Here is a 57,311-nt window from a genome sequence, read left to right as displayed (position 1 = left end):
GCCCGCGCTTTCGCAGCCGCGAAGGTGAGGGCGTCGCAATCGTGGAGGCGAGGGCGTTGCAGCCGCTTCGTACGGATGATCCTCAACTGGTTGGTCCGTACCGGCTTGTCGGGTTGATCGGTGAAGGCGGTCAGGGTGCGGTCTACCGGGGGGTGGACGAGCAAGACCGGCCGGTCGCGGTCAAGTTGCTGCATGCCCGGTTCAGCGGGGACGCCAAGGCCCGTTCGCGTTTCGCGGCCGAGTTGGCCCATGCCGGGCGGGTCGCGGCGTTTTGCACCGCGCGGGTGCTGGACGCCGATGCCGAGGGGGATCGGCCGTACATCGTCAGCGAGTTCGTGGACGGGCCGTCGCTGGCGCAGGTGATCTCCGAGGGCGGGACCTCGAGCGGGCCGGCGTTGGAGCGACTGGCGATCGCGACGGTGACCGCGCTGGCCGCGATCCACGAGGCGGGCATCGTGCACCGGGATTTCAAGCCCAGCAACGTGATCATGGGGGTGGACGGGCCGCGGGTGATCGATTTCGGTATCGCGCGGGCGTTGGACGCGACCGGGACGTTGTCGAGCGCGGTGGTGGGGACGCCGGCGTTCATGGCGCCGGAGCAGATCGGCGGGCAGACGGTGGGTCCGCCGGCCGACGTGTTCGCCTGGGGGTGCACGATCGCGTGTGCCGCCAACGGGGTCACCCCGTTCGGGCAGGACTCGATCCCCGCGGTGATGCATCGCATCCTCACCGGTGAGCCCGATCTCGGCGGGTTGAGCGGGCAGTTGCGGGACATCGTGGCCTCCTGCCTGGCCAAGGATCCCGCCCGGCGCCCCACGGCACGGCAGATCCTGCTCCGCCTGCTCGGCGGCACGGACGCGACCGGCGACACGCTGCTCACCGAAGGAGCCCGCGCCGCCACCCTCCCCATCACCGCCACCCTGCCCGTCTCCTCCACCGAGCCCGTCTCCGGCATGACCACGACGCCGGACGAAACCACGAAACGCATCGAGGAGTCGCCGACCACGCCGCTCGGGCGCGAGCCCGCATCCGACGCGCGGCCGAGCGCCGCCCGCCGCACGGCCGCCCGCATGGTCGTGATCGCAGCCGGCCTCCTCGGCGCGACGACGGCACTGCCGTGGGGAGAGGTCGGCATGCTGCACGACGGCATGTCGATGGTCCTCGACACCGTCGGAGTGCCCGGGATCGCCACCCCATGGGGGATCGCCACCCTGGTCATGGCCCTGGCGGCGGTGGCCGTCGGAATCGCCGACGAGTTCGGCCGCCGCCTGTCCGCCGCCTGGGCGCTCGTGCCAGGCGCCGCCGCCATCGTCTCGGCCGTCATATTTCGGATCCGCCAGGACGACCTGCACACCCACCAACCCCTCTACGGCATGCTGGCACCCGATGATCTGCGTGAATTCAACGCGAACTTTCACATCTCCGTCGTGTACGGGTGGTATGCCGCGATCGCGCTGGCCGTGTTGCTCGCCGTACTGGGGTTGATCTGCCTGCGGCTCCGCCGGTCGTAACCGGCAGAAAGCCCCCACGGCGAGCGCGGGCCGTCACCGCTCGGGCATGCCGCTACGCGTAACCTGACAGCGTGGATCGGATCTTCGTGGCGCGCCTGGCAGGGCTCCCCGTCTTCGATCCGGCCGGAGACCAGATCGGCCGGATCCGGGACGTCGTGGTCGCCCTGCGCGGCCCCCTCCCGCCGCGGGTCCACGGCTTCGTGGTCGAGGTGCAGCCACGCCGCCGGGTCTTCCTCCCGATCACGCGGATCACCAGCATCGAGGCCGGGGCGGCCATCTTCACCGGGAAGCTCAACGTGCGCCGCTTCGAGCGCAGAAACGCCGAGACGCTGGCCATCGGCGAGATGCTCGACCTCGCCGTCGAATACAAGGGCGAGCCGGCCACCGTCCTCGACCTCGCCATGGAACAGCCCCAGCCGTACGAGTGGCTGATCTCCAAGGTCGCCGTACGGCGGGGCACGCGGCGGAGGGGCGAGACGCTCATCGTCGACTGGGACGAGGTCACCGGCTTCGGGGCCACCCAGAAGGACCAGGGAGCCGCCAACCTCCTCGCGGCCTTCGAGGAGATGCGCCCGGCCGACCTGGCCAACATGCTCCACGAGCTGCCGGGCAAGCGGATGGCCGAGGTGGCCTCGGCGCTCGACGACGACCGGCTGGCCGACGTGCTCGAGGAGCTGCCCGAGCGCGACCAGGTGGTGGTGCTGAGCCAGCTCCACAAGGAGCGGGCCGCCGACGTGCTGGAGGAGATGGGCCCCGACGACGCGGCCGACCTGCTCCAGGAGTTGCCCGCCGACCAGGCGGAGACGCTGCTGCGGCTGATGGTCCCCGAAGAGGCCGGCCCCGTACGGCGCCTGCTTACCTACCACGAGGACACCGCCGGCGGCATGATGACCAGCGAGCCGGTGGTCCTCCCGCCGAACGCCACCGTGGCCGAGGCCTTGGCGCACATCCGGCAGCGCGAGCTGACCCCCGCCGTCGCCGCTGAGGTCTACGTGACCAGGCCGCCGACCGAGACGCCGACCGGGCGCTACCTGGGCGTGGCCCACTTCCAGCGGCTGCTGAGAGAGCCGCCGTCGACCCTGCTCGGAGCCGTGATAGACATCACCCTGGATCCGATCCGGCCGGAGTACAGCATCCGGGAGGTGGCGTCCTACCTCGCCACCTACAACCTGGTCGCGATCCCCGTCGTCGACGAGCTCGGCCGGCTGCTCGGGGCGGTGACCGTGGACGACGTGCTCGACCACATGCTGCCGGAGGACTGGCGGGAAAGGCACGACTGACGACATGACCGAGCGCCTCGACCAGCCGCGGGAGCTGACCACCCGGCTGCGGCCCTATTACGACCCCGAGGCCTTCGGGCGGCTCTCCGAGCGCATCGCCAGGTTCCTCGGCACTGCGCGGTTCATCGTCTACATGACCGTGTTCGTGTCGGTCTGGCTGCTGTGGAACTTCCTCACGCCGTTCAAGTTCGACCCCTACCCCTTCATCTTCCTGACGCTCATGCTCTCCCTCCAGGCGTCGTACGCCGCCCCGCTGATCCTGCTGGCGCAGAACCGGCAGGCCGACCGGGACCGGATCCAGTACGAGCAGGACAGGCTCACGGCCGATCGCAACCAGGCGGAGATCGAATATCTGACCAGGGAGATCGCGGGGCTGCGCATCGCGCTCGGCGAGATCGCCACCCGGGAATACATCAGGTCAGAGCTCCAGCGGCTCCAGGAGGAGCTGGCCCAGCAGCAGTGACGGCCCCGGCTCCGGGACGCGCCGACTCACCCGCGTTGGTCGAACCGCGGCAGAGTCCATAGCATGGATTCATGGCACCATCCCCTGAATTGGTAACGGCCGCGCTGGCGACGGTCAACGACCCAGAGATCCGCCGGCCGATCACCGACCTTGACATGGTCAAGAGCGTCGACATCTCCCCGGACGGGGTGGTGCGGGTCGGCGTGTACCTGACGGTCTCGGGCTGCCCCATGCGGGACACCATCACCCGTGACGTCACCAACGCCGTCTCCAAGCTCGACGGAGTCACGCGCGTCCACGTCGACATGGACGTCATGAGCACCGAGCAGCGCAAGAACCTGCAGACCAAGCTGCGCGGCGACCGCGGGCCGGAGAAGGAGATCCCCTTCGCCAAGCCCGGTTCCCTGACCCGGGTGTTCGCGGTGGCCAGCGGCAAGGGCGGCGTGGGCAAGTCGTCCGTCACCGTCAACCTCGCCGCGGCGATGGCCGCGTCGGGCATGAAGGTCGGCATCGTCGACGCCGACATCTACGGACACTCCGTGCCCCGCATGCTCGGGGTCAGCGACCGGCCCACCAAGGTCGAAGACATGATCATGCCGCCGGTGGCGCATGACATCAAGGTCATCTCGGTCGGCATGTTCAAGCCCGAGGGCAACACCCCGGTCGTGTGGCGCGGCCCGATGCTCGACCGCGCGCTGCACCAGTTCCTCGCGGACGTCTTCTGGGGCGACCTCGACGTGCTCCTGATGGACCTGCCGCCCGGCACGGGCGACATCGCCATCTCGGTGGCCCAGCGCATGCCGTCGGCGGAGATCCTCGTCGTGACCACCCCGCAGCAGGCCGCGGCCGAGGTCGCCGAGCGGGCCGGGGCCATCGCGGCGCAGACGCACCAGCAGGTCGCAGGCGTGATCGAGAACATGGCGTGGCTGCCCTGCCCCCATTGCGACGAGCGCATCGCGGTCTTCGGAGAGGGCGGCGGCCAGGCGGTGGCCGACGCGCTGACCCGCACGCTCGGCGCCCGGGTGCCGCTGCTCGGTCAGGTGCCGATCGACCTGCGCCTGCGCGAGGGCGGCGACGAGGGCAAGCCGCTCGTCCTGACCGACCCCGACGCCCCCGCCGCCGCGGAGCTGCGCCGGATCGCCGCCGGTCTCAGCAAGAAGGCGACCAGCCTCAAGGGCCTCAAGCTCGACATCTCCCCCACGAGGAGCTGAAGCCCGGAAGATCAGGCCGGGGAGATCACGTCGCTTCGTTGTCGTAGGGCGGGATCTCCCCGAAACCGAGCTCGGGCTCGGCGGTGTCGACGGCCGACTGCGGAGTGTCGCGCTCCGTGCCGTTCCAGTCGTTCTCGAGATCGTCGAGCAGGTGCTTGCGCACGAAGTTCTTCGGATTGAGATCCGTCGGGTCGAAGTTGGAGAACTCCGGCCCCAGGTTGGCCTGCAAGTCGGCCTTCGCATTGTTGGCCATCTGGCGGAGCTGCCTGAGCGTACGGCCCGCCTGAGTGGCCGCCTGCGGCAGCTTCTCCGGGCCGAAAACGAGCAGGCCGATCACCACGAGTACCAGGATCTCCCACCAGCCCAGTCCGAACACGGTGATCCCCTCCACAACCTACGACTGGGTTCAGCCTAATACTCCCTATTCCGACACCGGACCCCGACATGGCACGAGATTCAAGCGGCCGTCATGAGGGTCGAACCGCCGGAACCGGTGCCGCACCGATCGTCACCGTTGCCGTCTTCATCTGGCCTTCGTGCTGAAACCTGATGGTCACCTTGTCGCCCGGCGCCTTGCTCCGGATGGTGACGATCAGCTCACGGCTGCCCTCGACGGGTTGGCCGTCGACCTCCAGGATGACGTCTCCCGGCCGCAGCCCCGCCTCGTCGGCCGGGCCGCCGGGCTCCACGGACGGAGAGCCGTCGACCCCTGGCCCGATACGCACGCCGGTGCCCTGGTAGCCCTGGTCGATGGAGATTCCGATGCGGGAGGTCCTGGCCACGCCCGTGGTGATGAGCTCCTGGGCGATCCTCCGTACGTGGTTGGCGGGGATCGCGAAGCCCAGGCCGATGCTGCCCGTCTGACGGCCCTGCGACGGCACTACGCCGATCGCGGCGATCGCCGAGTTCACCCCGATCACCTCGCCCACCGCGTTGACCAGCGGGCCGCCGGAGTTTCCCGGATTGATCGCGGCGTCCGTCTGAATCGCGTTGATCAGCGCGTAGTCGGATCCGGTGGAGCCGCCCGCCTCGACCGGCCTGTTCAGGGAGCTCACGATGCCGGTGGTGACGGTGCCGACGAGTCCGAGCGGGGAGCCGATCGCGATGACGGGGTCCCCGACGACCACGCCGTCGGAGTTGCCCAGCGGGAGTTCGGGCGCGGGCACCCGGCCGTCCGGCTTGACCACGGCGATGTCGGAGTTGGGGTCGCGGCCGACGACCCGGGCGGTCGCCGACGTGCCGTCGTTGAAACGGATCTTGATTTCGCCGCCCACCGCCGCCACCGAGACGACGTGGTCGTTGGTGACGACGTAGCCGCCCTTGATGACGAAGCCGGAGCCCGTGCCCGCCTCGCTGTTGCCCCTGACCTCCAGGGAGACGACGCTGGGCAGCACCCTGGCCGCCACACCGGCCACCGAGTCGGCCGGCCGCGCCGTCACGCCCGCGGCCGGGGACACCAGGGTGTAACCGGGCTCGATGCCGCCCGCCGGCCGGGTCAGCAGAAACGTGACCACGCTGGCCGCCCCGCCCGAGACCAGCGCGACGACCACGGCCAGGGCCGTGAACAGGCCCACCCGGGACGGCGGCGGGGACGCCGGCAGGACCTGCGCGGTGAGAACGGGCGGAGGAGGCACGTGCGGGGGCGGAGCGGCCCCATGGGGACCGGAGGCGGCCGTTCCGTCCCCCGGTGGCCTCCACTGGCCTTCGGCCCCCGAGGGAAGGAACTCAGGCCTCTCCGAGCCGCCGGGGTTCAACGTGCGAGTCGGGGGCTGGTGCTGGGCGACGGCGACGGCGACGGCCGCAGGGCCGGCGCCCGGTCCGGTGCCGGGTGCACGAACAGCACATCCGGAGGCGGGACCTGGCGGGCGCCTGGACCTGCCACCATGAAGATCGTCCCGAAGGCCACCGCCGCCGAGGCGACGCCTACCGCGACGTACCCGGCTCGCCTGGCCCTGCCGCCGCGCCGCCCCGGCCCGGAGAACCCGGAGGGGCCGCCCGGCCGGTTGTCGACCGGGGCGATCCCGTGCATGCCGGGAAGGCCTCCGGCGGCGAACGCCGGGTGGTCGGGAAAGGGCCGGATCCTGGGCGGCAAGGGCCCGCCGGGCTCCGACATCCGCATCAGCGACATCGTCAGGTCGGCCGGCATCGCCGGAGGCTCCATCGAGCGAAGGCGGCTCTTCAGCGCACGCATCGCGTCGACCTCCGCGCGGCAGTCGGCGCAGAAGGTGAGATGCGCCAGGGCCCGCTCGCGCTCGCTGTGGCGAAGCTCACCGTCGATGAGCGCGGACACGCGCTCGTTGAGATGACTCACTGTCCCTCCCTGCTGAATGACGGGGGGAACTGATCGCCGCTTCTGTCCGCCGAGGGCGCACGATGCTCCAGCGCCTCGCGGAGCTGGGCCCTGGCCCGGTGAATGCGGCTGCGCACCGTCCCGAGCTTCACGCCGAGCGTCGCGGCGATCTCTTCGTAGGACAATCCCTCGATGTCGCACAACACGACCGCGGCGCGGAACTCGGGCGCGAGCGCGTCGAGCGCCGCCTGGATGTCGGGCTCCAGATGGGCGTCGTCGTAGGCCTGCGCGGGCGAGGGCTCCCTGCCGTGCAGCCGCTCCGCGGCGTCGTCGGCCAGGCCCTCGAAGCGGATGCGCTGCCTGCGCCGCGCCATGTCGAGGAAGAGGTTCGTGGTGATCCGGTGCAACCAGCCCTCGAACGTCCCGGGCGTGTAGCTGGACAGGGAACGGAACACGCGGACGAAGACCTCCTGAGTGAGGTCTTCCGCGTCATGCACGTTGCCCGTCAGCCGGTATGCCAGCCGGTACACCCGCGCGGAATGCGTTCGCACGACCTCCTCCCAGGTGGGAGGTGTCCAGCCGGACACCGGAGTCTCCGCCTGGTGGTCGTGCTCGTCCACCGGCATTCCTCTCTGCAGGATCGTTGCTACAGCCATAGTGCCTGGTTTCGCCCCTTCCTGCGCACCGAGAGCAGAGCGGCCTAAGACAAAGACCGTTCAAAGCGTGCAACGTCACCGTTGTGGCGTGAGTTCCCGTTCGGGGCCGACTCCCCTAGGCTGCGACCTACATGAACCAGGGGAGGGAGAGGCCGATGGCGACTCCGGCCAGCCTGGAATACGCCGAGGACTTCGTCCCCGAGGACGACATCCTGCGAGAGGCACGCCGACGCGGCGTCGAGGTGGGAGCCACCCCGCTCCTGCCGGGCTGCGGAGCGGCGCTCTGCTTCCTCGCGACGGTGGCGAACGCCCGCTCAGTGGTGGAGATCGGCACCGGCTGCGGAGTCTCAGGGCTGTGGCTGCTGCGTGGAATGCGCCAGGACGGCACGCTGACCAGCGTGGACGTCGATCCGGAGCTTCAGCGTATGGCCAGGCAGACGTTCGCGGAGGCAGGCTATGCGGGCAGCAGGACCCGCCTCATCGGAGGCAGGGCCCTCGACGTGCTGCCCCGTCTCGCGGACGGCGGCTACGACCTGGTCTTCTTCGACGCCGCCAAGCAGGAGTACCTCGAATACCTCACCGAGTCGATCAGGCTGCTGCGGCCCGGCGGGGTCGTCGCCTTCGCCGACGCGCTCTGGCGCGACCAGGTCGCCGACCCCACCAGGCGCGACCCGGAGACCGTCACCATCCGCGAGCTCGGCAGGATGGTCCGAGAGGACGAACGGCTCCGCCCGCTCATGCTGCCCTTGGGCGACGGCCTCCTGGTCGCGGTCAAGCTTCCGAACGCCTGATCACCCTGCCAGGTAGCGCAGGAGCATCCGGACGCCGAAGCCGGTGCCGCCCTTGGTGAGCTCGCCGTCCTCGGTGGCCGACCGCGCGGGCCCGGCGATGTCGAGGTGCGCCCAGGGCCGCCCGCCGGCGAACTCCCGCAGGAAGAGCGCGGCCATGACCGATCCCGCCGAACCGGAGAGCTTGCGGTCTACGTTGGACAGGTCGGCGATGTCGGAGTCCAGGTCGGGGCGATAGTCGTCGATCAGCGGCATCCGCCAGAACCGGTCCCCGCTGCTCTCCCCCGCGGCGAGCAGCTCCCCGGCGAGCGACTCGTCGGTGGAGTAAAGCGCGGCGTACGAGACGCCCAGGGCGACCTTGGCCGCACCGGTCAGCGTGGCGATGTCGATCATCACGTCCGGGTCGAGCCGGGCGTCGGCGTAGGCCAGCGCGTCGGCCAGCACGAGACGGCCCTCCGCGTCGGTGTTGAGCACCTCGACCGTGCGCCCGCCGTACTGGGTGATGACGTCGCTGGGCCGCTGCGCCGAGCCCGAGATGGCGTTCTCCGCGCAGGCGATCAGACCGGTGACCCGCACGCGCGCCTGGCAGGCGGCGAGGGCGCTCATCACGGCGATCACCACGGCGGCGCCCGCCATGTCGGTCTTCATCGTCTTCATGCCCTCGCTGGGCTTGAGGGACAGACCGCCCGTGTCGAACGTGATGCCCTTGCCGGCCAGCACGACGTGCCGCACCCCGTCGAGATCGCCCGCGGGGGTGTACTCGAGCTGGACGAACCGGGGCGGATGAGCCGAGCCCTGGCCCACGGCGCGCACTCCGCCGAACTCGTCGAGCTCCGGCCCCTCCCAGACCCGTACGGCCAGCCCGTGCTCGACGGCGACGATCTTCGCCTGGTCGGCCAGCCATTCGGGGCTCTTGATGTCGGAAGGGGTGTTGACCAGGTCGCGGGCCAGCGCGGTGGCGCGGGCCAGGACCTCTCCCCTGCGCACGGCCTCGTCGTCGGCCCCGATGAACACGATCTCCTTGACGGCCTTGGATCGGTTCTTGCCGATGGTGAAGGTGTAGGAGGCGAGGAGCGCGCCCTGAACGAGGGGCGCGGCGTCCGCCTGGGGCGGGACCACGACAGACAAGGACGTGCCCCCCTTGGCCTTGCGCGCCACGGCCGCGCCGGCCTTGCGCAGGGCGGGAGCCGTACAGTCGCCGGTGCCGTAGAGCAGCACGCGGCCCACGCCGTCACCCCGTGCCACGGGAACCTCGATGACCTCGCCGGGTTCACCCTTGGCTTCGTAATGGGCCAACAGGGCGCCCGCCGGCACGGGTAGCTCGACGGAGGGCGCTAGATCCGGCCCGAAGGGCACAGCGAGAAGCTCAGCATCACCGGCAAGCTGCCCTATAACGGCCAGCGTGGTCTCAATCGGCACAAACACCTCCAATAGGGCGGCCCCGGTGCGGGCATCCCGCCACCAGGGCCGAAAAAGTCTTCAGGTCGGGTGACTCAGCCGACCACTGTCTTGAGCGCATCGCCAAGGGCGCCGGCTTCGTCCGCCGAGAGCTCGACGACGAGTCGACCGCCACCCTCGAGGGGGACCCGCATGACGATGCCCCGTCCTTCCTTGGTGACCTCCAGCGGACCGTCGCCGGTCCGTGGCTTCATCGCCGCCATGCGTGTATCCCTTCCCGCGTTGTCGGCCGCCCCAAAGGGTGACCGGCGCATTCACGTTTCTGTGATGTTCTATTATCCCGTCTCCGAGCTCAAAAAGGTAACGGCCCGGCTCCGTTCAGTCGATCAATAAGGGCTCGGGCACATTGTGGGAGAGCGATCCCCGGGCCCACACTGAGAGGGATGAACGCCCGCGCCGCACTGTTCGACCTTTACGGGGACCACCTCCGCACCCGGGGCGGAAGTGCATCGGTGGCCGCCCTCGTACGGCTGATGGCCCCCCTCGACATCGCCGCACCCGCCGTACGGACCGCGATATCCCGCATGGTCCGCCAGGGCTGGCTCGCCCCGGTGCGGCTCTCCCAGGGGCCGGGGTATTCGGCCACCCCCAAGTGCGAGCGCCGTCTCGACGAGACCGCCGCCCGGGTCTACCGCATGGGAACGGCCGTCTGGCGGGGGCGCTGGCACATGCTGGTGCTCGAACCGGTCAGGGACAGGGCCAGGCGGGAGCGCCTGCGGGCCGATCTCACGTTCCTCGGTTACGCTCCGTTGACCGAAACCACATGGATCGGGCCCTGGTCGTCACCGGAGCTGGACACGCTGGACCTGCCCGCCCACCGGTTCGACGCCACCTTGGAAGGCGACCCGCGTGACCTCGTCGCCCAGGCGTGGGACCTGGACGGCCTCGCCGCCGCGTACGAGGATTGGCTGGCCGGCGCGGTCGACCTCGTGGGGACCCTGCCCGGCGACGCACCCGACCACCTGGTCTTCGCGGTGCGCAGCAAGCTGGTGCACGGCTGGCGCAACTTCCTGTTCCGCGACCCGTGCCTGCCCGCGGCCCTGCTGCCGCCGGGATGGCCGGGAGAGAAGGCACGCGTGTACTTCGATCAGGAGGCCGCCCGTCTGCTCCCCAGGGCGGCGGCCTTCGTCGACCGCAACCTGGATGGGAGACCGTGAGATGAGCGTGGACTACGACGTCGACGAGGCCGTCGCCACGATCACCCTCAACCGCCCGGACGCGATGAACTCGCTGACCGCGGCGATGAAGGACAGCCTGCTCGCGACGTTGCGGGAGGCGGCCGCCGACGACGCGGTCCGCGCCGTGCTGCTCACCGGGGCAGGAAGGGCCTTCTGCGCGGGGCAGGACCTGCGCGAGCACGCCGGCAACCTGGAGCGCGGGCTCGGCCTGGCGGGCACCGTGCGCGGGCACTACAACCCGATCGTGCGCACGATCACCTCGATGGACAAGCCGGTGGTCGCCGGGGTGAACGGCGTGGCCGCGGGGGCGGGCGCCTCCCTCGCCTTCGCGTGCGACTTCAGGATCGCCTCCGACAAGGCGAAGTTCGCCATGGCCTTCGCGGGCATCGGGCTGGCGCCCGACTCCGGCGCGTCCTGGACGCTGCAGCGCCTCGCCGGGCCGGCCAGGGCCAGGGAACTGCTGCTGCTCGGCGACACCGTCGACGCCGCACGGGCGCTGGAGATCGGCCTTGTCACCCGGGTCGTGCCGGACGCCGACATGCCCGCCGCCGCCCTCGAACTGGCGCGCCGGCTCGCACAGGGCCCCACCCGGGCCTACGCGGCCACCCGGCGGGCCCTGGACTTCGCCGCCGCCAACACGCTCTCCGACACGCTCGAACTGGAAGCCGACCTCCAGGACGCGTGCGCGGCCACCGCCGACCACGCGGCGGCGACCAAGGCGTTCCTCAACCGCGAGAAGCCGAGTTTCGAAGGCCGTTGACGGTCTCGCGCACCCAGCAGCCGGTCAGATGGTCGTTGACCAGGCCGATGGCCTGCATCAGCGCGTAGGCCGTCGTCGGGCCGACGAAACGGAAGCCGTGCTTCTTGAGCTCCTTGGCCAGGGCCTTCGACCCCGGCGTCACCGCGAGGATGTCGCCCGGGCCCGACGGCGCGGGCGCCGACCAGTCGGCATGCCTCCACACCAGCTCCGACAGCCCGCCCGGCAGGTCGAGCGCTGCCCGGGCGTTCGCGATCGCCGCCTCGATCTTGGCCCCGTTGCGGATGATGCCGGCGTCGTTCAGCAGCCGTTCCACGTCGGAGTCGCCGAACGCGGCCACCTTCGGAATGGAGAACTCGGCGAAGGCCTTGCGGAAGTTCTCCCGCTTGCGCAGGATCGTCAGCCACGACAGGCCCGACTGGAACGCCTCCAGCGTGACCCGCTCGTAGACGCCGTCGTCGCCGCGGACCGGCCGGCCCCACTCCTCGTCGTGGTAGGCGATGTAGTCCTCGGCCGACGTGGCCCAGGCGCACCGGATCACCATGTCTCTTCCGCGTCCGCTCTGTCACCCGCTCTGTCGCCCGCCGCCGCGCTCGCGCTCGGGATCTCGGCCGGAGCCGTGTGGGTCTCCTGCCGCGCCTGCAGCCTGCCGGCCATCAGCTCGGCGACCCGCTGCTCCAGAACCGCGATCCGGGTGTCCCGCTCCCCCAACGCCACCGACATGCGGTGCAGCGCCTGATCGACGACGTCCGTGTGGTAACCGACGAGGCTCAGCGGGAGGCGGAGCGTCATGATGTCCGTGGCAGTCAGATGCCCCGCAGCGGGCATCTCCGTGGGCGGCACATCGGCGGAGAACTCGGCCATTTCACCGCCGTAACCGAGCGAGACCATCGCCGTGCAGGCGATGACGGCGACCCCGGCTATGACGAGTACGACCAGCACATACGAATCGTGCCACAAGTCGCAAGCGTGCGAGCATGGAAGGCATGACCATAATGATCCGCCCGGATGTCGAGATCGACCCGGAATGGGCGGAGGCGCGCTCGCTGCCGGAGGCCTCCGAGCTCGCCGCGGCCGGCCGTACGGTCATGGTGACCCTGCCCGGCGACGAGACGGAGGCGATCGCCGCCGCGGCCGCCTACGCCTGGGCGGGGGCGACGGTCTTCCGCACCACCCACGACGTACGGCAGGCACTGGACATGACCGAGGTGCTGCTCGGCCGCAGGCCCCCGGCCCTCACCCGGCGCGGCTTGGGATGACTGTGACACTGGCCTCGCCTCCGGCGAGGCGGGCTCGGGGCGCCCCTGAGGCGCCCCCTTCCCTCGTCACGTCCTCGCTCGTCCCTCGCTCCGGGCGATCCTCAGTCCAGGAGACGCCGCGCCCCTCACACGACACTGGCCTCGCCTCCAGCGAGGCGCGCTCGGGGCGCCCCTGAGGCGCCCCTTCCCTCGTCACGTCGTCGCCCGTCCCTCGCTCCGGGCGATCCTCAGTCCAGGAGGCGTCAGGACTCGCCGAGCTCCTCGGCGGACGGGCTGAGCTGGGGGACGGGCCGTTCCAGAAGGTCGAACGCCTCCTCCACGGTGGTCGTCCAGGAGATCGCGTCGAAGACGCCGGGCCGGGTGAAACCCTGGTCGTACATGCCCTCGACCAGGGCGCGAAGCGGCGTGTACAGGCCCCAGGGGTCGAGCACGACGAGTGGCCGCTCGTGGATGCCGAGCACGCGCGAGGTCCAGATCTCGAAGAGCTCCTCCAGCGTCCCGATGCCGCCGGGAAGAACGAGGAAGGCGTCGGAGCGGGCGTCCATGATGCCCTTGCGCTCGCGCATGTCGCCGGTGACGATCAGCTCGCCCGAGTCGGTGTCGGCGACCTCGATGTCGACCAGCACCTGCGGGATGACCCCGACGGTGTGCCCGCCGCCGTCCCTGACGGCCTTGGCGACCGCGCCCATGCAGGAGACGATCGCGCCGCCGCTGACCAGTGCGTGACCGCGCCGGGCCAGCTCGGTGCCGACCTCCTTGGCCAGGTCCACGTATTTGGGGTCGATCCTCTGGCTCGATGCGCAGTACACGCAGATGAACACGCTGTCACACTCCTGAAGGACGCCGGTGGGCCTCAAAGGTATCCGGTATGTCCGCTCTGCCGGATCCTCCGGAGATCGGCCCGCCGGACGCTCCCACGGAACAGGACGATCCGCCCTGCCCCCGTCGGCGACCGCGCGGCCGGCCACGAGTCAGAACGAGATCACGGCCTGGCGATGTAATGAAGGATGACGTTGTGCACGTGGTGGCTCTTCTGCTCCCCCCGGAAGTCCACCTCGTAAACGTGCGTGCCGACGTTGATCGCGATCGACCCGGACGAGAAGAAGGACCCGGCCCAGGATTTGTTGCTGACCACGCTGACACTGGTGATCTTCGAGTAGGGGATGCTCGTGATCGCCACCTTCTTGCCCACGAACGACTTGTCCTGGATCACCACCCGGCGGTCGGTGAGCCCCAGGAAACCGGTCCCCGCGCCGATGGCGTCGTAGACGGCGAGGATCTGCTCACCCTGCATGAGACCGCTCTGGACCTGCTGCAGCTGTTCGGGTCTGTCGTGCGGAACGGTTTGGTTCATGCGTGATCCTCATGGTCGATCCACGTCCGGGCAGAGCAGACACTGGCCGCCGGAACTCACGAAGTGATCTCAGAGAGCGAACGACTTGATGCCGTCACCCGAACCGGCCGTTCACGTAGTCGGCGGTGCGCGGGTCCTGCGGGTCGCCGAACATCGCCTCGGTGTCTCCGTACTCGACGATCACACCGGGGGTCCCCTGCGACGCGAGGAAGAAGGCGCACTGGGTGGACACGCGGGAGGCCTGCTGCATGTTGTGGGTGACGATGACGATCGTCACCTCCTGGGCCAGCTCGACCATCGTCTCCTCGATGACCCTGGTCGACGTCGGGTCGAGCGCGGAGCACGGCTCGTCCATGAGCAGCACGCGGGGCGTGATGGCCAGCGACCGGGCGATGCACAGCCGCTGCTGCTGACCGCCGGACAGCCCGCCGCCGGGTGCCCGCAGCCGGTCGCGGACCTCCTTCCACAGCCCCGACTTCGTCAGGCAGCTCTCGACGATGGCGTCCTTGGTGCCCCGGTCGGCGCGGGCGCCGGTGAGCCGCAGCCCGGCGATGACGTTGTCGTAGATGCTCATCGCCGGAAACGGGTTGGGCTTCTGGAACACCATGCCGATGGCACGCCGGGCCTCGGTCAGCTTGCGCGACGGGTCATAGATGTCGACCCCGTCCAGGCGCACCTCCCCGGCCAGCGACGCGGAGGGGATCATCTCGTGCATGCGGTTGAGGATGCGCAGGAACGTCGACTTGCCGCACCCGGACGGGCCGATCAGGGAGGTGATGACGCCTGCCGGCATCGTCAGTGACACCCGGTCGAGCACCTGGTGGTCGCCGAACCACGCGGAGATCTCGCGCGCCTCGAGTTCGGCCAGCGGCGCCTGCTTTGCCGGAGCGACCGCCGCGCCGAAACCCGGTATGAACTCGCCCGCGTCCTGACCGTCGCGGCGCCCGTGAAGCTCGTCGGCGTCGGTGACGCTGGGAAGCACGCTGGTTTGTGCCGCTCCGGTGGCCGGAAGCGTCGTGGTGGCCTCGGCGTCGCTGCCGGTGTTGTTCGTCATGCGGTTCCTCGCTCGTTCGTTCTCGTCGACTCGGGGCGTACGGCTAGAGCATGTTGGGCAGGAGCCAGGTCACCTGGTCGGCGACCTGGAACCCGACGGCCGCTACCGAGGGCACGAAGACGACCCAGGTCTGCCACCGCCCCCAGCGGTTGAACGACCACACGGCGCCGAGGGCGAGGGCCACGAGCACCTGCAGCCATAGGACGAGGGCCCAGAGCGTCGAGGTGTCGGCGGCCATCGGCTCGCCGGCGGGACCTCTCGACAGCGCCGTCGTGACGCGCTGCCCGGCCGGGTAGACCTTGCTGACCAGCTCGGCGTCGACGCGGGCCACACCCGTGGGCATGAAGGCCGGTCCGCGTGCGGTGGTGAGCACGAGCCGGGACTGGCTGGCGCTGGGAGGCGGCGGGGACGGGTCTTTGGCGTAGCGCACGCCCAGCACCCGATAGGTGTGCTCGCCCTGCCCGGTCGTGACGGTGAACGTGTCGCCCGGGGCGAGCTGCTCGATGTCGCCGAACGGCCCGCCGTAGGCGCCCGCCCTCCCCATGAGCACCGAAGTCCCCTGCTGGCCAGGCAGGACCGTGTCGCGGCGGTGCCCCGGACCCTGGACGAGGTCACCGGAGGTCGTGCCCTCGACGACGACCTCGTGCACGCCGATCGACGGGATGTCGACGAGGGCGACCGGCGAGCCTGACGCGAGGAGCCGGCCGTCGCCGTCGATCTCGGACACCGGCGCGGTGCCCTCGGCGAGCTGCAGGCGGAACGTGTCGTACGCGGCGTCCTGGCGCGCCTCGTGGGTGAGCGGGCTCACCAGCAGCAGGTTGACGACCAGCCCCAGCAGGACGGCGGACAGGGCGGCGAGTCCGCTCTGCATGGGACCGAGCCACTGCGGCTGCGGCGCGCTGGGAGGACGCGGAGTCTTCGGCGGCGGAAGGGTACGCGACGGTGGCGCCGGTGGTGGCGCGTCGAGCGCATCGCCGCGTGTGACCGGAGGATGCGTCGCGGCGCGGGGCCGCTCCGGTGCGATGGTCATCGAGGGCCTTCCAGATCAGGCGGTCGTGGCGGGGGCGGCGGGGGCGACGAGCTCGGCCTCGGGGCGCACACGCCGAAGAAGGCGCAGCACGATGATCGTGACGCCGGCGAGAATCCCGGCGGCGGCGAACGCGAACCACGGCAACGCCCACGTGCTCGTCTCGCGGTTCACCGCCTGGAGCCGCACCGTGCCGTCCGTCCCGACCTGCTCGGGATCGAGGCGGACGTTGACGAGCAGCAGCCCGGCTTGCTCGACGTCGCGCAGCCGCGTCGTGATCCGGCGCGTCTCGCCCGGCGCGAGCGGGTCCAGGCGTGACGGGTCGGCGCGAGCCACGTCGACGAACGGGCTGCGCACCGAGACGTTCGCGGTCCCGGTGATCGGGACGTTGCCGTTGTTGCTCACCGTGTATGTGACGTCGAGGATGCCGTCGAGCGGGTTGGGGCTCATGTAGAACTCGGTACGCAGACCACCGATCGACGCGATCGGCGTGTTCTTCGTCGCGGGTTTGGTCGGCGTCGCACTGGGGGTGGGCGTGGGGGTGGGCGTGGGCGTGGGCGTGCCTCCTGGCGAACCCGAGGGTGCCGGTGTCGATCCTCCGCCCTGTCCGCCGGGCGAGCCGCCGTTGCCCGGCGACGCCGTCACCTCGTAGGTGAGCGCGGGTTCGAGCCGGCGGCTGCCGAGGGCGAACGACAGCGTGTAGGTGCCCGGGCGGTCGACGACCTCGTGCACCACGCGCAGCTCGCCTCCGCTGACCGCGAACGAGCCGATCTCACGCACGAGGGTGCCGCCCTTCCGGAGCCGGCCAAGGTAGTCGCCGTCGGGGATGCCCCGCCAGAGCAGCTCGATCTTCTCGCCGCGCCTGACCGATACGGTGTCAGTGATGATGCTGCCGTTGCGCATCAGCCGGAACTCGTTCATCGTCGCGATGATCGGTCCCTTCGCAGCCGGGACGCGCACCTCGGCGCCGTAGGGCGCCGAGGGGTCACCGTCGGCGGCGACGGCGTGGGGCGCCCCGGTCGTGAGCGCGGCGACGACGAGCACGCCGAGCCCGAGTACGCGGGCCGCTCGCGCCGCGCGGGTAGTCAGAGCAGTCACGGTTACCCTTTGGCCAGTGAAGGAGCAAGACTTCGGCCGTCATACATTGACATAATTACGTTGTCACAATTTATCTCGTAACAAGTGTCACGCAGTTGAACGCGCCACGAACTCCTCAGCGCCGCGCGCAGCTCACGCAGGGGGCTCGCCCGAGGACGCCGTTTCCTCAAGTGCCTGCCGACGGCCCTCGGCGAGAGCGGTCTCGAGCTCCGCGGCGTGCCTGGCGGCACGCGACCTCCGTCGGCGCCACGCCCACACCACCGCGGCGACGGCGATGACGAGCGCCACCACGACCAGCCACGGGACGACCCAGAGGCTCGCGGTGCGCTCGGTATTGGTGAGCGGGCCGGGATCGAGTGCTCCGGCGTCGACGAACGGGACGAGCCGCACGTGGGCGGTGAGCAGGCCGAGAGCCGGCACGCCGGCCATCCGCGCGACCAGCGTCCGCTTTTGACCGGGCAGCAACTCGCTCGTCTCGGCCTTCTCACCGGTCGCGACCCGATTGCCGAACGGTCCGGTCACCCACGACTCGATCCGCCCGCGGAGGGCGACGTTGCCCGTGTTGGTCAACGTGTACGTCACCTTCAGCGGGTGACTCAGGCTCGCCCACCCGTTGCCGAGTTCCGTGCGAATGCCGCCGATCGACACGTGCGGCTGGAGCTCGCCGGCGACGCGGATGTACATGCGCGTGATGACCCGGTTCTCGACGCGGATCTGACCCTTGCCCGAGGCGAGGGAGGCCACGACGCCGCCCGCGTGGTCACCGGGTCGCGCGTCGGCGGGAACCTTGATCGTGAAGGGCACCACTTTGGACTTACCCGGACCGAGGGTCACCTCGGCGGAGGACGGGATCGTGCAGGAGCGGTCGGCAGCAGGGTCGCACCGGTGGCCGAAGTCGGCCCAGGTGCCCGGACCCTGCGGCACCTGGGCGGAGGTGAGCAGCGCGAACGCACCCTCGGGTGTGTTGTAGGCGTCGGTCGTGTAGATGACGAACGAGCCACGCGTCTTGCCGTCGTTGCGGATCTCGACGTAGTCGGTGACGCGCTGGCCCGGCGCGAGCTCGTAGGTGAAGCGGCTGCGCCCGTCGCGGCCGGCCTTGGTCGCCGGGTCCGCGGAGAAGGCGGCCTCACCGTCAGCGGCCTGCGCGGGCGCCACGGGGACCGTGAGCAGGATTGTCAGCATGGCGAGCAGGCCGGCGATCAATCGCCCGGAGCGGGACGAGCGCCAAGCCCGGTCGAGGCTCTTGAGAGAGTACACGGCGCTAGATTGCCGCAATGCAAAAAAGTCGGAAGGCTCGTCGGGTGAACGTGGAGTGAACTTCCTGGCTTCGGAAGCTGAGCTCGCCGCGGCCCGCGGCGTCGGCGGACCAGGGCCCACGGGCCCTGGGTACCGGTCGGATACCCAGGACCCGCGGGTGGACTGACTCCGCGCCGGACTCCGGCGCGGAATCAGCCACTGGTGAGGTCGACGGTGATGGTCCTCGTGTCGCCCGCGCCCGCCGCGAACGGCGAACCAGCGAACGGCGAACCACCGGCCGTCACCGCGATCTTGTTGCTGGTCAGCGGCAGCGGACCGGCACGAGCTTGGCCCAGGCCGGCGCGGCCGTGCCGCCCAGGTGGGCGGCCGCCTGGGCCTCGGTGAGCTTCTTGACCGTCACCATGTAGATCGGGGACCTCGGAGCCAGGGTTCCCTCGGTCGGCACCGAGCCCATGTCGCCGGACGTCCAGCACGACCGGACCACGGACCAGGAGCTGCCGTACTCGAGGAGGAAGGCGTTGCTCTCATCGGGGTTGACCACCTGCGACACGCCTGTGTAGTTGCGCAGGCTCACGTCCGTCGTCGCGTGCTGGTCGTAGGAGTAGCGAACCCACTTGCTGGGCGTGAGCTCGTCGCCGGGCCGCGTCAGTGCCACGAAGGCGGTGCCCTTCGCGCAGGGCTTCGGGTCGACGATCGTGATCGGCGTGCTGTTGACCCGCAGCGGGCTGGTCTCCGCCGTGACCTTGAGCTGCCGGATCTCGTGACCGCGGAACGAATCGGCGTGAGCCGGCGCAGCGGCCAGGAGTGTCGTGGCACCCACCGCCGCGGCCACCATCGCGACCCGCCGGTGCATCGTCAGTTGCTTCATCTATATGTCCTTTGACTCGGAGGGAGACAACCGCGGGCCCCTGCGCCCACAGGTGCCGGACCGGCCGAGTACTCGGCCGGTCACGCTTGTGTTCGGTGTCTGGACTTGCTCGACCGCCCCGCCCTTGGCCTCGTCTGGCAGGTCGGACCCCGACGCGCGCTCAGTCCTTGATGAAGTCGACGGTGATGGTCCTCGTGTCGCGGTTACCGCGCCCCACTACACCGTGAGGGAACGATCCACGGCGACGCCCGTCGTGACCGTGGCCACGGTCAGCGGCGGACCGGCACGAGCTTGGCCCAGGCCGGCGCGGCCGTGCCGCCCAGGTGGCGTGCCGCCTGAGCCTCGGTGAGCTTCTTGACCTTCACCATGTAGACCGGGGACCCCGGGACCAGAGTTCCCTCGGTCGGCACCGAGCCCATGTCGCCGGACGTCCAGCACGACCGGACCACGGACCAGACGCTGCCGTACTCCAGAAGGAAGGCGTTGCTCTCATCGGGGTTGACCACCTGGGACACGCCTGTGTAGTTGCGCAGGCTTGTGTCTGCCGTCGCGTGCTGGTCGTAGGAGTAGCGAACCCACTTGCTGGGCGTGAGCTCGTCGCCGCGCCGCGTCAGTGCCACGAAGGCGGTCCCCTTCTTGCAGGGCTTCGGGTCGACGATCGTGATCGGCGTGCTGTTGACCCGCAGCGGGCTGGTCTCCGCCGTGATCTTGAGCGGTCGGATGTTGTGACCGCGGAACGAATCGGCGGAAGCCGGCGCAGCGGCCAGGAGTGTCGTGGCGCCCACCGCCGCGGCCACCATCGCCACCCGCCGGCGCATCGTCAGTTGCTTCATCTATACGTCCTTTGACTCGGAGGGAGACAACCGCGGGCCCCTGCGCCCGCGGGCGTCAGACCGGCCGAGTGCTCGGCCGGTCTGACGTGCATTCGGTGTCTGGACTTGCTCGAGCGCCCCGCCCTCGGCCTCGCCTGGAGGGTCGGGCTCCGGCGCGCGCTCAGTCCTTGATCAGGTCGACGGTGACGGTCGTCCCGTACGTGCCGTTCGGCGTGTCGCGGGGCACCACGAGCGACAGGTTGGTGTTCACGGACCCCGACGAGCCCGCGGTCGCGTTGGCAAGGAGCCGGGTCGCCTGGCCCTGACCGGCCGTCTGCGCGGGACCCGCGGTGAGACCCGCACCCGTGACGGCCGGGGCGGACCCGAGCTGCGCGAACGGGATCTTCTTGGTCGCGTCGGTGGTGGAGACGAAGTCGTCCACCGTGGCCTGCAGAGACCACGGCGTACGCTCAGCCTGGGGGCGCCGGTCGTTCACGGTGACCTCGCCCAGCTGGCCGCTCGCCGTGAACGTGCCGTCCTGCTGCTCGGCCGCCCTGCCGAGGTCGGCGCCGGAAGCAGGCACCTGCAAGGTGATGGTGCCGGCCGACACGGGGACGTCGACCTTCACGTCGACCGTGCCCGAGCCGAGGTTCTCCGTCGGGGTTCCCGTGACCGCTGCACTGGCCGGACCGTCGCCGAGGGAGTTGGTGGCCGTGACCTTCACGGTGTATTCGGTGCCGTCGGTGAGGCCGCTGATGACCGCTCGCGTGTCACCCGCGCCAGCCGTGAACGGCGAACCCGCGACCGGCGTGCCACCGGCCGTCACCGCGATCTTGTAGCCGCTCACCGCGGGGTTCGCGGTGACCGCGTCCCACGACACCGCGAGGGAGCCCTGGCCAGGAGTCACGGTGACGCCCGTCGGGGCCGTGGGCACGGCCTGCACCGGCCCGCCGACCGGCACGAGCGTGGCCCAGGCCGGCGCGGCCGTACCGCCCAGGTGGGCCGCCGCCTCGGCCTCGGTGAGCTTTTTGACCGTCACCATGTAGACCGGGGATCCCGCGGCCAGGCTTCCCTCGGTCGGCAGTACGGCTCCGTCGCCCGTCGTCCAGCACGACCGGACCACCGACCAGGAGCTGCCGTACTCCGTGAGGAAGAGGTTGCTCTCATCGACGTTGACCACCAGCGACAGGCCTGTGTAGTTGCGCAGGCTTGAGTCCGACGTCGCGTGCTGGTCGAAGGAGTAGCGGATCCACTTGTTGGGCGTGAGCTCGTCGCCGGGCCGCGTCAGTGCCACGAAGGCCTTCCCGCTCGCGCAGGCGTCCGGGTCGACGATCGTGATCGGCGTGCTGGTGAGCCGCAGCGGGCTGGTCTGCGGTGTGATCTGGAACTGCCGGATCTCGTGACCGGTGATCGGGTCGGCGTAAGCGGGCGAGGCGGCCATGACTGTCGCCACACCCAGCGCCGCGGCCACCATCGCGACCCGCCGGTGCCTTGTCAGTTGCTTCATGGGTACGTCCTTTGATTCGGAGGGAGACACCTGCGGGCCCCTGCGCCCACGGGTGCCGGACCGGCCAAGCGCTCAACCGGCCACACTTGCGGTGTCAGGACCACTCGAGCACCCCACTCTTGGCGTGGTCGCCCGAGCCAACTACGCCCCCGATTTCGCCGGAGCCGACGATGTCGGTGTCACCGGCGTAGGAAACGAACTGGAATCCGTACTTGGCGATGATCGCGTCGGAGTCGGCCGAAGCGATCTGCGACGAGGGTCCGGCGAACATGGATGCCAGCGCGGAGTCGTACTTCGCGTTGCCGACCGTGATTCGTGCGGTCTCCACCACGTTGTACACGTCATGGCCGAACCAGGCGTTGGAGTAGTAGTCCGGGTTGGGAACGAGCTTGGTGGTCGCGGGCGTGGTGGGGGGCGTGACCGGCACTGTCAGCGTGGGCGAAACCGGGTCACCGAGCACGTCGACGACCGGCGAGCCCAGGCGGGTGCCCGCCGCATAGGCCAGGTCGATGCGCGTGGGGGCCACGTGGTTGCGCTGGGCGATCCACGACGCCGCCGAGAACGGCACGATCTCGCCGGTGCTGTCGACGATGCCGTCCGCCTTGTTCTCCTGCGGAGTCGTCAGCACGTAGGCGCCGAGCGTTCCCTCGGTCAGACCGAGCGCCCCGATGAAGAAGAACCGCATGTCCGAGCCGTACGGTGGCAAGAACGGCACCACATCGACGTTACCGGCGGCAGCCTTCGCTGCCGCAGCGGTGGGGGCCGAGTAGATCCCCTGAAGCTGCGCGCGCGACAGCTTGCTCAGCTTGGTCTGGTCCGAGGTGCTCAGGCCCGCGCCGTTGTACGCGTAGGCCATCCCGTCGCGGGCCATCGGGATGAACGTTAGCGCCCCGAACGCACCGAGATCGGTTCCCGCGGCCGGGCCGCGGGAGGAGCGGGCGAAGTCAAGCTGGCCGCGGATGACGACGCCGTTCCAGGGGTTGCCGTCGATCGAGCGGCCGAGCGCACTCAAGCTGATCGGCCGCGAAAACGACGGTCCGGTCGCGGTGACCCGGATCTGCGAGCTCCCGGTGGCGTCCCAGGAGCCGACGTTGGTGAGCGAGCCGGTCATCGGGTCGGCCAGGGCGTTGAGCACGTCCTGGGTGGTGCCCGAGCCGACACCGGCGATCGGCGGGTAGGTGCCCGCTGCCGGGTCGGCCATCGCCGGCGTGCCGGCCGCGAGCACGAGTGCGGTCGCGGCTGTCGCTGCGAGCACGGCGGCGATACCGCTGCTCTTACGCATTTCTGATCCTCCCTTTCCTGGAGGGTCTGGCTCCGGCGCGCGCTCAGCTCTTGATCAGGTCGACGGTCATGGTGGACCGGTAAGTGCCCTTCGTTATGCCGCGGGGCACCACGAGCGACAGGTCGGCGTTCACGGTGGCGGTCGCAGTCCCCCCCGACGAGCCCGCGACCGCGTTGGCAAGGAGCCGCGTCTCCTGACCCGACCCGGCCGCCTGCGCGGGACCCGCGGTGAGACCCGCACCCGTGACGGTCGGGGCGGACCCGAGCTGCGCGGACGAGAACTTCTTGGTCGCGTCGGCGGTGGAGACGAAGTCGCTGACTGTGGCCTGCAGCGACCACGGCGTACGGTCGATCGGGACGCGCCGGTCGGTCACGGTGATCTCGCCCAGCCGGCCGCTCGCCCTGAACGTGCCGTCGCCTTGCTCGACCGCATTACCGAGGTCGGCGACGCCTGAAGTAGGCACACGCAAGGAGAGGCTGCCGTAACCCGACACGGGGACGTCGACCTTCACAGCGACCCTGCCCGAGCTGAAATTGGGAATACCGGTGACCGAAGCACTGGCCGGGCCGTCGCCGAGGGAGTTGGTGGCCGTGACCGTCACGGTGTATTGCGTGCCGGCGGCGAGGCCGTTGATGACCGCCCTCGTTTCGCCCGCGCCCGCCGCGAACGGCGAACCCGCGACCGGCGTGCCACCGGCCGTCACCGCGATCTTGTAGCCGCTCACCGCGGGGTTCGCGGTGACCGCGTCCCACGACACCGCGAGGGACTGATCGCCAGGAGCCACGGTGACGCGCGTCGGGGCCGTGGGCACGGCCTCCTCCGACCCGACGACCGGCACGAGCGTGGCCCAGGCAGGCGCGGCCGTGCCGCCCAGGTGGGCCGCCGCCTCGGCCTCGGTGAGCTTCTTGACCGTCACCATGTAGACCGGGGACCCCGGGGCCAGGGTTCCCTCGGACGGAGGCGTGGTAAAGCTGCCCGACGTCCAGCACGACCGGACCACCGACCAGGAGGTGCCGTATTCCAGGAGAAAGGCGTTGCTCTCATTGGTGTCGGCCACCGACGACGCGCCTGTGTAGTTGCGCAGGCTTGAGTCTGACGTCGCGTGCTGGTCGGTGGAAAAGCGGATCCACTTGCTCGGCGTGAGCTCATTGCCGGGCCGCGTCAGTGCCACGTAGGCGGTCCCGCTCGCGCAGGCCTCCGGGTCGACGATCGTGATCGGCGTGCTGTTGACCCGCAGCGGGCTGGTCTGCGGTGTGATCTGGAACTGCCGGATCTCGTGACCCTCGATCGGATCGGCGTAAGCCGGGGAGGCAACCACGAGTGTCGCCACACCCAGCGCCGCGGCCACCATCGCCACCCGCCGGTGCCTCATCAGTTGTTGCATGTGTACGTCCTTGATGCGGAGGAGGGAGACAGCCGCGGGCCCGCTGGTGTGGGACCGGCCGAGCGCTCGGCCGGTCCCACTTGCGATTGGTGTCAGGACTTACTTGCGTAGCTCAGCGACCGCCACGGGGTTACCACGACCCAGGCTCGAGCGCCCCGCCCTTCGCGTGGTCGCCCACGCCCGTACCCGTAGTAATCTCGCCGGAGCCGGGGATGTCGGTGTCACCGGCGTAGGAAACGACCTGGAATCCGTACTTGGCGATGATCACGTCGGAGTCGGCCGAAGCGATCGTCGAAGACGACCCGGAGAACACGGCCGCCAGCGCGGAGTCGTACTTCGCGTTGCCGACCGTGATCCGCGCGGTCTCCACCACGTTGTACACGTCACGACCGAACGTGGCGTCGGAGTAGTAGTCCGGGTTGGGAACGAGCTTGCCGGCCGAGGTCAGTGTGGGGTCGACCGGGTCACCGAGCACGTCGGCGACCGGCGAGCCCAGGCGGGTGCCCAGCCCGTAGGCCACGTTGACGTGCGACTCGGTCACGCCGTTGCGCTGGGCGATCCACTGCCCCGTGGAGAACGGCACGATCTTTCCGGGGGTGACGATGCCGTCCGCCTTGTTCTCCTGCGGAGTCGTCTGGGCCAGCACGTAGTCGCCGAGCGTTGCCTCGGTCAGACCGATCGCCCCGATGAAGAACGACCGAGTTCCCGAGCCGGCCTGCGGCAGGAGCGGCGTCACGTCGACGCCACCGGCGGCAGCCTTGGCCTGCGCAGCGGTGTCGGCCTGGTAGATCCCCTGAAGCTGCGTGCGCGTCAGGTTGCTCAGGCCCGCGCCGTTGTAGGCGTAGGCGACCGCGTCGCGGGCCATCGGGATGAACGTCAGCGCCCCGGCCGCACCGAGATCGGTTCCCGCGGCCGGGCCGCGGGAGGAGCGGGCGAAGTCAAGCAGGCCACTGATGTTCGGCGTGCCGGTGCTGTCGATCGAACGGCTGAGGGCCTTGACGCCGCTGGACGAGCCGTTCGGCCGCTTGAAGCTGGTGCTGCCCACCGTGATCGGGTCGGGGAGCCCCGTGGCGTTGAAGGACACCACGCCGTCGAGCGGGGCGAGATCTGCGGTGAGGGCGTTGAGCACGTCCTGGGTGGTGTCCGAGCCGGTGCCGACGATGTTCGCCGCGCTGACGGGGCCCGTCGGCTCGGCCATGGCCGGCGTACCAGCGAGCATGAGTGTGCTCGCGGCTGTCGCTGCGAGCGCGGCAGCGATAGCGTTACTCTTACGCACTTGCGATCCTCCCTTTCGTGGAGGGTCGGACCGGCGGGCGCGTTTCCCGCCGGGGCGTGCACTGCCACCGGGTTCGGTCCGGTGGCAGTCCAGCCGAGGATCCGCCGCCTGTTCGACGGTCCTCAGCAGGTCTGGGGGCCGGGGATGGTGCGTCCGGTTCACGGCGCACCATCCCCGGTCCGGCGGCGCAGCCGCCCGAGTAACGGGGCCGCAGCCCCTGTCAGTAGTCCGAAGACGAGCAGTGCCGGGACGAGGGCGGCGCTCAGGGCGCCCGGGTCAGCGGGTGTCGCCGAGCCCGCCAGCGGGCCGGCCGCTAAGCCCGCGCCCCGCGGGTCGGAGGCACCGCCTCCCGCATCGACGTCCGCACCGGAGTCCGGGTCTGTCGAGCTGTCGCCGTCCTCGCCGGGGACGGTGAACCGGGCGGTGCCCCCCTTGGGATCGTCCGTCCCGGGGCCGTTTCCGCCGCCTTTCCGGCCCGCGATCAGCTTGGCCGCGGCTCGGGCCTCGGCGCGCAGGCCCTTCGGCAGTGGTGTGTAGCCGGGTGGGAGCTGGCCGAACTCTGTGCCGGAGGTCTGCCCTTCCGTCGTGGCCACCGTCACGTAGCGGGCGAGGTCGGCCCGCGTCTTCGCGGAGCGGTCCTCCTTGCCGTCGCCATTGAAGTCTCCATAGGGCACCGCGGCGTAGGAGAGCACGGTCAGCGGGTAGGCGCCGTCCGGCACCTTGGCCGGGTCGAGCTGGCGCACGCGGGTGCCGGCCACCGCGGTCATCGCCGGCACCGCGGCCTGCAGCGTCCGCGTGGTCGGCGTGACGCAGTGGGCGCCGTTGCCGTCGCACAGGGACGCGAGCGACAGCTTGTAGCGTTCCGCGGTCGCCGTGTCCGTGATCGCCCACGCCCGCCGCTGAGCGGGCAGCGCCCTGCCGCCCGCCTTCCAGACCCCCGGCGGCGGCGGCTCCGACGGGTCCCACACGTTCTTCTGCGGATCGTTGTCGACCAGGGCGAACTGGCCGCCCTGGTGCCCGTCGGAGACGTACGGCTTGCGCTCGGTGGCGCACCGTTCCGGACGCTGGTCCTGGTTCCCCTCGTAGCCGTCGAGGTGGAGCGGATACTGGTCGCACCACGGGTCCGACAGCGGGTAGTTGTCCACCGGATACTCCGCCGGCGTATCGGTCGGGTTGTAGTCGGCGTTGGTGGAGTAGTAAGGGTTGACCCGCATCCCCCACTCGTCCGGCACGCCCGACAGCCAGCGACGGGCCGACGCATCCTGCAGGATCCACGACCAGACGGCACGCGCCTGGTCGCTGTTGTCCAGCGGCACCATGAAGTTGAATTGGTAGTCTCCGGGCCAGTACTTCACGATCGGATTGAGTCGCACGAAGTCCGGATCCTGCACGATGCTGAGCGGGTTGCCCACGCCCCACTTGTAGTCCGCGTTCACGGGGTACACGGCGTAGTCTGTGCCGTGGATCTTCTTTGGGCCCAGGGCCTGCGACAGGTCATTGCGGTAGGACATGGTCAGCAGCTTCGCCACCAGGCGCGGGGTCAGTTTGAAGCCCTCGATGCGGGTGCCTGTGAGCAGCTTGACCTCTGGTGGGTCCTGCTCATTGACGGGGGGCGCCTCGTAGACGTAGCCGAGTGCGATGCCGGAAAGCGTCAGCGGTGCGTAGTCGACGCTCTGCCCCTCGGAGAGCGTCTCCGGGTCGACCGGGTTGACCGTGACGGCGGCGGCCGGCGCCCCGCTCGACCCGGCGAGGAGTTGGCGGCGCGCCTCCGGCTCGCCCATCTGCCCGTAAGTGTAGACCGCGCCGTCGCGGCACAGCCGGCGCTGCCACGACAGGCTGGCGTCCGTGGCGAGCTCGCTGCCGGCGATCCGCACCTCCTGCGCGCCCAGTGCGCACGCCGATCCGGCGGGAACGAAGTCGAGCCGGAAGGCGAGTGCGTTGGCCCACACCGCCGGCTCCATGGGGCCTGTGATCTGGTCCCCTGCTCCGCGGGGCACCACGACGAGCCAGCACGGCCGGCCGGTCACCTTCCCGTCGGCCGCGGTGAGCCGGTCTCCGCAACCGAGGCCGGGAGACTCGGCGCCCGTCTGCACCTCGAAGTCCAGCGAGCCCGTGCCGTTCGCGCTGGTCGGCACAGCCTGGATCCCGTTCTGCGTCGTGTAGTTCCAGTACTGGTTGACGGCGGAACGGTCGTTATTGCTCCTGGGATCGTAGTCGGTGTCAATCTCGGGAGCGCCGGTCACCGGACGAAACGGGAGAAATTGGGGTTGCCCGTTGACGGCCACCGACCGACTCCCGCGATTGCCGTAGTTAGTCTTGAGAGGTCCGTATTGGCAGGTTCGCCGGTTCGGCATGGTGGGCACGTCCGGGTCCTGGCCGCCCCAGCACTGCATGGCCTGCATGAAGTAGTTGCCCGTGGTGTCGCCGAGCGGCGTGCCGGCCTTCCACCCGGACCACGTCACCTGGATGCCCTGGTTGACGAGGTTCTTGGTCTGCGACACGGTGACCCTCAGCCCGCGCAGGCTCGCGTCGGGGTGGTCGGCGGGAATCGTGACGGTCACCGCGGAGGTGGTGAGACGATCGCCACCCTCCGGCGCGGCACTCGCCGGGGACGGTGTCGTCACCCCGGCGCCCACCAGGGCAAGCGTCGACACGGCAAGCGCCGCCGCGATCGCGCGGCGGGAGACACGCGCTCGCCGAACCATCTGCTGTGCAGCTGTCACGATCACGACCTTCACCCTCCCTGCGGGCTGGCGGACGTTCCGAGCACTACCTTGCCACGATGTAGATTCTCTCAATTCAGATTGCCGCTGACTACCTTGCCAGATCCGTGCCAGCCGATGGGCGACCCTGGATGGACGGCTGGGTGAACGGCGCATGGCGTCACTGTCCACCGGACGCCCCGGACCGGCTCGCGGTCGTCGACGGAGCACCGGACCGCCGCAGCCGCCGGGCCAGCAGCGGTGGTCCGGCCACCAGGCCGAGCACCAGCACCCCGGCGATGGCCATGAGCGTCTGCGTCGAGCTCCAGCCCTCCGACGACGCGAGCTCGAATGGCGAGGCGACCGCCGTGCCGCTCGAGCGGGCCGACCCCGACAGCGGAACACCGTCGGCGTCGAACGCCGTCGGATCGACGGCCTGGTCCTGCGGCACCTGCTCGTTGCTGGCGTTGCCGTCGGCGGGGCCCGCGCCGGCGTCGGAGGTGGAGGTGTCCACCGACCGTCCCTGGGTGGGAGTGGTCACAGGAGTGTCCTGCCTCGCGCCGGCCGTGCCGGTGGTGCACTGCGTCGGACCGACCTTGTCGCAGGACCTCGGCTGCGGGGCTGTCTTGGCGAGCTGGTTTTGCGACGGGCTCTCCCCCGGCTTGAACGTCGGGTTGTTGCATTTGTTGATGTTGACCGCGACGTTGCCCACGCCGGGGATCCGCTTGATCTGCTCGGCCCCGGCGAGGACGAGGTTCATCGGCAGTGGCGAGTAGCCGAGCTGGTCGGCCTGCTGCTGTCCCTCACAGAGGAAGTAGGTGCCGAAGGCGCCGAGCGTCTTCCCCTTGCTCTCGGTGAACGTGCCGCCCGGGCGCACCTTCGTGGGCAGGATCATGTACGAGTAGCTGGACAGGGGGTAGGTCCGCGGGTCCTTGTTGGCGTAGACCTTGTCGAGGATCTGGGTGAGGTAGTCGGCGGACCTGGGGTTGGGGTTGATCTCAGCTTTGATTAGCGCCACGGCCACCGAGGATGCGGTGGGCTCGACGTAGTAGCCGGCCTCGTTGAGCACCTTGGCGACCGGGAAGCCGGACTTCAGCGCGTAGGAGTACTCGACGTAGGTGATGGCGCCTTCGCCGTAGCTCTGGGAGACGTAGCCGGCGACGCCGAGCGAGCCGTTCTGCGCCTTGAACCCGGCGGGTGCGGGGTACTGCGAGGTCAGGCCGCACGGCGTCTTCCAGCCGACCTTCGCGCAGAACGCGTTCCACAGGGCGCCGTGGCGCTTGGACATCCACATGGAGAACTGGGCCGAGGTGCCGGAACCGTCCGCGCGTACCACCGGTGTGATGGTCCGGTTCGGCATCACCAAGCCGGGGTTGTCGGCCTTGATGGCCGGGTCGTTCCACTTGGTGATGACGCCGGTGAAGATCTTGGTGATCGTCTGCCCGGACAGGCGCAGGTTCGTCACCCGCTTCCCGTTGATCTTGAGGTTGTACATGAACGCCGTGCCGCCGGCGACGATCGGCATGTAGGCGTAGGTGCCTTCCTCGGGCCTCTCGGACGTCTGCGCCCCCGCGGCGACGGTCTTCTGGAACGGGATCTCGCTGATCGCGAAGTCGACCTGATTGGCGATGAACTGCGTGCGACCGACGGAGGAGCCGACGCCCTCGAAGTTCACCGTCATGTTGTAGTTGGCCTTGACGTTTTTGCGCCACTGGTCGATCGCGTTCTGCGACCAGGTGGAGCCGGACCCGGTGATCGGCTCGTAGGTCTCGGCGCGCACCGGTAGGGCGGTCGCCGAACATGCCAGCAAGGTCGCGAGGGCGATGAGAAGGGCTCGGCGGCACGCGGCGAGCAGAGTGCTCGCCGTACGGCCTGGCAGCAACATGATGCGTGGACCTTTCGTGACAGCTGCTCGTATGGGAGGACTCATGACGCCGGGCCTGCCCCGCCGCCGTGCCGCCGCTCGGCGGCCTTGAAACGGCCCGCGTCCGCGAGGGATGCGCGGGCGATGGCGCGTTTGCGCCGGCCGGACAGTTGGCCGGGGGCACGCCCGCCGACGACGCGGGCGGCGGCGAAGAGGATCAGGACCAGGGTCAGCAGGGTGGCCGCCGTCCCGAAACCGCGGGCGATGAAGGCGGGCTCCGGAGACTTGACGAACTCGAATGTCTGCAGCGGCAGCGAGATCATCGGCCCCTTGAAGGGGTTGACGTTGACCGCGGCGGAGATGCCCGCGGTCAGCAGCACCGGCGACGTCTCGCCGATCCCGCGCGCGGTGCCGAGGATGACCGCCGTCGCCAACCCGGAGCGGGCCGTCGGGAGCACCACGTGCCAGATGGTGCGCCACTGCGACGAGCCGAGGGCCTGGCTCGCCTCACGCAGATTGCCCGGCACCAGTCGCAGCACCACGTCGGCGGCGCGGATGACGATCGGCAGCATCATCACGGTGATCGCGAGGGCGGCGGCGAAGCCGGACTTCCCGAGACCGAAGCCTTGGATGACGGCCGCGTAGATGAACAAGCCCGCCACGATCGACGGCAGGGCCGTCATCGCCTCGACGATGGTGCGCACGAAGCGGGCGAACCTGCCGCCCACTTCATTGAGGTAGACCGCCGCGGACAGGCCCAGCGGGATCGTGATGACCAGCGCGATGCTGATCTGGATCAACGTGCCGAGGATCGCGTGCAGGACACCGCCGACGTCGAGCGGGTCCAGTGGACCGGTGAGCGACAGGTCCTCGGTGAAGAAGTTCAGGTGCGGGAGCGCGTCCGCGCCACGGGTCACGGTGAAGATCACGATGAACACGAGCACGAGGAACAGCAGCAGCCCGGTGGCCGCCAGCATCACCGTCATCACGCGGTCCCTGACCGCCTGCCGGTCGTCCGACATCCGCACGAGCAACGCGTAGAGCAGAACGAACACGACGCCGGTCACCACGAGCGCGCCGAGCACGCCGGACATCGCCGCCAGGCGGCCGAACAACAGGGTGGTCACCGAGACGGCCGCAAGCGCGGCGCCGAAGAGGTTGAGCTTGTCGGAGAGGGTCATCCTGCCTGGCTGGCGCCGCTCCGCGAATGAGACGGGCTCGGCGTCGCGCGCCGGGATGTAGGTGCGGGGGGTTCTGCGCGGCTCATCGGTGCCGGACATGACGTCGGTCGACTCCTCCAGCTCGGTTGACGTCATCGCTATACCTCGCTCTCGGCGCCGGACCGCGACCTGCTCACGATCGTGGACGCGGTGAAGTTGACGACCAGGGTGATGAGGAACAACGCGAGGCCCGCGGCCATCAGCGCGGACAGCCCGATCGGGCTCGCCTCGCCGTACCGGTTCGCGATCAGGGCGGACACCGAGTTGCCGTTGGTGTGCAGCGGCTGCCACTGCACCTCGAACACCGGCGAAATGATCATGTAGACGGCGATCGTCTCGCCGAGGGCGCGGCCCAGGCCGAGCATCGTCCCGCCGATCATGCCGCCCTTGCCGAACGGAAGGACGACGGCGGTGATCATCCCCCAGCGCGTGGCGCCCAGGGCGTAGGCCCCTTCGCGCTCGCCCGCGGGAGCCTGGCTGAACGCCTCCCGCATCACCGACGTCTGGATCGGCACGACCATGAACGCCACGACGAGGCCGGCGATGAGCGGCGACGACGTGAACAGGTTGGCGCCCGCCAGCGGGTCGGTCGGGTCGAAGCCGTCCACCCGGAACAGCGGGAACCAGCCGAACCACGTCGCCAGCCAGCGCGAGACCGGGATGACCTCGGCGGTCAGGAAGAAGACCCCCCACAGGCCGAAGACGACGCTGGGCACCGCGGCCATGAGGTCGACCAGAGAAATCAGGGTCCGCTGGAACCGCCCGCTCGCGACCTCGGAGATGAACAGCGCGGTGCCCACCGCCAGCGGCACGGACACGACACCCGCGATGAGGGCGATGAGCAGGGTGCCGAACAGCACCGCCACGATGCCGAAGCGTCCCGCGTCGGGCTCCCATACCTGCTCGGTGAAGAAGCTCCACCCGGCGACCTGCAAGGCCTGGCCGGCACGCAGCGCAAGAAAGACGCCGACCGCGATCATGATCGCGACGACGATGATCCCGGTGGACCACGCGTAGCCGCGGAAGAGCATGTCGGGCAGGTCGCGCGCGGACACCAGGCGGCGTCGCTTTTCCACCCGTGACGGCCCGGACAGACCGCCCTGGGCGGAACGGAGCGTCGTCGTCACGAGACCGCTCCCGTGCGACGTTTGCGCTTATTTACCTTGTCACGATGCACACAATTTAGATTGCAGGTATGTAGTGCATGGAGGCGAGGCGAGCGGTTGAACAGTGCGTGAACTTGGTGACTTCAGCCGTCCGCGCTGAGCAACGCCGGCACCGGGTTGCGTCGAGTCCGCGCCAACGGCACCTGCGCGGCCACCACTGCCATGGCGAGCGCGACGGAGGCCGCCACCAGCGCGCTGAGAACCAGCGCAGGGGGAACCGCCTGAACGAACAAGGCGACCAGTGCCGCCGACGTCGACGACCCGAGGACGGCACCGGCCGCCGCCATCATCGTCGTCTCCGCGAGCACGAGCCGCGCGAGCCGTGCCCCCGACCAGCCGAGCGCCTGCATCGTCGCGAACTCCCGGCGCTGCTCGTGCAGGTCGAGCGCGACGACGTCGACGACGGCTATGCAGCCGAGCAGGAGGAGCGCGCCGCCGGCGAGCACGTCGACCGGACCCGATCGCACGGACACGCCGGTGGAGAACAGCCCGCCGGCGACGACGCCGCCGAAGCCCATGCTCACCGCGATCACCACCGTCAGCGCGCCCGACCCGAGCGCGATCGCCGCGACGCCCATGCGCACGCGGACGGGGGTGCGAGCCAGGTTGCGCACCGCGAGCGTCCCGACTGACCGGGCCTGCGCTACCGGTTTGGCCGGCGTCCACCGTGCGACCCTGGGCGCCCCACGGTGCAGTCCGTACAGCGGCGACGCCGTCGCCACCCGCCACATCGACGGGGCGGCGCCCGCGATGGCCAGCCCGACCGACACCCCGACGGCGGTCACCGCATCCGTCATGCCGATACCGGAGCTCGTCGCCCAACCGACACCGGCCGTGGCCGCCGCGGCCAGCAGGCCTGCGGGCACCGCCACCAGCAGCAGTTCGCCGACGATGAGGCGTACGACGCGGCCGGGGAGCCAGCCGAGCGAAAGCAGCGTCGACAACTCCCGGCGGCGTACACGGAGGGTGGCCGCCGTCGCGTTGGCGACGAACACCAGGCACACCACGAGCACGAGCGCGGCGAGCACGACGCCCATGAGGTCCACCGCTGCGGCGGCGTGCGTGGGGCGCCCGCCCAGCAGGATCGCGGTGCCGGCGCCCGGGGATATGCGTTGCGCGACGCGTTCCGCCACAGCGCGGGCCCGCTCCTCCTGGACGGAGGCGCTGCCGTCGCCGCGCACGTCCAGGTTCACCCACGAGTACGGCGCGGCGGGCGCGCCGACGTACGTGCTCGGATCCACGAGCTCGGCCAGGCGCTCCTCGGGCACGAGCAGCACACCGGCCGCGTCACCGGGAACCTTCACCCCGGGGAGTTCGGCCGACAGCGTGGCGAGATCCACGCGCGCGTAGGCGGCGACGGACCGCGGAGCGGTCAGCGGTGACGCGGACGTGGCCGGTGCGCGGACAACGGTTCCGTCCGGGCGGGTGTAGCGCCGGACAAGCGTTGACGCGCCGGCCGAGTGCGCCTTCAGGACGCCGGCCGCGACGGCGCGATCACGGGTCGCGACGATCGCCGGGATCACCTCCGCCGCGGGTCGCCTCGAAGTGGGGACGTCCACGGCGTCCGTCGTCGCCGCGACGAGCAGCAGGCGCACAGCGCCCCGCGGCGGTGCGCGGCCCGGCCGGCCGGCCGGGCCACGTACGTCGTCGAGTTGCCACTGCGGTCTCGGCGCCCCCGCGACCTCGACCCACGCACCCGAGGGCCGGGGGGCCGCGGTCGCGACCGGCACGTCCACCGTGCCGAGCACGGCGACGGCGACGCCGGCACCGACGTCGGGCAGCGACTTCACGGCCGCGACGGCGTCGGTCGCGAATCCGGACCCGCTGGTCACCCGCACATCCGCCGACCCCGGGACGGGCCCTCCCGCGCCCGCGTCGAGAGTGAGCCTGGTGTGGTTCAGCTCGACGAGGAGCATGGTGAACGACACGGACGCGAGCAGCAGCCCGGCGCCGAGGGACAGGAACCGAGCGTGCAGGCTCCAGACCTCGCCGCCGATGAGACGCGCCCACAGGGCACGGCCGCCCCCTGTGCGTGTGCGCCGCACCGCCGTCAAGCGACTCACCCGAGCCCGGTGACCCGGCGCAGAAGAGCATCGGGATCCCGCGACTGAACCCGCGTCTCGGTCAGGACGCGCCCGTCGAGCAGCCGGATCTGACGGGCGCACTGAGCGGCCACGGATGGGTCGTGGGTCGCCATGATCAGCGTGAAGCCCCACTGAGCCTGCAGCGCGGCGATCAGGTCGAGGACGTCCTCACCCGTTCGCGAGTCGAGAGCGCCGGTCGGCTCGTCCGCGATCACCAGCTTCGGCCTGCCGACCAGTGCGCGTGCGATCGCCACACGCTGCTGCTCGCCGCCGGACAGATCGCCGGCGGCGACGCGCCCGTCGGTGGGGAGGTCCACGAGATCGAGCAGCTCGCCCGCCCACTGAACGTCCGCCGGCCGGACTCGGCCGTCACCGAGCAGCGGCGACAGCACGTTGTCGACCGGTGAGAGGTGCCCGAGCAGGCGGTAGTACTGGAAGACGAACCCCACCGATCGGCGGTAGCGCGCCGCAGCCGTACGGCTGAGCGAGTGGACATCCACGCCGCTGACGACGATGCGCCCTGAATCTGGCATGTCAAGCCCACCGATGAGATGCAGCAGCGTCGACTTTCCAGCGCCGGACGGCCCTGTCACCGCGATCGTCTCACCGGCCTCGATGTCAAGCGACACCCCGTCCACGGCGTGGATCAGCGACCGACCCTGCCGAAAGGCCCTGCGGACGTCGCGCAGCACCAGCCATGCGCCCGCCTGGCTCGGGGCGGGGGCACGCTCGTCACCTCGGCTGCTCACGGATGCGCACATCCTCTAGGCACGGTCCACATGATCGCCCGGCTTGGTGAACACCGGACAACGGAAGCACGAAAACTCGATCGCGTGCAAGATCAATTCGGTATGGCACGGCCCGTGGGTCGTAGAATGCACCCATGCCGCTCCAGCACGCCGTACTCGCCCTGCTCGACGAGGGTCCGAGCTACGGCTACGAGCTGAAGGCGAACTTCGAGGCGGCGGTCGGGCCCGAATGGGGCGGGCTGAACATCGGGCACATGTACCAGATCCTTGATCGGCTTGCGCGCGACGAGCTGGTCAGCGTGTCGCGGACCGTGGTCCAGGAGAACCGGCCGGACCGCACCGTCTATGAGATCACCCCCTCCGGTCGCACCGAGCTGCAGGAGTGGCTCGACTCGCCGGCCATCCGCACCAGCGGCTATCGCGACGAGTTCATCCTCAAGATCCTCGCCGCGGGACAGCGCGGATCCGACGCGGTGCGAACCGTGTGCCGAGTCCAACGCGAAGCCCGCATGGCCGAGCTCGCGACACTGCGCCTGCTGCGCCGTGAGCACGCCGACGAGCCGCTCGCCTCGCTCACGATCGAGGCGGCGATCCTGCACACCCAGGCCGACCTCAAGCTCATCGACGCGGCCGACGAACGTGCCGACTCGCCGCTGCTCGCGCTCGAGATCACCCAGGCCCGCCGCGACGGCGCACGCGTCGACCGGCAGGTCGCCGACGCGGCGACCGGCACCGACGGGCCCGCGGCCCGCGGCGCGGCGAAGGCGGTAGGCAGGGGCCGCCCGCGAGCCGGTGGCCGTCCACCGCGCCCACAACGCTGACCCCCCGGCATATGGCGGTGGCAAATGCCGCGCAGGCCCGCTCTGCGAAGTCTCGTCGCCGTGCTGCTGGCACTGGCCGCGTCCGCTGTGGGATGCAAAACGGAGACCTCGGATCGACCTGAACGCGGCGGGACCCTGACGGTCGTGCTCGGCCCCGGTGGGCTCGACCACGTCGACCCGCAGCGCGTCGCCGATCGCGAGACGGCCGAGCTCCTCGGTGCGTACGTGCTGCGCACGTTGACGACGCGCTCGTCCACCGACGACAACGGCGTGAGCGTCGTACCGGACCTGTCCGCCGGGCCTCCGGACATCTCCACCGACCGAACCACCTGGACATTCCGGCTGCGCGACGGAATCCTGTTCGACAACGCCCGGCCGCTGACCTGCGCCGACGTCAAGTACGGCGTTTCCCGCGCCTTCGCCCGCGAACTCGGCAACGACGGCTCCGGTCTGGTGTCGGTGCTCGACATCCCGATCGCCGCCGACGGCACGTCCGAATACCGCGGACCGTACGCGACAGCCGGCAGGTCGGACGTCGCGGCCTTCGACCGCGCCGTCGAATGCTCGCCCGACGGGCGTGAGGTGACGTTCCGGCTGCGCAAGCCGGTGGGCGCCTTCGACGAATGGCTCGCCGACCCCGTCTTCGCTCCCGTGCCCGTCGGCTCCGACATCGGACTCGGCTATGAGCAACGGCCCGTCGGCACCGGCCCGTACCGCGTCGAGGAGCGCACCGGCGGGACCATGAGCCTCGTCCGCAACCTGCACTGGAACGCGAGCACCGACCCGCACCGGGCCGCCTATCCCGACCGCATCACAGTCGTCGAGACTCCCGATCCCGACGGAGTGGCCCGCGGGTTGCTGGGCAACGGGGGGCGGGCGGTCGATCCGGCGACCGTGGGTCCCGCGATGTCGGCCGCACAACTGGCCGGCCTCGATGCCGGTCTGCGCGCGACCCTTGACGAGCGGACCACCGCGACGACCGCGCGCGGCACGCTCGCGACCGGCCCCGACCTGTGGAGCCGGCAGATCGCGATCGACACCTGGCGCATCACCGACCCACGAGTCCGCCAGGCGATCCAGGCCGCACTCGACCGCACCGCCATAAGAGACGCACTCGTCGGGCCATGGGGCGGGGACCTCACCGACAGCCTGATCCCGCCGAGCATCCCGCTCGACCACCGATCCACCGGACTGTGGACCGGACTCGGCGGCGGCGTCGGCGAAGACGGGTCGGCCGACCTGGCCCGGGAGCTACTCGCCGACGACGCCGGCAAGGTCGCGGCTTCCGGCCGCCCCTCCGAGGTTCCGGCCCTTCGGCTCGATCATCCCGACACCGCCCCCGACGCGGCAGCCGCGGCGATCGTCGTCGCCAGGTTGCGCGCGGCGGGGTTCGACGCGAGGGCGCGAGCCGTCCCGGTCGACGGCTACACCGACCGCATCCGCTCTCCCGACCTGACCGGCGAGCTGATCATGCTCGACTACGCGCCACAGGTTCCGGCGGGGATCGTCACCCTCACCGAACTCCTCGGCGCGGACAGCCCGCTGCACGTGTCGCACTGGGGAAACGACAAATCCGAGAACGCGCTCACCCTGGCCGCGATGACACCTAACCGGGCCCAGCAGAGCGAACAGGTCGCCGTCCTCGATGCGCGGGCGGTCCAGGACGGCGCCGTCGTCCCCCTGTTCACTTATCGCACCTGGAAGCCGGCAGGTCCCCTGGTCGGCAACGCCGAGCTCACGCCGCGCGGCACATGGGCGTACGCGCAACTGTGGGTGCGCTCAAACCTCACGTGAGGCTGCCGACCGTCGGGCGGGTGGTGCACCTTGTCGGTCTCAGAAAGGCGGGACGGCGTCCTTGGCGCGCTGGAGGGCGAGCTCGGGCCACCATGCGCCGCCATAGGGAGTGACGATCCCGTAGACCGGGTCCTTGGAACCGGTCGTGCCTCGGGTGCACTGATCGTCTGACATGCCGGGAGGCCGGATCCACAGATAGGCGTCGGCGAGCCGACTGGCGGTCCGGGTCGTCGGGCGGACGCCGACGCCGCGTCCAGGAGGGTTGCACCAGTTCTGCGGGTCCTTGTATCTGCCCGACGGCGGGTTCCACTCGCCCCTGCCGTTCCTGCTCGTGTCGATCACGAAGTGGGGCAGCCCGGCGGCGTCGTCGGGGAGGGCATCGATCTCCGCGTCGGCGCACTTGTCGTCGTGGCCCGACGCCATGACCTCGACGCACTTGGCGAGCCGCGTGCCGTAAACGATGAGTTGCTCGGTCGTCTGGTAACCGAACGCGTTGAGGAAGAACCCGTCGGCTCTGCCGACCCCCGCCTCGATCAGCCGCGACGCGCTCACGTCGATGGACGGCCAGCCGTCCAGGCTGCCGTCGAGATAGACGGCCGTGCGCGGCAGGGCGCCCAGGCGGTCGACGGCGGAGGACAGCGCGTCGATCCGGGCCCGCCGGTCCTTGTCGTCTCCGAGAGCGCAGTCGTCGGAGCCGGGGAGTTCGGCGAGACTGTTGGGCTCCAGCACGAACACCGCCTTACGGTCACCGACCGTCCGGGCGATCGCGTCGATCCAGGCGAGGTACGCCGAGGAGTCCGCCGCCCCGTCCGGGTTGCACGCGCGCAGGTGGATGTCGTCCGTGACGAACACCGGCACCGCGCCCTGCCGCGCCGCCGCCTCCAGCGTCGCGTTCGTGATCCGGGCGGCCTGGGCGGCGGTCGTCTCACCCAGCCACACCGCCTGGGGAATCCCGGCCAGTGCCCGCATGAGCGTCGCGTCGCCGGTTCGCCCCGACGCCTCCCATGCGGACGCCTGGCGAGCCGCGTCGCTGTCGGGGGTCGCGTGGAACCGCACGTCCGTACCGTGCAGAGGATTGCCGGGTGGGCCGGCGTCATCCGGGGTGCTCCCGGGGGAGCCTGAGGCCGCGGAGAACCCGCCCGGCGGTGCGGCGGACGTCTGCGGGTCGTCTTTCCCCGGTGCCATCTGGACGACGGCGACGACCCCGGCGGTGACGACCGCGGCGGCGGCCGCCCCCAGCAGAAGGCGTGCCCGGGAGACCCGGGGTGACAGGGCGCGCCCGGCCGGCCTGCCAGAGGCCGTGTCGCCGGCATCGCCGCCTCCGGCCCCTCCGGCATGGGTCGCTTCCCCCGCGACGATCGGGGCACCTGCGGCCGCGGACAGAGGGCGCGGCCCCGCCGTGGCCTCCCGCTGGGCGCCCGGCTGCGGTGTGTCCGGCGCGTCTCCGATCGGTGCCCGGCCGGTGAGCGCGTCGAGGATCTGTTGCGCCGTGGGACGCCGGGCCGGATCCTTGGCCAGGGCCCGCTCGACGATCGCCCGCAGCCCGGGTTCCAGCCCCGAGATATCGGGGGCGTCACGAACCACCCGATAGAGGATGTTGGGGATGGGCCCGCCACCGAACGGTGCCCGGCCCGTCGCGGCGTATGCCACAAGAGCGCCCCAGGCGAAGATGTCCGACGCCGAGGTCAGGCGCAGGCCGTTCGCCTGCTCAGGCGACATGAAGGACGGCGTGCCCGCGATGACACTGCTGATATGAGCGCTGTTGTCGGTGAGCTGGGCGATGCCGAAGTCGATGACCTTGGGGCCGACGGGCGACAGCAGCACGTTCGCCGGCTTGAGGTCGCGGTGGATCACCCCCGCGCCGTGAATCGCCTGAAGCGCGACGGCGACGTTCACCGCGACCGCCTCCAGGTTCGACCCGGAGAGCGGTCCCTGGGTCAGCACAACCTCCTGCAGCGTGGGGCCGGGGACATACTCCGTGGCCAGGTAGTCGACGTCGCCGTCCAGGTCGGCAGCGAGCACCGCGGCGGTGCAGAAGCGAGCCACGCGCTGCGCGGCGGCCACCTCACGTTGGAAACGGCGCCGGAAATCCGGATCGGCCGCCCACTGAGGATGGATCACCTTGACCGCCGCCTCGCGGCCCTCCGCGTCCACCCCGAGGAACACGGTGCCCATGCCGCCCTGACCAAGCCTGCCGAGAATGCGGAACGGCCCGATCTGCTCGGGGTCCCCGTCCCGTAAGCCGTGGCCGTCCGCACTGCTCGTCATGGTTCTCCCGATCGAATGGTTCTCCCGATCGACCGATCTACGGCGATCCTAACCGGGCACCCCTGGCGCTACCAGGTGACTGATCGGCCCGTTGCCACCCTGCCTGCGAGAGGGCAGAGGCGGTCGCTTCCCGGCGCCGGGACGTTACTACGCCCCTGGCAGGACAGCCGCCGCCGGCGGCAAGGTGACCGTGTACGGCGTGTGCGAGGTCCTGGCGCTGATGGCCCAGGGTCTGACCAATGCGGCACTGGCCCAGGAGCTCTTCGTCAGCCCGAAGACCGTCGAGGGCTACGTGCGCAGCGTCTTCACGACCGAGGTCGAGCTCAATCAGGTCCCGTTCTCCTCTTCGCTGGCCGCGCGCACACGGGCCTCGATGATCTCTTGCTCGGGCTTCGAGTTGCTCTCGACGATGATCCGTACGGCCTCGTCGGGGTCGTCGGTGAGGTGCAGGAGCTCGGGGTCCGCGGGGGAGATCATGCCCTCTACCAGCAATGTTCCCTTGATCCAGTCGAGGAGCGGCTGCCAGTACGTCGTGCCCATGAGCACGATCGGGAACTTCGTGATCTTCCCGGTCTGGACCAGCGTCACCGCCTCGAAGAGCTCGTCCAGCGTCCCGAAGCCGCCCGGCAGCACCACGAACGCCTCGGAGTATTTGACGAACATGGTCTTGCGGACGAAGAAGTAGCGGAACTCGATCCCGAGATCCACGTACTCGTTGAGGCGCTGCTCGTGGGGAAGCTCGATGCCGAGCCCTACCGAGATGCCACCGGCTTCCAGAGCGCCCTTGTTGGCCGCCTCCATGACGCCGGGGCCGCCGCCCGTGATGACGGCGTATCCCACCTTGGCCAGGGCGTGGCCGACGCGTACGCCCATGTCGTAGTCGGCGCTGCCGCGGGAGGTGCGGGCCGAACCGAAGACGGTCACCGCAGGGGGGAGATCGGCGAGGGAGCCGAAGCCTTCGACGAACTCGGCCTGGATGCGCAGGACCCGCCAGGGGTCCATGTGAAGCCAGTCGGTGGGGCCTTTGCGGTCGAGCAGTCGCTGGTCGTGTGTCGAGTCGGGGACGAGGTCGCCGCGGAGCACCGAGGATCCCTGGCGGCGTTCAGGCCGGTCGTGTTTCATGTGCTCACGCTAGCGGGCGCCGGCGAATAGTGAGGTTCACACATTTCGGTCACAGATGCCCGTTGTTTCGCATCAGGACCGAATGCCTCACTACTATCGCGTCGTGCAGGAACCAACTCGCCGGAACACCGCCGTGTTCGTCGACCAGAGCGGCCGTCGCAGCCGGATTCTCACCGCGACGGCGATCGGATCGGGAGCCCTGGTGGTGGTGCTCCTCCTCGTCGTCGTCACCGGCGTCCTGGGCGGCACCGACCTTCCCGGCCTGGGCTGGCCCGGCAAGGGGCCCGGCGCACCGGCCGTCCAGAGCACTCCCTCCCCCCGGCAGCTCGGCGGCCTCACGACTCCTCGTCCGGGCGCCTACCCGGTGGCGACGCCCCCGGGGACGACGGCCCCTGGAACGCCCTCGTCGTCCGCGCCGTCGCCCTCCGCGACCCAGCCGCGGAAGACCCCCACGGCGCCCCCCAAGACCCCCGGACAGGGCAAGACTCCGCCCGCCAGCCCCGGCCCGCCCACAGACGACAATCCCGGTCACGGGGGCACGCCTCCGGGGCAGGCCGACAAGACGCACGGGCCGAGATGAGCCGCCGACAGGGCAAGCGGCGCGATCCCCGCGGCCACTGGATCCTCGTGGCGCTCGCGGCCGTCCTGACCGGCGGAGCGCTCTTCCTGAACGGCTACGTCCACAACGTGGTCGGAGAGACGCACGCGGCGGAGGCCGACACCGGCGATTCTCCGGACATCGACCGGGTGCGCGCGGGCGGCCCCGTCGTGAACATGTCGGGCACGCGCCCCCAGAGCCTTCACGTCGCGCGGCGCACGGTCGCGCTCACCTTCGACGACGGCCCCGATCCGAAATGGACGCCGCAGGTGCTCGACGTGCTGCGCAAGCACGGGGCCACCGCCACCTTCTTCGTGGTCGGGGCGCACGTCGCCGAGAACCCCGATCTCACGCGCCGCATCGTCGCCCAGGGCAACGAGATCGGCGACCACACCTACACGCATGCCGACGTGACGACCACGCCCGGCTGGCGTACCCGGCTGGAGTTGTCCCTCACGCAGAAGGCGCTGGCCGGGACCGCCGGCATCCACACACGGCTGGTCCGCATGCCGTACTCCTCGTCGCCGGGCGCCGTCGGCGACCACCAGTTCGCCGCGATGCGACTGCTCTCCGGCGAGGGCTACCTGGTCGCCTTCACCGATCTCGACTCCAAGGACTGGAGCCGGCCGGGTGTCGACCGGATCGTCAAGGCCGCGACGCCCAAGCGGGGGGCGGGCGCGGTGATCATGTTCCACGACGCGGGCGGCGACCGCTCGCAGACCGTCGCCGGCCTGGATCGGCTGCTCACCGCCTTGGACAAGGACGGTTACACGGCCACGACCCTCACCCGGGCGGTGGGTCTCCCGTCCGCGCACACGGCCGCGTCGACGAGCGACCAGGTGCTCGGGAAGGCGCTGGTGGCCGCGCAGCGGGCGTCGTCCGCCTTCACCGGATCGCTCAGCTGGGTGCTCGCCGCGGCCGGCGTCCTGACCCTCATACGGCTCGCCCTGTTCGTCGGTCTCGCCTGGGCGCACGCCCGCAAGGCGAGGCGGATGCGGCGGGACAGGATGGCCGGTCGGCGGCGAGGCGCGGCGCCCCGGTGGGAGGCCCCGCCCGCCGTCACCGTGATCGTGCCCGCCTACAACGAGGAGGCGGGCATCGAGGCCACCATCCGCTCGCTGGTGACGACGGACTATCCCGGGCCGCTGGAGATCCTCGTCGTGGACGACGGCTCCACCGACCGCACGGCGGAGATCGCCGTCTCGCTGGGACTCCCCGGAGTCCGGGTGATCCGGCAGCCGAACGGCGGCAAGCCGTCCGCGCTCAACACCGGCATCGCGTGGGCGGCACACGACATCCTGATCATGGTGGACGGCGACACGGTCTTCGAGCCGTCGACGATCCGCAACCTGGTTCAGCCCCTCGCCGACCCCGCCGTCGGCGCCGTCAGCGGCAACACCAAGGTCGGCAACAGGCGCGGCCTGATCGGCCGCTGGCAGCACATCGAGTACGTCATCGGGTTCAACCTCGACCGCCGGGCGTTCGACCTGCTCGGGTGCATGGCGACGGTTCCCGGCGCGATCGGCGCCTTCCGGCGCTCCGCGCTGACGTCGGTCGGCGGCCTCAGCCTCGACACGCTCGCCGAGGACACCGACCTCACGATGGCGATCTGCCGCGCGGGCTGGAAGGTCGTGTACGAGGAACACGCCCGAGCCTGGACTGAGGCGCCCTCGTCGCTCGGTCAGCTCTGGCGCCAGCGCTACCGGTGGTGCTACGGCACGCTTCAGGCGATGTGGAAGCATCGCGGGGCGGTGCTGGAACGGGGGTCGTTCGGGCGGCGCTGCCTGGGCTACCTCACGCTCTTCCAGCTCGTCCTGCCGTTGATGGCCCCGGTCGTGGACATCATGGCCGTCTACAGCCTGGCCGTGGCCGATCCGCTGCCCGTGGTGGCCGTGTGGGCGGGCTTCGTGGCCGCGCAGTCCCTGGCCGGGTGGTACGCCCTCCGGCTCGACAACGAGCCGGTCTCCGGCTTGTGGGTGCTCCCCCTGCAGCAGTTCGTCTACCGGCAGCTGATGTATCTGGTGGTGATCCAGTCGGTGGCGACGGCCGTCCTCGGCGTGCGCCTGCGCTGGCACACCGTACGCAGAGAGGGCACTTTCAACCCCGCACCGGTGCTGAACGACGCCATGTCCAAGAGGTGACCGGCCTCAGGCGCTCAGCCAGGCGGTCATGCGGCGCTCCGTCTCGGCGATCTTGGCCAGGCTGACGCGCTCGCCGGCGGTGTGCGCGAGGTTCGGGTTGCCGGGGCCGCAGTTGACGGCGGGCATGCCGAGCGCGGAGAACCGGGCCACGTCGGTCCAGCCGAGCTTGGCCCGGGGGGTGCCTCCGACGGCGGAGGCGAAGGCGGCGGCCACGGGGTGGTTCAGCCCGGGCCTCGCCCCCGGGGCGCCGTCGCTCAGCGTGACCTCGAAGTCGTGGAAGACCTCGCGGACATGCTCGAACGCCTGGTCCAGGGTCAGGTCGGGGGCGAACCGGTAGTTGACGGAGACCACGCACTCATCGGGGATCACGTTGCCCGCGACCCCGCCGTGGATGCCGACGGCGTTGAGCCCCTCGTGATACTGCAGCCCGTCGACCACGGGCCTCCTGGCCTCGTAGGCGCTGAGGATGTCGATGACGGGCTTGATGCCGTGGATGGCGTTGACGCCCTCCCACGAGCGCGCGCTGTGGGACCTGACCCCCCGCACGGTCACGTCGGCGCGCAGCGTCCCCTGGCAGCCGCCCTCGATCAGCCCGTCGGTCGGCTCCATGACCACGGCGAAGTCGCCGGTCAGCCACTCGGGGTGCTCGCGGGTGAGCCGCAGCAGCCCGTTGCGCTCGGCCGCGATCTCCTCGCAGTCGTAGAAGACGAACGTCAGATCCTTGTTCGGGTTCTCGAGCAGGCACAACTTCAGCTGTACGGCGACGCCGCTCTTCATGTCCGAGGTGCCGCAGCCGTAGAGCAGGTCGCCGTCGACGCTGCTGGGGAGGTTGCCCGCTATCGGGACGGTGTCGATGTGCCCGGCGATCACCACGCGGTCACGGCGTCCGAGGCTCGTACGGGCCACGATGTTCTCGCCGACGCGGTCCACCCGCAGGTGGCTCAGCGGGACGAGCGCCTCCTCGATGGCGTCGGCCAGGGGCTTCTCGCCGCCGCTGACCGATTCGATGTCCACGAGCTGCGCCGTCAGCGCTCCGACGTCCTGTCCAAGGTCAAGCCGCATGGCTCCTGAGCCTAGGCGATCCGCACCGTAGCGGATGCACGCGCGTCCTTCACCCACCCGTCGTGGCCGGAGTCGGCCTTCCATGTGAGCCCGTCGTAGCGGACCTCGCGCAGGCCGTACTTCTGGGCGTGGGCGACGTACCAGTTGGCGACCAGCCATTCGTGCTTGGCGGAGGTGTCTGCGCCGAGCGCGCGGACGAGCTCCTTGCGCGCCTCCTTCGGCTGCGGCTTGACCGGCTTGTCGGCCGGCGGGTACCAGCAGTGCACGGCCTTCGGGACGCGGCCGGAGAAGGCCCCGGAGAGAATCTTCGCCGCGGGCTCGTGGTCGGCGTAGGCGGAGCCGTCGGCGGAGCGCTGCACCGCCTGCGCGGCCTCGTGGAGAGGCAGGGTCTTGTAGTGCTTGACCTTCTCCAGGGCCTTGAAGAACTTGCCCGTCGCGTAGACCGGGTCCTGGAGTTTCTCGGGTGTGCCCCATCCCTGCGAGGGGCGCTGCTGGAAGACGCCGACGGAGTCGCGGTCGCCGTACGGGAGGTTGGACAGCTTGGATTCCTGGATCGCCGTGACGTAGGCGATCTGCAGGGCACGCTCCGGCAGCTTGCGGCGCTCGGCGACGGCGGCGATCGTCGCGGAGATCTGCGCCTGCTCGATGTCGAGGTCGAGAGTGCCTTCAGGGGTGGTCACCTGGCAGTGTTCGCCCAAAGCGAACGGCTGGGCCTTCTTCATGAGGTGATAGGCGCCATAGATGATGCCCGCCGCGATGAGGACGAGGACGATCAGGACGGCCAGACCTTTGCGGGAGAGACGCCGAGTCACCTGTCAGAAACTACCGGGCGTTCAAGGAATGCGGTCCACTCGGATCGATCCAGGAGTGAGTGGGCGCGTATAAAAAGCCATCCACTGACCCCCGTGGACGCGTTCGAACGACAACAGCCGGCCGTCCAGGGCCCGATAGTGGGCGAAATCGAGGAGACCGCGGTCGGGGTGACCCGTGTCCCCTTCTGAGCGGAAGGCGACCGTGCCCCGCTCGACGGGGTAGAACTCCACGCCCTCCATGATCAACATGCTCTTGGCGGGGACCATCCCCTGCGAGGGCACCTGCGTCCAGAGCGAGACCTCCAGATGACGGCCGTCTCCGCCGTCCGGATCGCGGCGTTCCTCCACCGACAACCACTGATAGCGCCGGACGCCCTCGTCGAGGAGGTACTCCGTCCACAGGTCGCCCTGGCGGGACAGATGCAGCGCCCCGACGGCGCGAGACTTGACACCCTGAATGTGGACGACGTCGCCCACCTTGATCGTCCTGGGGTCGAAGAAGCCGGGGGCGGGAGCCGGAACGCGGACCGGCTCCTCAGACGGCGACGGAGGCGCCGCGACCCGGCGCCGGCGTACTAGCACCACGACCACGCACAGGACGACGACCAATAGGGCGACACCCAACGCGAGCATGACCGCAGCCGTCATGCCGCGCGATCCTACTGGAGGCGGCGCACCACCGCATCGATCCGCTCATCCGTGGCCGTGAGGGCGATCCGCACGTGCTCGTGACCTGCGGGTCCGTAGAAATCTCCCGGCGCCACCAAGATCCCCTTCTCGGCCAGCCTGCGGACCTGGTCCCAGCAGCCGGTGCCGTCGGTGGCCCACAGGTAGAGCCCGGCGTCCGAGTGATCGATCCGCCAGCCCGCCCGCTCGAGCGCCGGGCGGAGCACGGCCCTGCGGCGCGCGTAACGCTCACGCTGCTCGTCGGCGTGCTCGTCGTCGTCCAGGACCGCGATCATCGCCGACTGCACCGGGGCCGGCACGATCATGCCCGCGTGCTTGCGCAGCTCCAGGAGCCGCTTGACCAGACCGGTGTCGCCCGCGACGAAGGCCGCCCGGTATCCGGCCAGGTTGGACCGCTTGGACAGCGAATGGACCGCGAGCAACCCCTCGTGCGAGCCGCCGGACACGTCGGGGTGGAGGATCGAGATCGGGTGCGCGTCCCAGCCGAGTTCGATGTAGCACTCGTCGGAGGCGACCACGGCGCCGCGCTCGCGCGCCCACGCGACCACCTTGCGCAGGTGCTCGACGGGCAGCACCCGGCCCGTCGGGTTGGACGGCGAGTTGACCCAGACGAGCGGCACCCGCTCGGGCCCCACCGACACCAGCCCGTCGGCCGCGTACGGCTCGGCCCCCGCGAGCCTGGCGCCGACGTCATAGGTGGGATAGGCCAGTTCGGGGATGACGACACGGTCTCCCGGCCCCGCGCCCAGGAGCATGGGGAGCCAGGCCACCAGTTCCTTGGACCCGATCGTCGGGAGAACGCCGTCGGGGTCGACGGTGACTCCGTGCCTGCGCCGCAACCAGCCCGCGGCCGCCTCGCGCAGCCGCGCGGTGCCGTACGTCTGGGGGTAGCCGGGGCTGTCGGCTGCCGCGGCCAGCGCCTTGCGGGCGACCGCGGGCACCGAATCGACCGGGGTCCCGATCGAAAGATCGGCGATCCCGTCCGCGTGACCCTGAGCGAGCTCCTTGTACGGCGCCAGCCGATCCCAAGGGAAGTCGGGCAATGCGATCAAGAAGACTCCCCGGTCAGCGGACGGGTCCGCACTCAGTGCTCCTCGGCCTGCGGCGGGAGGGCGGCCACGACGGAGTGGTCCTTGTTGATCTTGCCGACCTTCGAGGCGCCTCCGGGCGACCCGAGGTCGTCGAAGAACTCGACGTTGGCCTTGTAGAAGTCCTTCCACTGGTCGGGAAGGTCGTCCTCGTAGAAAATCGCCTCTACCGGGCACACCGGCTCGCATGCTCCGCAGTCCACGCACTCGTCGGGGTGGATGTAGAGCATGCGTTCGCCCTCGTAGATGCAATCGACGGGGCACTCCTCGATGCACGCCTTGTCCAGGACATCCACGCAAGGCTGCGCGATGACGTACGTCACCTCGGGCTCCTTCTGTGTTGCACGGCTCGACCGCGGTTGCTACGCCCTAGTATTGCGGTGCCTGCCGACTAGCCGGAACAGGAGGGGGTCAATCATCATGAGCCCTCACTTCGGCGCCAGGCTCGTGGTGGCCGTCACCCCCGACGATGTCGGGCGGAGAGTCACGACGCGGCGCGCCGTCAGCGGCGGTTTCCGTGACGCCGTCGGCGTGTTGGAGTCGTGGACCGGCGGCGTCCTGGTCATAAGGAAGCGGGACGGCACGGCGGTCGAGATCCCCGAGGAGTCCCTGGTCGCGGCCAAGGTCGTGGCATCTCCTCCGCGTGCCTCCTCGACCGGGGGCTGACCAGCACAGAACATACACAGCGTGACCATACGTGCCAGTGCTGTAGTCGTCGTGCTCGTCTCGGTGGCGGCCGGATGCTCCGGGTCTCCGCAGTCCGGGGAGAATCTGCCGCCGATCAACCCGAAAGCCGCCTCCATGAAGGAGGGCTTCTCCACCATGGAGAGGCTCCGGGACGCGGCCAAGCGCGAAGGGGTCCTCAACGTCGTGGGCCTGCCGCGCACCTGGGTGAACTACGCCGAGATCCTCGACCGCTTCTCCGACAAGTACGGGATCAAGGTCATCGCCACGGCCCCCGACGCCAGCAGCCGGCAGGAGGTGGACGCGGTCAGGCAGGGCGGCGCGGGCGCCCCCGACGTGGTCGACCTCAGCCTGGACGTCGCGGTGGCGAACGCGAAGCTGTTCGCCCCCTACAAGGTCGCCGCGTGGCGCGACATCCCCGACCAGCTGAAGGACCCCAAGGGGAACTGGTTCGCCGGCTACGGCGGCTACATGTCGATCGGCTACGACCCACGCGTGATCCAGGCGCCGTCGTCCTACACCTCCCTCCTCAAGCCGGGTACCACCGTGGCGCTGCCGGGCGATCCGCTGCGCATGGCGTCGGCGTTCAGCGGCGTCATGGCGGCCTCGCTGAGCGATGGCAAGGCCGACGCGGCGCGGGGCGTCGACTTCTTCTCCAAGATCAAGAAGTCGGGGTTGCTCAGCCAGCCCGACCGGGCCGCCTCCGTCATCGACTGGGACTTCCTCAACACCGCCCGGGCGGAGGCGTCCGACCGGGAGGGCAAGCCCGCCTGGAAGGTGGCGATCCCCCGCGACGCCGTGCTCGCCGCCTACTACGTGCAGGCGATCAACGCGAACGCGCCCCACCCGGCCGCCGCGCGGCTGTGGGAGGAGTTCCTCCTGTCCGACGAGGGCCAGAACCTCCTGCTGAAGGGTTACGCCCGCCCGATCCGGATGGAGGCGATGGACATGCGGGGCACCCTGGACCAGGGCGCGGCCGCCAAGCTCGCCAAGGTGGATGGCACGCCGGTGGTCCTCACGATCCCGGAGCAGGATCAGGCCAAGTCCTACCTCAAGACACATTGGTCACAAGCAGTCGGCTAAGCATGCACAACTCGCAGAGGCCTCTGAAGCCGTAAAGTGGATCGCTATCTGAATGAAGTCAGAATGCGAGCCGATCTTGCGGTATGAAACCCCCGGTCTCACGAGATGGAACGCTCGTGCCTACGACAGCTCCTTCGGCTACGTCTCCTCACATGGGGCGCCGCTGCTGGAGCTGCTCGATCCGCGGCCAGGCGAGCGTGTACTCGACCTCGGCTGCGGCACCGGCGTGCTGACCGGGGAGATCGCCGCGCGGGGTGCCGAGGTGCTCGGGATCGACGGCTCCCAACCCATGATCGAGACGGCCATCGCCCAGCACCCCGGCCTCGACTTCATCGTCGGCGACGGCCACGACTTCACGGTGGCCCAGCCGTACGACGCGGTGTTCTCCAACGCGGCCCTGCACTGGATGACCCGCGATCCCGACGCCGTGATCGCGTGCGTGCGGATGGCCCTGCGACCGGGCGGCCGGTTCGTGGCCGAGCTCGGAGGCGCGGGCAACTGCGCGGCGCTCACCTCGGCCATGCTGACCGCCTGGCGGGAGTACGGCCTGCGCGAACCCGAGCTGCCCTGGTATTTTCCCAGCCCGGCCGAGTATGCCCGGCGCCTCGAACAAGGTGGCTTCACCGTCAGGCTCCTGGAATACTTCGACCGCCCCACACCGCTCGACGAGTGCCCCAACGGCGCCGCTGACTGGGTGCGGATGTTCGCCGGCTCACTGCTGGACGGCGTGCCGCCGGCCGTCGTGGAACCGCTGCTGCGGCGGGTCAACGAACTCGCCGCACCTGCGCTTCGCCGGGAATCGGGGTGGATGGCCGACTACGTCCGGCTGCGATTCGCTGCCGTTCGTCCCTGACGAGGTGCCCCTACGCTTGGGGATTTGTCAGACTATGGTCTGATCCGATGGAGTGATGGGGAACGCATGAACTTCTGCCTGAGTGACCTCGTGCCACCACTGCGCTGGAGTGATGCCGCCCGCATCGGACTCCTGAGCGAGCAAGGCGACCTGCCGGACGCCTGGTGGCGGAGTCTGCCGATGGAGCGGCTCCTCGGGGTCATGGACGCCGACTCCCTCGGGGAACTGATCACCGACCTGGCGCTGGAGCACTGGCCCGCCGCCGCCGTCGGCGACGTGCTGCCCGCGCTCTACGTGCTCGACCCCGACGAGGCCGACGACCCGCAGGTGGCGATCGCGCTCGACCGTGCGGGCTCCTGGCCCGGCCTGCTGGCGTTGTCGGGACGCGAGCTCACCGACCAGCCGTTCATCAAGGCCAAGCCCGTGCTGACCGCCCTGTTCACCGCCGTCTTCGCGCGCCTCGCGCCGGAGGCCGACGAGCCCGCGGGGGGCAGGACGCGTATCAACGGCAGCCCGGTCAGGCTCGTCAAGCCGGCGCCGGACGACGGGCATGCCGAGGGGGTCGCGGGCGTCAGGGACATCTCGAATGGCGCCGACTCACCTCATCGGGCACCGTCCGAGGTCGACTTCCCCACGTTGATCGACGCGGCGTTCTCCGACATGGACGACCGCACGTGGATGGTCGCCCAGAACAGGGTCTTCACCGACGCGCCCTCGGCGGTCGACGAGCTGGCCAGGCTCCTGGCCATCTCCCCCGACGTCATCCAGGGGCTGGAGACCGCGTTACGCGAATGGCTCGCCGAATGGCTGAACAAGCCGGAGGCCGCGCCGTACCGGGAGCACCTGACGTGGCTGACCGACGTGCTCGGCGTGGCCGCGCCCAAGAGCAGGCTCATCATGGCGACCGAGTGGCACGAGCAGGAGTTGCGCTCGCTCGACGTGCCCGCGTGGCACTTCGTCGTGGCCACCCTGACCGACTATCAGGTGTCGGGCGACTGGCTCGTCGCCGGCGATATCGCCGAGCTGCACGAGCGGACCGTCAAACTGATCGTCAACGCCGAGCGCCCGCCCACCGTCTCGAAGGCCCTGGAGCTGGTGTCGTCCCTCGGCATCCACCCCGAGGTGGCCAAGGAGTGGCTGGAGAGCGTTCCCCAGCTGCGCATCCAGAACAAGAACGGCGCCGCCCCCTCCACAGGCGCCGACGGGTCCGCCGCGGGCACTCCCGCGGGGCAGCTCAAGGACGTCTCCCTCACCCGGCGGTGCTTCCGCCAGCCCGATGGGCGCTGGTGGTTGCGAGTGGACGTCACCGAGGAGCACCTCCAGGGCGCCGAGGTGTCGATGCCGTCCGGGTTCGCCGCCTACCTGGGACTCACCCCCGGCGAGACCCGGCCCGTGCCCAGCGCGGCCGGCGACGTCGAGCTGACGTGGGACTCCCGCCCGGGCTTCAGCTCGCTGCAGCGGATCCTCACGGAGGTCGCCGCCAAGGAGGGCGGCCACGTCTTCCTCACGCTGTCCGACGAGGGCATGCTGCGGGTGCGGCACCTGTCGGCCGCCAACGGAGGCGACGCCACATCCCACGCCCTGCGCCTGGTGGGGTACACCGCGCCGGGAAGCACCCCCGAGCAGGCCGTACGGGTGATCGCGACGAGGATCGGCCTGTCCGGGCCCGTCGAGCGACCCGAGCTCGTCACCCGCCTGCGGGAGCGGGGCGACCGCGACCTGATTTCCTTACTGGGCTAGCGCGTGCCCCGGCTCGCGGTCTCCCCGGACTTCGCCAGAGAGCTCGGCACCCTGGCCCGGCCGGTTCGCCGGGAGGTCGTGACCGCGATACGCCGGCTCCTCACCAACGCCGACGGGGCTCCGCATCCGGAGCGCGTGCGCAACGGCCGCGACCACCGCGTGATCACGTTGCGCGCCGCCGCGGGCCATCGCGCCGTGGCCGTACGGCAGGGCGACACGTATTGGCTGGTTACCGTGTTGCCCGACGCGGTCGCGTGGACGTACGCGCGGCGGCACCGGTTCGGGGTGAACGCGGCGATCGGTGTGGCGGAGGCGTGGGACGCAGAAGCGCTGGAACGGATCGAACCTGCGCTGCGCCGTTCGGCCCCGCAGACCCGCCGGCGGTTGTTCTCCTCCTTCTGCGACGCCGACCTGCTCGACATCGGCATCGACCACCGGCTGCTCGGGCTGGTGCGCCTGATGAGCAGCGAGGCCGACCTGGAGGCCCTGGAACCGCTGCTGCCGGAGAGCCAGTTCGCCCCGCTGGCGACGCTCGCCCGCGGCGGCTCGCTCGCGGCGGCCTGGCGGGAACTGGACGCCTGCCGGTCCGCCGAGACCGGCGAGGTCGATCCGGGCGACCTGGCGGCGGCGCTGCGGCGCAGCCCCCACCAGGCGCGCTTCGCGGCCGACCGCGACGACCTGGACCGGATCCTCACGCTGCCGCACTGGTGCACGTTCCTGTATCCGCAGCAGCGCACGTACGCCAACTGGGACCGCTACGACCATCCGGTGCTGGTGACGGGCGGGGCGGGCACCGGGAAGACGGTCATCGCGCTGCACCGGGCCGCGCACCTCGCCCGGGCCGCCGAGGGGCCCGTCATGCTCGTGACCTTCTCCCAGGGACTGGCCACGGAGATGTCCGCGCGGCTCGATATGATCATCGATGACGAGGTGGTGCGCAAGCGCGTCGAGGTCGGCAACGTCGACAGGCTCGCCCACCGGATCGTCACCGAGGCGGAGGGACGCCCGCCCGTCCTCGCCGACGCGGGCGACCTCGGCACGCTCTGGGAGGAGGCGGCCGGGGCCAGGTTCGGCGCGGCCTTCCTGCTGCGCGAGTGGGAGCAGGTCATCCTCGCCCAGAACCTGCGGACCCTGGAGGAATACCAGGCGGCGAGCCGCCCCGGCCGCAGCGTCAAGCTGACCCCGCGCGGCCGGGCCATGGTGTGGCGCGCCGTCCAGCATGTCGTCGGGCGGCTCAGGGAGTCCGGCCGGCGCACGCTCCTCCAGCTCGCCTCGGAGGCGGCCGGACTGCTCGGGCAGGCCACGGGCGACCTCCTCGGCGAGCAGGCCCCGGGGCGGGAACCGTACCGGCACATCGTGGTGGACGAGGCGCAGGACCTGCACCCGGCCCAGTGGCGGCTGCTGCGCGCCGCCGTGCCGGTCGCCGCCAACGACCTGTTCGTCGTGGGCGACCCCCACCAGCGCATGTTCGACACCCGGGTCGCGCTGGCGGACGTCGGCATCCCCGCCCGCCGCTTCCACCTGAAGATCTCCTATCGTCTTTCTCAGGAGACCTTGTCCTGGGGCGTGCGCCTGCGGGGCGGCGGACCGGCCGACGGGCTCGTCGACGGCATCGCCGAGCTGTACGGCTTCCGCGCCGTGCGGGACGGCGCCCGCCCGATGGTGCGGGAGTACGTCACGCCGGAGGCCGAGATCGCCGGTTTGATCGCGCATGTGGCCGAGTGGATGGAGGAAGGCGTGCCGACTCACGACATCGCCGTCGCCGCCCGCTCCGCCGAGCTCGTCACGACCACGCGCAAGGCCCTGCGGGACGCCGGCATAACGGTCAAAGTCACCAGCCTCCACGGAATGAAAGGGCTGGAATTCCGCCGCGTCGCCGTGATAGGCGTGGCTGACGGAATCGTGCCGGCGCCCGACGCGCTGACCCCGGCTTCGGAGGACCCCGCTGCCCGGGCTCACGACCTGCAACGAGAACGGGGGCTGCTCTACGTGGCGTGCACGAGGGCCGGCGAGCTGCTGTACGTGTCGTACTCCGGCCGGGCAAGCCCCTTCCTGCCCAGCTGACCCCCTACCCTGAACTGCGGATATATTCCCCTTGCCGGTTGGACCTGCATTGAATCTGAGCCTGAGCGACATCGTGCCCCCCCTGCGCTGGACGGCGCCGGGCCAGGTGGAGCCGATCGCGAGCGACCCCGGCCTTCCCGACGCGTGGTGGCAGGCGCTTCCGCTCGACCGGGCCTGCGCCGTGGTGGGAACCGCCCAGGTCGCCTCCCGGCTGACCGACCTCACCATCGCCTGCTGGCAGCACCTCATCCTCGGCGACATCCTCCCGTTGCTCCGGTTCACCGACCCCGTCGACAGCCTCCAGACGCCGGGGCAGCGCGAGACCGTGCACAAGCTGTTCATGGGGGTGCTCGACCGGCTGCTGGCCGGCGAGCCGATGGACGAGGTCGCCGCCGACGCGCTGCCCGAGATCATCGACCGGGTGTTCGCCCGCCTCGACGACCGGCAGCGGGCCATCGCCAGGGACCGGCTGTACTTCGACGCCACCGACGCCCCCACCGGGCAGCGGGCCACGCTGGACGAACTGGCCCAGCGCTTCTCCGTCACCCGTGAGCGCATCAGGCAGATCGAGCGCGACCTGCGCGAACACGTGCTGGCCTGGCTGGACGGGCCCGAGGCCGCCCCGCTCACCGCCCACCTGTCCGCGCTGCGCATCCGGCTCGGCTCCGCCGTACCGGCCGACGACCTCGCCGACGCCGCGCCCTGGCACCGCACCGAGCTGACCACGCTCGCGATTCCCGCGTGGCGGTTCCTGCGCACGCTGCTCACCGGCTACGAGCAGACCGACGGCTGGCTGGTCGCCGGAGGCGCCGACGAGCTGAGAGAGAAGACGCGGCAGCTGTTCGCCGACGGGCCGAGGAACCTGGAAGACGCCGTGTCGCTGACCGCGCAGCTCGGCGTGCGCGGCGACGTGGCGGAGCGATGGCTCGCGTCCGTGCCTCAGCTGCGCGTGCTCGACGGGCACGTCGTGGCGTGGCCGCGCAGCGTCAACGACAAGGCCGAGGCGGTGCTCGCGATCGCAGGAACGCCCCTGAGCCCGGAGGAGATCCAGGAGCGCATCGGCGAGGACTACAGCACCGTCGGGGTGCGCAACCAGCTCGCCTCCGACGAGCGTTTCGTCCGCCTGGACCGCAACAAGTACGGCCTGCGCCGCTGGGGCGGTGAGGAGTACCTCGGCATCCGCGAGATGATCGTCAAGGAGATCGAGCGGTCCGGGGGCGAGGCGTCGGTCAACACCATCGTGGCCAACCTGACCTCCCGCTACGAGGTGAGCGAGAGCTCGGTGCGCGCCTACGCGGGCGGCCCCGGGTTCGAACGAACCCAGCGCGGGTGGATCAGGGTCGCCGGGCAGGAGCAGGCGGAGCCGTACCAGCCGCGCAAGGACGTCTCGATGACCCGCAGGTCCTTCCGCAGCCGCGACGGCCGCTGGTGGCACCGCGTCGACATCAACGCCGAGCACCTGCGCGGGTCGGGGTCTCCGCTGCCGACCGGCTTCGCCGCCCACCTCGGGATGGCGCCCGGCGGCCAGCTCACCGCCTCCACGCCTACGGGCGACGTCGTGATCAGCTGGCACAACCAGCCGACCATGGGGTCCATCAGGCCGGCGCTCGGCGAATACAACGCCTCCGAGGGCGACCACGTGTTCATCACGGTCTCCGACGGCGGCGAACTTCTGACCCGTTTCCTGCCCGCCGCCGCGGCCGGGCTGCCCCCGCTCGGCCGGGCCCTCCATCTGATCGGTTACACGGCGCCGGTGGCCTCGGAGGCCGAGGGCGTGCGGCTCATCGGCTCCCGCATCGGCCTGCCCGAGGGCGCCTCCCGCGAGGAGGTGTTGGAGCGGCTCAAGGAGCGTGGCGACCGGGACATCCTCGGCTTCCTCTCCTAGCGGGGCCGGATTCCACGGGGGCCGTCGCCTTCTATGGGGTCGTCTTCTTGGGGTCGTCGTAACGCCGCCGCGCACGTCACGGTCTGCGGGTTGTATCCGCGCCGTGGCGGTGTGCCGTTGGGGGATTGCGCGGCGGGGGTGCGGCCGTGCCGTGGCGGTGTGCCTTTGGGGGTGCGCCACGGGGATGCGCCGTAGGTATGTGCCGCGGGGGCGTGGCCGTGCCGCACCGTGAGGGGTGCCGCGCCGTACCCGGAAGTGTTCGGACGCCCGAGAAGCGGAGGGAGCGGGGGCCGCGGCAGCCCGGCTCTCCCGAGCATGTTCAAGCGTGCCTTTCTGTACGGCCCATCCGCTCGGGTCACAACCCGATGGCCCGGGTGATCCGGTCGCTGTGTGGGTGATCCAGTCGCGGATCTTTTGCTAGTTATCGCGATATTTCCGGCGCACACAAGGGAGAACTTCTGTTCGATTTATGTAGCCAATCAGCCACTCTCTGTGAGATTATTCAGACACGTTTTCGATTCAGAGAGGGGTGGGCGTGACCGGAGTTCGAGGCAGCCGCTCCTCGCCGTCTTCCGACGCCGGTCGGGTGCTGCACATTCCTGAGTGGTGGGCCGAAGCGGCGGCCAGGGCGGGTGAGTTCTCCTCCGACGGGAGTTCGGCGCTGAGCCCCTCTCCCCTCCTCAGGCCGTGGTGGGAGATCGCCTCATCCGAGTCCACGCCTCCATCTCCCGCCGCGCTTGATCCCACACCGTCCGATCCCACGCCCTACGAGCCGTTGCGCGAGCCGACGCCGTCCGAACCGGCCCCAGCGCAAGAGCCGGAGGCGTCTGAGCCGCCTGAGCCGACCGCGTCGGCGGAGCCCGAGGCATCGGCGGAGACGGCCAACTCGCAAGACGCCAGGACATGGGCTGGGTCGGCTGGTTCTGCCGGGATGCGCGGACTGGGTTCGGGTGAGTTGGTGGCAGTGCTGGTCGATGCCGCGTCCGCGCTGGCCTTGGCTGATCCGCCGGAAGTGGCGTCTGCGTGTTTGGCTGAGGCGCAGGAACTGATGTAT

Annotated in this window: 52 protein-coding genes and 1 pseudogene; 19 read left to right on the top strand and 34 right to left on the bottom strand. The window is 70.4% G+C overall.

What is annotated here, in order from left to right:
• Nucleotides 1–41: 41 nt before the first annotated feature.
• From Pth03_RS26540 to Pth03_RS26525, 4 genes are all read left to right on the top strand, one after another.
• A complete protein-coding gene (locus Pth03_RS26540; protein WP_203947115.1) occupies nt 42–1,511 on the top strand; it encodes a serine/threonine-protein kinase in 1,470 nt (489 codons plus the stop codon).
• A gap of 71 nt (nt 1,512–1,582) precedes the next feature.
• Nucleotides 1,583–2,791 (top strand): magnesium transporter MgtE N-terminal domain-containing protein, encoded by a 1,209-nt coding sequence (locus Pth03_RS26535; protein WP_239119378.1) that lies wholly within the window; start codon nt 1,583–1,585, stop codon nt 2,789–2,791.
• Nucleotides 2,792–2,795: 4 nt separating this feature from the next.
• The gene (locus tag Pth03_RS26530; protein ID WP_203947114.1) at nt 2,796–3,254 is read left to right on the top strand and encodes a DUF1003 domain-containing protein; all 459 of its coding nucleotides are present in this window, start codon (nt 2,796–2,798) and stop codon (nt 3,252–3,254) included.
• 71 nt (nt 3,255–3,325) lie between these two features.
• Complete coding sequence (locus Pth03_RS26525) at nt 3,326–4,465, top strand: Mrp/NBP35 family ATP-binding protein (RefSeq protein WP_203947113.1); 1,140 nt, start codon at nt 3,326–3,328, stop codon at nt 4,463–4,465.
• Between the two features lie 25 nt (nt 4,466–4,490).
• Here Pth03_RS26525 and Pth03_RS26520 read toward each other — a convergent pair whose 3' ends face one another.
• From Pth03_RS26520 to sigE, 4 genes are all read right to left on the bottom strand, one after another.
• On the bottom strand, nt 4,491–4,841 hold the full coding sequence (locus Pth03_RS26520; protein ID WP_203947112.1) for a sec-independent translocase: 351 nt from the start codon (nt 4,839–4,841) through the stop codon (nt 4,491–4,493).
• A gap of 91 nt (nt 4,842–4,932) precedes the next feature.
• Nucleotides 4,933–6,099: a S1C family serine protease gene (locus Pth03_RS26515; protein WP_203947111.1), complete on the bottom strand. Its 1,167-nt coding sequence runs from the start codon at nt 6,097–6,099 to the stop codon at nt 4,933–4,935.
• 116 nt (nt 6,100–6,215) lie between these two features.
• Nucleotides 6,216–6,776, bottom strand: a complete 561-nt coding sequence (locus Pth03_RS26510; RefSeq protein WP_203947110.1) for an anti-sigma factor family protein — start codon at nt 6,774–6,776, stop codon at nt 6,216–6,218.
• Entirely contained in the window at nt 6,773–7,381 is a 609-nt protein-coding gene (sigE, locus tag Pth03_RS26505) for an RNA polymerase sigma factor SigE (RefSeq protein WP_203947181.1), read from the bottom strand. Before sigE ends, Pth03_RS26510 begins: the two co-directional genes overlap by 4 nt.
• Nucleotides 7,382–7,566: 185 nt before the next feature.
• Between sigE and Pth03_RS26500 the strand changes: the two genes are divergently transcribed.
• Nucleotides 7,567–8,202, top strand: coding sequence for an O-methyltransferase (locus Pth03_RS26500; RefSeq protein ID WP_239119377.1), 636 nt, complete (start codon nt 7,567–7,569; stop codon nt 8,200–8,202).
• On the opposite strand, the gene Pth03_RS26495 is transcribed toward Pth03_RS26500, so the two are convergent.
• Both Pth03_RS26495 and Pth03_RS26490 read right to left on the bottom strand, forming a co-directional pair.
• Nucleotides 8,203–9,495 carry a leucyl aminopeptidase family protein gene (locus Pth03_RS26495; protein WP_308442383.1) on the bottom strand — a complete coding sequence of 431 codons (1,293 nt, stop codon included), beginning with the start codon at nt 9,493–9,495 and terminating at the stop codon, nt 8,203–8,205.
• Nucleotides 9,496–9,692: 197 nt separating this feature from the next.
• Nucleotides 9,693–9,860, bottom strand: coding sequence for a DUF3117 domain-containing protein (locus Pth03_RS26490; RefSeq protein ID WP_203883600.1), 168 nt, complete (start codon nt 9,858–9,860; stop codon nt 9,693–9,695).
• A 180-nt stretch (nt 9,861–10,040) separates the two neighbouring features.
• Between Pth03_RS26490 and Pth03_RS26485 the strand changes: the two genes are divergently transcribed.
• Nucleotides 10,041–10,814, top strand: a complete 774-nt coding sequence (locus Pth03_RS26485; RefSeq protein WP_203947107.1) for a PaaX family transcriptional regulator — start codon at nt 10,041–10,043, stop codon at nt 10,812–10,814.
• 1 nt (nt 10,815) lies between these two features.
• Nucleotides 10,816–11,595: an enoyl-CoA hydratase-related protein gene (locus Pth03_RS26480; protein WP_373318595.1), complete on the top strand. Its 780-nt coding sequence runs from the start codon at nt 10,816–10,818 to the stop codon at nt 11,593–11,595.
• On the opposite strand, the gene Pth03_RS26475 is transcribed toward Pth03_RS26480, so the two are convergent.
• Together Pth03_RS26475 and Pth03_RS26470 are read right to left on the bottom strand one after the other, a co-directional pair.
• Nucleotides 11,561–12,136, bottom strand: coding sequence for a DNA-3-methyladenine glycosylase I (locus Pth03_RS26475; RefSeq protein ID WP_203947105.1), 576 nt, complete (start codon nt 12,134–12,136; stop codon nt 11,561–11,563). The genes Pth03_RS26480 and Pth03_RS26475 overlap by 35 nt on opposite strands.
• On the bottom strand, nt 12,130–12,552 hold the full coding sequence (locus tag Pth03_RS26470; RefSeq protein ID WP_203947104.1) for a hypothetical protein: 423 nt from the start codon (nt 12,550–12,552) through the stop codon (nt 12,130–12,132). The genes Pth03_RS26475 and Pth03_RS26470 overlap by 7 nt, the downstream gene beginning before the upstream one ends.
• 26 nt (nt 12,553–12,578) lie before the next feature.
• Here Pth03_RS26470 and Pth03_RS26465 point away from each other — a divergent pair, with 26 nt between their 5' ends.
• The gene (locus tag Pth03_RS26465) at nt 12,579–12,851 is read left to right on the top strand and encodes a hypothetical protein (protein ID WP_203947103.1); all 273 of its coding nucleotides are present in this window, start codon (nt 12,579–12,581) and stop codon (nt 12,849–12,851) included.
• Nucleotides 12,852–13,093: 242 nt separating this feature from the next.
• On the opposite strand, the gene Pth03_RS26460 is transcribed toward Pth03_RS26465, so the two are convergent.
• From Pth03_RS26460 to Pth03_RS26375, 18 genes are all read right to left on the bottom strand, one after another.
• Entirely contained in the window at nt 13,094–13,672 is a 579-nt protein-coding gene (locus tag Pth03_RS26460) for an LOG family protein (RefSeq protein WP_203947102.1), read from the bottom strand.
• 161 nt (nt 13,673–13,833) lie between these two features.
• Nucleotides 13,834–14,205, bottom strand: a complete 372-nt coding sequence (locus tag Pth03_RS26455; RefSeq protein ID WP_203947101.1) for a PH domain-containing protein — start codon at nt 14,203–14,205, stop codon at nt 13,834–13,836.
• A 94-nt stretch (nt 14,206–14,299) separates the two neighbouring features.
• Nucleotides 14,300–15,259, bottom strand: coding sequence for a phosphate ABC transporter ATP-binding protein (locus Pth03_RS26450; protein WP_203947100.1), 960 nt, complete (start codon nt 15,257–15,259; stop codon nt 14,300–14,302).
• A 43-nt stretch (nt 15,260–15,302) separates the two neighbouring features.
• Entirely contained in the window at nt 15,303–16,130 is an 828-nt protein-coding gene (locus Pth03_RS26445) for a sortase (protein ID WP_203947099.1), read from the bottom strand.
• Between the two features lie 174 nt (nt 16,131–16,304).
• Nucleotides 16,305–17,384, bottom strand: a complete 1,080-nt coding sequence (locus Pth03_RS26440) for a hypothetical protein (RefSeq protein ID WP_203947098.1) — start codon at nt 17,382–17,384, stop codon at nt 16,305–16,307.
• 132 nt (nt 17,385–17,516) lie between these two features.
• Nucleotides 17,517–18,641, bottom strand: a complete 1,125-nt coding sequence (locus Pth03_RS26435) for a WxL protein peptidoglycan domain-containing protein (protein ID WP_203947097.1) — start codon at nt 18,639–18,641, stop codon at nt 17,517–17,519.
• Nucleotides 18,642–18,942: 301 nt separating this feature from the next.
• Nucleotides 18,943–19,509 carry a hypothetical protein gene (locus Pth03_RS26430; protein WP_203947096.1) on the bottom strand — a complete coding sequence of 189 codons (567 nt, stop codon included), beginning with the start codon at nt 19,507–19,509 and terminating at the stop codon, nt 18,943–18,945.
• A 269-nt stretch (nt 19,510–19,778) separates the two neighbouring features.
• The gene (locus tag Pth03_RS26425; protein ID WP_203947095.1) at nt 19,779–20,342 is read right to left on the bottom strand and encodes a hypothetical protein; all 564 of its coding nucleotides are present in this window, start codon (nt 20,340–20,342) and stop codon (nt 19,779–19,781) included.
• 160 nt (nt 20,343–20,502) lie between these two features.
• Nucleotides 20,503–21,828 carry a fibronectin type III domain-containing protein gene (locus Pth03_RS26420; protein ID WP_203947094.1) on the bottom strand — a complete coding sequence of 442 codons (1,326 nt, stop codon included), beginning with the start codon at nt 21,826–21,828 and terminating at the stop codon, nt 20,503–20,505.
• Nucleotides 21,829–21,922: 94 nt separating this feature from the next.
• Nucleotides 21,923–23,110, bottom strand: a complete 1,188-nt coding sequence (locus Pth03_RS26415) for a substrate-binding domain-containing protein (RefSeq protein ID WP_203947093.1) — start codon at nt 23,108–23,110, stop codon at nt 21,923–21,925.
• 43 nt (nt 23,111–23,153) lie between these two features.
• Nucleotides 23,154–24,494: a fibronectin type III domain-containing protein gene (locus Pth03_RS26410; RefSeq protein ID WP_203947092.1), complete on the bottom strand. Its 1,341-nt coding sequence runs from the start codon at nt 24,492–24,494 to the stop codon at nt 23,154–23,156.
• A 130-nt stretch (nt 24,495–24,624) separates the two neighbouring features.
• The gene (locus Pth03_RS26405; protein WP_203947091.1) at nt 24,625–25,770 is read right to left on the bottom strand and encodes a substrate-binding domain-containing protein; all 1,146 of its coding nucleotides are present in this window, start codon (nt 25,768–25,770) and stop codon (nt 24,625–24,627) included.
• Between the two features lie 158 nt (nt 25,771–25,928).
• Nucleotides 25,929–28,499 (bottom strand): hypothetical protein, encoded by a 2,571-nt coding sequence (locus Pth03_RS26400; protein WP_203947090.1) that lies wholly within the window; start codon nt 28,497–28,499, stop codon nt 25,929–25,931.
• Between the two features lie 154 nt (nt 28,500–28,653).
• Nucleotides 28,654–30,357, bottom strand: a complete 1,704-nt coding sequence (gene pstS / locus Pth03_RS26395) for a phosphate ABC transporter substrate-binding protein PstS (RefSeq protein WP_203947089.1) — start codon at nt 30,355–30,357, stop codon at nt 28,654–28,656.
• A gap of 41 nt (nt 30,358–30,398) precedes the next feature.
• On the bottom strand, nt 30,399–31,652 hold the full coding sequence (gene pstA / locus Pth03_RS26390; RefSeq protein ID WP_203947088.1) for a phosphate ABC transporter permease PstA: 1,254 nt from the start codon (nt 31,650–31,652) through the stop codon (nt 30,399–30,401).
• Nucleotides 31,653–31,654: 2 nt separating this feature from the next.
• Nucleotides 31,655–32,683 (bottom strand): phosphate ABC transporter permease subunit PstC, encoded by a 1,029-nt coding sequence (gene pstC / locus Pth03_RS26385; RefSeq protein WP_203947087.1) that lies wholly within the window; start codon nt 32,681–32,683, stop codon nt 31,655–31,657.
• A 122-nt stretch (nt 32,684–32,805) separates the two neighbouring features.
• Nucleotides 32,806–34,767, bottom strand: coding sequence for an FtsX-like permease family protein (locus Pth03_RS26380; RefSeq protein WP_308442385.1), 1,962 nt, complete (start codon nt 34,765–34,767; stop codon nt 32,806–32,808).
• A 14-nt stretch (nt 34,768–34,781) separates the two neighbouring features.
• A complete protein-coding gene (locus Pth03_RS26375; RefSeq protein ID WP_203947085.1) occupies nt 34,782–35,555 on the bottom strand; it encodes an ABC transporter ATP-binding protein in 774 nt (257 codons plus the stop codon).
• A gap of 134 nt (nt 35,556–35,689) precedes the next feature.
• Between Pth03_RS26375 and Pth03_RS26370 the strand changes: the two genes are divergently transcribed.
• Nucleotides 35,690–36,376 (top strand): PadR family transcriptional regulator, encoded by a 687-nt coding sequence (locus Pth03_RS26370; protein WP_203947084.1) that lies wholly within the window; start codon nt 35,690–35,692, stop codon nt 36,374–36,376.
• Between the two features lie 24 nt (nt 36,377–36,400).
• Complete coding sequence (locus Pth03_RS26365; RefSeq protein ID WP_203947083.1) at nt 36,401–38,170, top strand: ABC transporter substrate-binding protein; 1,770 nt, start codon at nt 36,401–36,403, stop codon at nt 38,168–38,170.
• 39 nt (nt 38,171–38,209) lie between these two features.
• Here Pth03_RS26365 and Pth03_RS26360 read toward each other — a convergent pair whose 3' ends face one another.
• On the bottom strand, nt 38,210–40,438 hold the full coding sequence (locus tag Pth03_RS26360) for a glycoside hydrolase family 6 protein (RefSeq protein ID WP_203947082.1): 2,229 nt from the start codon (nt 40,436–40,438) through the stop codon (nt 38,210–38,212).
• Between the two features lie 184 nt (nt 40,439–40,622).
• On the opposite strand from Pth03_RS26360, the pseudogene Pth03_RS42605 reads away from it, so the two are divergent.
• Nucleotides 40,623–40,733, top strand: a pseudogene (locus tag Pth03_RS42605) (LuxR C-terminal-related transcriptional regulator); the annotation flags it as partial.
• A 32-nt stretch (nt 40,734–40,765) separates the two neighbouring features.
• On the opposite strand, the gene Pth03_RS26350 reads toward Pth03_RS42605, so the two are convergent.
• The gene (locus tag Pth03_RS26350) at nt 40,766–41,560 is read right to left on the bottom strand and encodes an LOG family protein (RefSeq protein ID WP_203947081.1); all 795 of its coding nucleotides are present in this window, start codon (nt 41,558–41,560) and stop codon (nt 40,766–40,768) included.
• Nucleotides 41,561–41,663: 103 nt separating this feature from the next.
• Between Pth03_RS26350 and Pth03_RS26345 the strand changes: the two genes are divergently transcribed.
• Nucleotides 41,664–42,140, top strand: coding sequence for a hypothetical protein (locus tag Pth03_RS26345; protein WP_203947080.1), 477 nt, complete (start codon nt 41,664–41,666; stop codon nt 42,138–42,140).
• Complete coding sequence (locus Pth03_RS26340) at nt 42,137–44,299, top strand: bifunctional polysaccharide deacetylase/glycosyltransferase family 2 protein (protein ID WP_203947079.1); 2,163 nt, start codon at nt 42,137–42,139, stop codon at nt 44,297–44,299. The genes Pth03_RS26345 and Pth03_RS26340 overlap by 4 nt, the downstream gene beginning before the upstream one ends.
• 6 nt (nt 44,300–44,305) lie before the next feature.
• Here Pth03_RS26340 and dapE read toward each other — a convergent pair whose 3' ends face one another.
• Genes dapE through fdxA form a run of 5 tightly spaced genes read right to left on the bottom strand, consistent with a single transcriptional unit; the run spans nt 44,306 to nt 48,271 of the window.
• Complete coding sequence (dapE, locus tag Pth03_RS26335) at nt 44,306–45,361, bottom strand: succinyl-diaminopimelate desuccinylase (protein ID WP_203947078.1); 1,056 nt, start codon at nt 45,359–45,361, stop codon at nt 44,306–44,308.
• Between the two features lie 11 nt (nt 45,362–45,372).
• Nucleotides 45,373–46,173 (bottom strand): hypothetical protein, encoded by an 801-nt coding sequence (locus Pth03_RS26330; protein ID WP_239119376.1) that lies wholly within the window; start codon nt 46,171–46,173, stop codon nt 45,373–45,375.
• Nucleotides 46,174–46,194: 21 nt separating this feature from the next.
• Nucleotides 46,195–46,821 carry a DUF4178 domain-containing protein gene (locus Pth03_RS26325; RefSeq protein ID WP_203947077.1) on the bottom strand — a complete coding sequence of 209 codons (627 nt, stop codon included), beginning with the start codon at nt 46,819–46,821 and terminating at the stop codon, nt 46,195–46,197.
• 11 nt (nt 46,822–46,832) lie between these two features.
• Complete coding sequence (gene dapC / locus Pth03_RS26320; RefSeq protein ID WP_203947076.1) at nt 46,833–47,912, bottom strand: succinyldiaminopimelate transaminase; 1,080 nt, start codon at nt 47,910–47,912, stop codon at nt 46,833–46,835.
• A 32-nt stretch (nt 47,913–47,944) separates the two neighbouring features.
• The gene (gene fdxA / locus Pth03_RS26315) at nt 47,945–48,271 is read right to left on the bottom strand and encodes a ferredoxin (protein WP_203947075.1); all 327 of its coding nucleotides are present in this window, start codon (nt 48,269–48,271) and stop codon (nt 47,945–47,947) included.
• Nucleotides 48,272–48,368: 97 nt separating this feature from the next.
• Between fdxA and Pth03_RS26310 the strand changes: the two genes are divergently transcribed.
• From Pth03_RS26310 to Pth03_RS26285, 6 genes are all read left to right on the top strand, one after another.
• Nucleotides 48,369–48,614: a hypothetical protein gene (locus Pth03_RS26310; RefSeq protein ID WP_203947074.1), complete on the top strand. Its 246-nt coding sequence runs from the start codon at nt 48,369–48,371 to the stop codon at nt 48,612–48,614.
• Nucleotides 48,615–48,635: 21 nt separating this feature from the next.
• Nucleotides 48,636–49,715 (top strand): ABC transporter substrate-binding protein, encoded by a 1,080-nt coding sequence (locus tag Pth03_RS26305; protein ID WP_203947073.1) that lies wholly within the window; start codon nt 48,636–48,638, stop codon nt 49,713–49,715.
• Nucleotides 49,716–49,791: 76 nt separating this feature from the next.
• Nucleotides 49,792–50,568 carry a class I SAM-dependent methyltransferase gene (locus Pth03_RS26300; RefSeq protein WP_239119375.1) on the top strand — a complete coding sequence of 259 codons (777 nt, stop codon included), beginning with the start codon at nt 49,792–49,794 and terminating at the stop codon, nt 50,566–50,568.
• A 66-nt stretch (nt 50,569–50,634) separates the two neighbouring features.
• The gene (locus Pth03_RS26295) at nt 50,635–52,308 is read left to right on the top strand and encodes a hypothetical protein (protein WP_203947071.1); all 1,674 of its coding nucleotides are present in this window, start codon (nt 50,635–50,637) and stop codon (nt 52,306–52,308) included.
• 3 nt (nt 52,309–52,311) lie between these two features.
• Nucleotides 52,312–54,372, top strand: coding sequence for a UvrD-helicase domain-containing protein (locus Pth03_RS26290; protein WP_203947070.1), 2,061 nt, complete (start codon nt 52,312–52,314; stop codon nt 54,370–54,372).
• A 49-nt stretch (nt 54,373–54,421) separates the two neighbouring features.
• Nucleotides 54,422–56,257 (top strand): sigma factor-like helix-turn-helix DNA-binding protein, encoded by a 1,836-nt coding sequence (locus Pth03_RS26285; protein WP_203947069.1) that lies wholly within the window; start codon nt 54,422–54,424, stop codon nt 56,255–56,257.
• 519 nt (nt 56,258–56,776) lie between these two features.
• Here Pth03_RS26285 and Pth03_RS26280 read toward each other — a convergent pair.
• On the bottom strand, nt 56,777–56,974 hold the full coding sequence (locus Pth03_RS26280; RefSeq protein ID WP_203947068.1) for a hypothetical protein: 198 nt from the start codon (nt 56,972–56,974) through the stop codon (nt 56,777–56,779).
• Between the last annotated feature and the right edge of the window lie 337 nt (nt 56,975–57,311).

The sequence above is a fragment of the Planotetraspora thailandica genome, assembly GCF_016863335.1.
Taxonomy (GTDB): Bacteria; Actinomycetota; Actinomycetes; order Streptosporangiales; family Streptosporangiaceae; genus Planotetraspora; species Planotetraspora thailandica.
The sequence above is the reverse complement of the archived record's forward strand: the minus strand, read 5'-3'. Positions and strand labels throughout refer to the sequence as shown.

Excerpts from the sequence above, each read along its gene's own strand:
- Pth03_RS26450 (WP_203947100.1), bottom strand. The coding sequence starts at position 15,259 with ATGACGAACAACACCGGCAGCGACGCCGAGGCCACCACGACGCTTCCG.
- Pth03_RS26365 (WP_203947083.1), top strand. The coding sequence starts at position 36,401 with ATGCCGCGCAGGCCCGCTCTGCGAAGTCTCGTCGCCGTGCTGCTGGCA.
- dapE (WP_203947078.1), bottom strand. The coding sequence starts at position 45,361 with ATGCGGCTTGACCTTGGACAGGACGTCGGAGCGCTGACGGCGCAGCTC.
- pstA (WP_203947088.1), bottom strand. The coding sequence starts at position 31,652 with ATGACGTCAACCGAGCTGGAGGAGTCGACCGACGTCATGTCCGGCACC.
- Pth03_RS26465 (WP_203947103.1), top strand. The coding sequence starts at position 12,579 with ATGACCATAATGATCCGCCCGGATGTCGAGATCGACCCGGAATGGGCG.
- Pth03_RS26370 (WP_203947084.1), top strand. The coding sequence starts at position 35,690 with ATGCCGCTCCAGCACGCCGTACTCGCCCTGCTCGACGAGGGTCCGAGC.
- Pth03_RS26445 (WP_203947099.1), bottom strand. The coding sequence starts at position 16,130 with ATGCAGAGCGGACTCGCCGCCCTGTCCGCCGTCCTGCTGGGGCTGGTC.
- Pth03_RS26455 (WP_203947101.1), bottom strand. The coding sequence starts at position 14,205 with ATGAACCAAACCGTTCCGCACGACAGACCCGAACAGCTGCAGCAGGTC.
- Pth03_RS26485 (WP_203947107.1), top strand. The coding sequence starts at position 10,041 with ATGAACGCCCGCGCCGCACTGTTCGACCTTTACGGGGACCACCTCCGC.
- Pth03_RS26490 (WP_203883600.1), bottom strand. The coding sequence starts at position 9,860 with ATGGCGGCGATGAAGCCACGGACCGGCGACGGTCCGCTGGAGGTCACC.
- Pth03_RS26480 (WP_373318595.1), top strand. The coding sequence starts at position 10,816 with ATGAGCGTGGACTACGACGTCGACGAGGCCGTCGCCACGATCACCCTC.
- sigE (WP_203947181.1), bottom strand. The coding sequence starts at position 7,381 with ATGCCGGTGGACGAGCACGACCACCAGGCGGAGACTCCGGTGTCCGGC.
- Pth03_RS26350 (WP_203947081.1), bottom strand. The coding sequence starts at position 41,560 with ATGAAACACGACCGGCCTGAACGCCGCCAGGGATCCTCGGTGCTCCGC.
- Pth03_RS26525 (WP_203947113.1), top strand. The coding sequence starts at position 3,326 with ATGGCACCATCCCCTGAATTGGTAACGGCCGCGCTGGCGACGGTCAAC.
- Pth03_RS26420 (WP_203947094.1), bottom strand. The coding sequence starts at position 21,828 with ATGAAGCAACTGACAAGGCACCGGCGGGTCGCGATGGTGGCCGCGGCG.
- Pth03_RS26325 (WP_203947077.1), bottom strand. The coding sequence starts at position 46,821 with ATGACGGCTGCGGTCATGCTCGCGTTGGGTGTCGCCCTATTGGTCGTC.
- pstS (WP_203947089.1), bottom strand. The coding sequence starts at position 30,357 with ATGTTGCTGCCAGGCCGTACGGCGAGCACTCTGCTCGCCGCGTGCCGC.
- Pth03_RS26430 (WP_203947096.1), bottom strand. The coding sequence starts at position 19,509 with ATGAAGCAACTGACGATGCACCGGCGGGTCGCGATGGTGGCCGCGGCG.
- Pth03_RS26295 (WP_203947071.1), top strand. The coding sequence starts at position 50,635 with ATGAACTTCTGCCTGAGTGACCTCGTGCCACCACTGCGCTGGAGTGAT.
- Pth03_RS26310 (WP_203947074.1), top strand. The coding sequence starts at position 48,369 with ATGAGCCCTCACTTCGGCGCCAGGCTCGTGGTGGCCGTCACCCCCGAC.
- Pth03_RS26425 (WP_203947095.1), bottom strand. The coding sequence starts at position 20,342 with ATGAAGCAACTGACGATGCGCCGGCGGGTGGCGATGGTGGCCGCGGCG.
- Pth03_RS26410 (WP_203947092.1), bottom strand. The coding sequence starts at position 24,494 with ATGCAACAACTGATGAGGCACCGGCGGGTGGCGATGGTGGCCGCGGCG.
- Pth03_RS26475 (WP_203947105.1), bottom strand. The coding sequence starts at position 12,136 with ATGGTGATCCGGTGCGCCTGGGCCACGTCGGCCGAGGACTACATCGCC.
- Pth03_RS26415 (WP_203947093.1), bottom strand. The coding sequence starts at position 23,110 with ATGCGTAAGAGCAGCGGTATCGCCGCCGTGCTCGCAGCGACAGCCGCG.
- Pth03_RS26360 (WP_203947082.1), bottom strand. The coding sequence starts at position 40,438 with ATGACGAGCAGTGCGGACGGCCACGGCTTACGGGACGGGGACCCCGAG.
- Pth03_RS26500 (WP_239119377.1), top strand. The coding sequence starts at position 7,567 with ATGGCGACTCCGGCCAGCCTGGAATACGCCGAGGACTTCGTCCCCGAG.
- Pth03_RS26530 (WP_203947114.1), top strand. The coding sequence starts at position 2,796 with ATGACCGAGCGCCTCGACCAGCCGCGGGAGCTGACCACCCGGCTGCGG.
- Pth03_RS26340 (WP_203947079.1), top strand. The coding sequence starts at position 42,137 with ATGAGCCGCCGACAGGGCAAGCGGCGCGATCCCCGCGGCCACTGGATC.